This is a genomic window from Paenibacillus xylanexedens (assembly GCF_017874615.1).
Taxonomy (GTDB): Bacteria; Bacillota; Bacilli; order Paenibacillales; family Paenibacillaceae; genus Paenibacillus; species Paenibacillus xylanexedens.
The window spans coordinates 173,015-230,685 of sequence record NZ_JAGIKV010000001.1 but is presented as its reverse complement, the minus strand read 5'-3'; the positions used below and the strand labels follow the sequence as shown (position 1 = coordinate 230,685).

Here is a 57,671-nt window from a genome sequence, read left to right as displayed (position 1 = left end):
GTACCACCTGGTGAGATGAAATACTGCATTTTGATCTGATTGGATGAGGCCGTATCTTGAACATATTCCACCATTCCGCGATGGGTGAACATACCCGGGTCAAAAATACGAAGCAATGCGCCTTCTCCGATATGTCCAAATGACTGTTTGTCACCTGTCATATCATTCGCCGCGCTACAGTCAAGTGCAAAGAAGATATCAGGCTGAATCAGATTGGCCGCCGTACGTGCACCGCGAAGCCCCAGTTCTTCCTGAACCGTTGCACCAGCGTAAAGCGTGTTAGGCAGTTTTTCCTTGTGCAACGCTTCAACCAGTTCAAGTGCAAGTCCTACGCCGTAACGATTATCCCATGCTTTGGCCATGATTTTTTTCGGGTTCGTCATCGGCGTGAATTCACAGATCGGTACGATCTGCATACCTGGGTGGATGCCCCAAGATTCTGCTTCCGCACGGTTGTCTGCCCCAATATCGAGATACATGGAATTCAGATCAACAGGTTTGTTCCGCTGGGACTCGTCCAGCAAGTGTGTAGGTGTAGAACCTACAACTCCGGTAATGCGACGATCCGGTGTGATGATTTCCAATCGCTGAGACAGTACAGCCTGACTCCACCATCCACCCAGTGGACGGAATTTGACCATACCCGTTTCCGTAATGCCTGTAGTCATGAAACCAACTTCGTCAAAGTGTCCGGCTACCATAACTTTAGGACTGGATTCCTCCCCGCGTAATACACCAAATAGACTCCCCAGGCGATCCTGGACGAACTCATCGGTATAAGCAGAAAGCTTATCTTTCATCCAGCCGCGAAGCTCACGTTCAAAACCGGATGCGGAAGGGAATTCCGTCAACGTACGGAACATATCCATCGTTTTTTCATTCATGTGTCAACAACTCCTCTGTTGGTATGTATTTCAGGTCACAGTAGAACGGCTACCCGCCTGTTGTCCTTTTAAGATGTAGTTCAAAAAGTCTTTTATCTTTTTGAACATGCACTTTAATATGCTGAGGACTTGTTATTTAACCACTGGTCACATTACAGTATGAACCTTGCGCAAGTGATTGTCCATGTTTATGTCACGTATTTAAGGCATATTTTGGGCGCTTACCGTGTCCAAGTTTCATGATTCTATCCGCTGTAGTCGCAGTCCTGATGCCACTTCAATGAATATGAATATATGGAGGAGATGTCATCATTTTTTGAAGTTCTTCATTTCAATATTTGTTTGTCTGTTTAAAGGAAGGAGCTAAATATACAATGAAGCCTCCAGAAGAGGGCACGGAAAAAGTACTGTTTATCGTTCTTTTTATCTTGCTCGTGATTGTTCTTCTTTATTTATAGACGTATCTAAAAGTCCTCAGATCCGGCGTATTCCCATCTTGTTTTCACAACATAATCTTGTTGGAAACATATGCTGTCTGTCGCCGGATACATAACCTTCCGATTATTAACAAACAATGAATATAGGATTACACACATTGGCATTCAGCCGTAGCTTTGAACCATTTTCACATAGAGGAGGTCTTGTATCTTGCCAGCTCAATCTGCATCCGGAAGCGAAAAAAAATCATCGTCCCTGTCCATGGATGAAAAGGAGTACAAAAAAGTCGCAAAAAAACATGAGCCGCCTCGTCCAATCCTGAAAAATTGCCTCAAAGCATTTCTGGTTGGGGGTACCGTCTGTTTAATTGGACAGGCCATTCAAGAGGCTTTTATGGCCGGTTTCGACATGACATCGAAGGAAGCTTCCAGTCCTACGGTAGCGGTCATGATTCTCATATCGGTTATTCTAACGTGTCTCGGCGTTTACGATAAAATGGCTCAATGGGCAGGAGCGGGAACTGCTGTACCGGTTACCGGCTTTGCCAATTCCATGTGTTCTGCTGCACTGGAACATCGGGCTGAAGGACTGGTGCTCGGTGTAGGGGCCAACATGTTTAAACTTGCTGGTTCCGTTATTGTGTTTGGTGTTGTGGCAGCATTTGTCGTAGGGATCGTTTATGCCTTTTTGGGATTTGGAGGTGGGCACCTATGAAGCGATTGGGTCGTCAAACGTGGCAGTTTGAAAATCGTCCGCGAATTATCGGTAAAGCTACAGTTGTAGGACCAGAAGAAGGCGAGGGTCCACTGTCATCTGATTTCGATTATGTCTATGACAACCTCGAGATCGGCGAGAAGACGTGGGAAAAGGGAGAACGCAAACTGCTCGAACAGGCCTCCCAACTGGCTTTGGTTAATGCAAATATCACCAAGGAAGAGCTCCACTTTTTTGTTGGTGGAGATCTGATGAATCAGATTATCAGCAGTTCCTTTTCAGCACGAAAACTGGGTGTACCTTATCTGGGTGTCTTTGGTGCTTGCTCCACATCCATGGAAACATTAGCTCTGGCCTCCATGATTGTTGACTCCGGAGCTGGAGATTATGCCCTTGCAGGAACGGTGAGCCACAACTGTACGGTGGAAAAACAATTTCGTTATCCGACGGAGTATGGCTCCCAAAAGCCGCCTTATGCGCAATATACCGTCACAGGAGCAGGGTGTGGTGTGGTCTCCCGTACTGGTGATGGTCCCGTTGTTACCAAAGCCACCATTGGACGCATTATGGACTTGGGCATCAAAGATCCCTTTAATATGGGTTCAGCCATGGCGCCAGCAGCAGCTGACACTATAATCTCTCATTTCAGGGATACGGGATTGGAACCCGGCTATTATGATCTCATTGTGACTGGGGATTTGGCTTCCGTCGGTCTGCCTATTACGAAAGAGCTTTTGCAAAAAGAAGGCATTCCCATGGAACAGACAGTTTTTAATGACTGCGGCCTGATGATCTATGATCGGGAGAAACAGCCTTATGTGGTTGCCGGGGGAAGTGGCTGCGGATGTTCTGCCACCGTCACCTATGGTCACATTTTGAACCGGATGCAGAAGGGTGATCTTAAACGGGTTCTCGTTGTTGCTACCGGGGCGCTGTTATCTCCGATTTCGTACCAGCAGGGTGAAAGTATTCCTTGTATTGCACATGCCGTAGCCATAGAAAAGGAGGGATAAAGGTAATGCAGTTCTTGTGGGCATTTATTGTTGGTGGTTTAATCTGTGTTATCGGACAGCTTCTAATGGATGGGGTTAAACTGACGCCAGCTCATACCATGAGTACACTTGTTGTGACAGGTGCGCTTGCGGATGCATTTGGCGTGTATGACCCCTTGGTTAAATTTGCAGGTGCGGGTGCTACCATCCCCATCACAAGTTTCGGTAATTCCTTGGTGCACGGGGCATTGACGGAGCTGGAAAAAGAGGGATGGCTGGGTGTGATTACAGGTATTTTCGATCTGACTGCGGCGGGGATTTCGTCAGCGATCATCTTTTCTTTTCTCGCGGCATTGGTGGTTAGACCAAAAGGCTAACATAGAATGAGAAATCTCCTTGAACATATTACGATTCAGCAGAGGCTTCGGATAACTTTTATCCGGGCCTTTTTTGTCGTATTCATGCGAGAACTGCGGTGAATCTGACGGGCTGGAAACAAATTGTGAGTTCCTTCGAGTGTACTCGTGACTCTGGATCATGTACAATAAAAGGAAATCTGTATGCTTTTTTAGGAGGTTAGACCACATGCCTGTGCGCAAAGAGTCGATCCAAATCATATCCGCAGTTCGTTCTAATCTGGAATCCTGTATTATGGGGAAATCCTTTGAAATTCAACTTTTACTTACAGCTTTGCTTGCAGGCGGGCACGTTCTGATTGAAGACGTACCGGGAACTGGCAAAACGCAATTAATCAAGGCATTATCGAAATCTATGCGTGGTGAGTACCGGCGTATTCAATGTAACCCTGATATTTTACCTAGTGATATTACGGGCGTATCTGTGTTCCATCCGAAGGATGAACGTTTTTATTTCCGGCCAGGTCCTGTGATGACCAACATTTTGCTAGCTGATGAGATTAACCGGGCCACAACAAAAACCCAATCGGCTCTGCTCGAAGTTATGGAGGAGCGCAGCGTAACCGTTGATGGCGATACGTATGACCTGCCACATCCATTCATGCTCTGTGCAACTCAGAATCCGATTGATTTTGAAGGTACGTATACTTTGCCGGAAGCACAACTCGACCGGTTTATGTTGAAAATAAGTCTAGGTTATCCCGATAAAGAAATTGAGAAAATCCTATTGAAACAGCATCAGCTCGGTCAGCCTGTTGATCGCCTTGAATCCGTGACTCATATGGACCAGATCTCGGCAATTCAGCAGGAGATTAAAGAGGTCTTTATCGGTGATCCGGTTATGGACTATTTGCTGGATGTTGTTCGTCAAACCCGCTCCCACCCATCTGTATTGCTGGGTGCCAGCCCACGGGCAGCCATATCGTTCATGATGGCCGTAAAAGCCTTTGCTTTCTTGCAGGAACGTGATTATGTGCTTCCGGATGATGTGAAAACGATGGCCCCTTATGTGATCTCTCATCGTATTGTGCTTCGTCCCGAATCGAGACTGGACAGTATGAGTTCCGAGGCTGTTTTGAATGCCGTACTCCAGCAAGTACGCGTGCCCGTCTCCATGGGGCAATAGTTCATGAAGCCGCTTTTGAGAACAGTTAATAGAGGGTTACGCCACCCACGCGTATGGAGCATCGCAATGGTGTGGATGTGCTGTTTGGCTTATGTTTTGTTTCAGGGCGGGAAGACATCCCTTATGTTGCTGTCGATGGTGACCCTGCTCTGTGTGTATCTTGCCATTGCTGGATTTAGCGGGGTAAGACGTGCTCAAGGAGTTCGTAGGTTATCTTCTGGTCCAGACCACGAAGAATTGCTGCATGCGGGTGACCAGGTTCAAGTACAGCTGAGTCTGACGATTCCGGGATTCCTCCCGCTTCCTTATGTTGTTGTGCGTGAAATGCTGCATCGGCATAACGGAGAATCGTGGTCGTTCAAGGAAAGTTTGATTCCCAATATGCGAGGTAATGGCGAGTTGTCTTTTCAGACACCGCCACTTGAGCGGGGGAAGTATGTTTTTTCAGAAACGGAATGTGCCAGCGAGGACATATTTGGACTGATTGAACATCGAGGAAAGTTTAAGGCCAAAGGTGAGTTTCGCGTACTGCCAAGAACGGTATTTATTCCATATTGGCAGCTTTACGACCGCAAATCACGGTTATCCGGTCCTCAGACGGCGTTAACCCGCTCACGGAGAGAGACCACTCAGATCAATGGTGTACGTGACTACGTATACGGAGATCGACTTTCCCGCATTCACTGGAATGCAACGGCAAAGACAGGGAACTGGAAGTCCAAGGAGTTTGAACATGAGTCTGTGCCCAAAACCGTTCTGGTTTTGGATGCGCTGGCATCAAGTTATGAACATGGGGATGCATTTGAAATTGCCGTTTCCACGGCTGCCTCTCTGCTGGAGTATGGTGTCAGGGAACGAATGGGGATGGGGTTATTGACATTGTCAGACCAGACATCCTTCATGGCCCCCAGTGAAAGTCTGATGGAACGACAGAAGATGATGCATCATCTGGTGGATATTCAATATAACGGTCAGGATACCCATCTGTTGCCCGGCGTGGAAAGAATCGCACGTCAACTGCCTCAGGGAGCTTACTTTGTCGTGATTTCTCCCCAGAAGGATGAAAAAATAATGGAACTGTTGCGCTGGGCCGATACGCGGGGCATGACGCCATGTCATATTCTGATCGATACCAGTGAATCCCGCCGGAGTGCCGAGTGGAATGCCATGTTGCGTGGAAGAGGCACGAGGTCATTCACTGTTTCTCACTTGCAGGAGCTTCCAACGGTGATGGGGGGAGGTTCTGTATGAGTACAAAAGGAAATGAGAGTATTACAGGCAAACGATCCTGGTATCATGCAGCGTCATTGCTCTGGATTTTCCTGATTGGAATGCAGTGGATTTCATTTACGCAGGAATCGTGGTACACGGAGACCACTTCTCTGGTGTTATGGACACTTGCAGCGGTCAGTGTGCTGGAGGTCATTCTGCCCTTCAAAACGATCTATCGGGCGATCATCAAGGCGGTCGTTGTTGGTTACATTTTGCATAAAACGCTAATTGATTATACGGTGTACATCCCTTATGGCTCTTTAACGGACCGAGCGGAACAATTCATATTACACATGACGCCGTACATCTGGTTCTCCCTGTGTGCATGGGTGATGCTTGAAGCTGCGCTTCGACTCGTGACCACAACACGTCGCATTCTTGTTTTTCTGGGTGTTAACATCATTTCGATGGGGATTCTCGATTCTTTCACTCAGATTCCACTCTGGATTGAAATCGCGTGGGTGATGTTTGCGGGGATGGGATGGCTCGTATGTCAGCATTTCCGTAACTATCAGCTACAGTATCCACAAGGTTGGAAACGAATCATCCGGTATCCTTATAAAGTCCTGGCCAATATTGCCATTATCTTTTCTTTGATTATTGTAGCCAGCGTTAATATGCCGGAGATTCCACCCACCTTGACGGACCCATATACGGCGTGGCGTAACTATACCGGAACTTCCACAAGTCAGGCTGGTAACGGAAACCTTGATATTCCCGCGGCTACCGAATCGGGATACAGCAGGGAAGACAATCAGCTTGGTGGAGGATTCAACTTCGACTATACCCCTGTCATGTCTGTCACGACCAATGAGCGCAGTTACTGGCGCGGTGAGACACGTGCAGAGTATACAGGCACAGGTTGGGATGACCGTGGACGGGGTACGACAGAGAATGTTCAAGCTGGACAGCCTCTGGAGAACGAAGAATCCGGTAATGTGAATACCAAACAAGTAACTCAGAACGTAACGATGCTGAATGATAATGTCTATCCGATTCTCTTTGGTGCTTATTCGATCTCGGAAGTGAGCTCTATTAATGGTCAGGACAGAACGGAACGGATGTTGTGGAATGCCGAACAGGCTGAACTGCATGTGGTGACAGACCGTCAGCAACCACAGTATCCCAAGACATATACTATCGTATCGGAAGCCCCTGTGATTGTGGAAGATGAGCTTCGTACGAAGTCATTTGAAGATCTGTATAACAGTAATTCTGCAGATGATATGTACTTGCAGTTACCATCCCGTTTCCCTGACCGGGTTTCGGATCTGGCAGCCGAGATAACGGCATCTGCGAATACTCCGTATGAAAAAGTGGCATTACTGCAAAACTATTTACAAACTAATTTTGAATACACAAACAATCCGGATTTATCTCGAAAAGTAAGCAGCGACTTTGTGGAAGGTTTCCTGTTCGATATTATGGAAGGCTACTGTGACTACTTCTCCACTGCGCTGGTGATGATGGCGCGCTCGGAGGGCATTCCTGCAAGGTGGGTTAAAGGTTATGCGCCTGGACAACTGTCCCTGAATTCGGACATGCAGGCTCCACGTCAACCTGGCGCGGAGATTGAGACGACCTACACCGTTACCAATGCAGATGCACACTCCTGGGCAGAGGTTTATTTTGGTGAGTATGGATGGATTCCTGTTGAAGCAACGCCAGGCTTTGATATGCCGCTGCTGACGGAACAGCCGAATGTACAGCCTGTAGATGAGCCTGAAGAAGAGCCAGAAGAGGAGCCGGTACAAGAGGAAGAGCAGACCCCTGCACCTGAGCAGACATCGTCTGCCATCCCGACTTTTGTTATCTGGGCTGCAGGAGCCATCATCGTATTGTGGGTAGCATACATGTTCTGGCGTAATCGTTTCTCCATGCGATTCTTCCTGCTTCGTCTACGGACAGGTGGACCGCTCACCCCTGAACAGAAGGTAGTGGCAGAGACCGAGCGTTGGATTCAGTATGTGAAACGCAAAGGGTTGACCCGGAGCGGAGACGAGACACTTCGTGAATCGGTAACTCGCTGGAGCCAAGCCAAACCGGCTGCAGAAGCTACATTGCATGAGCTTCTCACGAAGTTTGAACAGACTCGTTACAGTCCGGCGTCCGTAACTGCCGACGACTGGAAGGGCGTCTATCAGACCGCCTTGAAGCTGCGGAAGGAACTGAAAGCGGAACGGGCATAGTTGTTGCCCGTCCCGTTTTTCCTTTTTTTCGATGCCATCAGGCGTTGTATGCATTTTCAGGAAAGACGGATTTGTGATATAGTGTGTCGTATGAAACTGAGGTGACTTCTTTGTTTAAAATGTTAATGCCCAAGCTGCGTGTAGACACGGTTTTTGACATTAATCTGGAAGAGCTGTACGCTCAAGGCTACCGTGGAATTATAACTGATCTGGATAACACACTCGTTGGAGCCAAAGCCCCTGACGCTACGCCCGAACTGATTGAATGGTTTGCACGTGTGAAAGAGGCAGGTTTCAAGCTGATGATTGTGTCCAATAACAATTTGAATCGTGTATCCCTGTTTGCGACCCCGCTGGATATCCAGTTTGTGCATAGTGCACGCAAACCATCGAATGTACCGTTTCGTAGAGCAATGAAAATGATGGAGTTATCTCCTGAAAAAACGATTGTAGTAGGTGATCAGATGCTTACGGACGTCTATGGAGGGAACCGAATGGGGTTATATACCGTTCTGGTACTGCCAATCTCCATTGGGGACGAAGGTTTTATGACTCGCTTCAATCGACGCGTGGAACGGATTGCTCTAACGAGTTTACGCAAGAAAGGCTTATGGCTTGAGGAGGAAAAGAAGAAATGACAGAACCGCATAACGGCAACCTTGCCGTAAGGTGCAGCGGATGCGGCGTGCATCTGCAAACAGAAAATTCGGAAATACCAGGGTTTATTCCTGAGAAGGCACTGGATCGTGAACCGGTTATATGCCAGCGCTGTTTCCGTATCAAAAACTACAATGAGTCATCATCCGTTACGGTGGATCAGGACGAATTCCTGGCGCTGCTTAGCAAAATCGGGGATAAGGATGCACTTGTCATCCATATCGTTGATTTGTTTGACTTTGATGGCAGTATTATCTCTGGTCTGCAACGCTTTGTAGGCAACAATCCAGTGTTGCTTGCTGTGAACAAAACGGACTTGCTTCCGAAAGTAACCAACTGGAACAAGATTCGCAACTGGGTACAAAAGCAAGCCAAAGAACAGGGTTTGCGTACAGTGGACGTAGTCCTGTGCAGTGCGAAGCAAAATCAAGGGTTCGACCGTCTGCTTGAGCTTGTTGGAACCTATCGCGAAGATCGTGACGTATATGTGGTTGGCGGCACCAATGTGGGTAAATCCACACTGATTAACCGTCTGATCCGTGATTACAGCGATCTGGAGCAGGAACTGACCACATCCCGTTATCCGGGAACAACGCTGGATATGGTGAACATTCCGCTGGATGATGGAAAATATATCATTGATACGCCTGGAATCGTGTATCCATGGCGTTTCAGTGAGATTGTTTCACGTAAGGATCTCGCTGCCATCATGCCGGAAAAACCGCTTAAACCGGCTGTTTATCAGTTGAACTCTGGTCAGACGCTGTTCTTCGGCGGCATGGCTCGATTTGACTTTGTGGAAGGTGATCGTCAGTCGTTCACTTGTTTTATCAGCACTGCGCTTGATATTCACCGGACGAAGCTGGAGCGTGCAGATGATCTGTACCGCGACCACCTGGGAGAATTGTTGTCTCCGCCAACCCGTGAGGATGCAGCAGAGATGGCTGAATGGACCAGACATGAATTCCGCATCAAACGCGGCAGTCAATCGGATGTATTCATCTCGGGTCTGGGCTGGATTAAGGTTAATGGCGATATTGGAGCGCTGGTTGCTGTTCATGCTCCAAAAGGCATTCGTGTACAGATCCGCCCATCCTTGATCTAGTAAATTCTCAGAATCTGTACATCAGATGGATCGGAGGCGGACCTATGTCTGAGCAGAAAAAATTCAACTCTTCACTTCCCGTGCTGCTTGGTGTTATGGGTGATCCGATTGCTCACTCCAAGTCTCCGGCAATGCACAATGCGGCTCTGGAGGCTGCAGAAGTGAATGGAATGTATATGCCACTGCATGTTCATCCGGATCAACTGGAGGCGGCAGTTCGGGGAATTGTGGCCCTGGGCTATCGTGGTGTCAATGTCACCATCCCGCACAAAGAGCAGGTGATGCAGTATCTGGATGTGATCGATGAAAGTGCTCGCCTGATTGGTGCGGTGAATACCATCGTTAATGAAGGTGGAACACTGACAGGGTACAATACGGATGGTATTGGCTATGTCCGATCGCTGAAGGAAGAGGCTGTGCCTGAGCTTGCGGGTAAACGTATTGCTGTACTGGGAGCAGGTGGAGCAGCTAGAGGTGTCATATATGCACTTGCATTGGAGAAGCCTGAACGCATCCACATTCTGAACCGTACAGCGGACAGAGCTATTGCACTTGCTTCGGATTTACGAGGCCATGGCTTGGGAGAAATCTCGGGCAGTGGCATGGAAGACGCTGCAACGGTACTGGCTACGGCTGATATCGTGATTAACACAACGGCTGCCGGAATGCATCCTCATGTGGATGACGTACCAGTTGATCCTGCACTGATCCGTGAAGGAGCAGCGGTGAGTGATCTGATCTACAATCCGCTGGAGACCCGTCTGCTTCGAGAGTCGCGGATGCGAGGATGCACGGTGCACGGTGGTCTGGGGATGTTTGTATACCAGGGCGCAGTGGCCTTTGAGCATTGGCTCGGCATTCCGGCTCCTGTGGAGACGATGAGACGTGCGGTACTAAACAGTTTTGAAGTGTGAAAATAATAATTGAATGGTCAGGTCCGGACAGTTTTTGTTCTGTCGATCAGGGCCTGCTCAACATAAGGAGTATGGAGTATTCATGTTAAACGGTAAACAAAAGCGCTTTTTGCGGTCACAGGCACATCACCTGACCCCTGTATTTCAGATTGGTAAAGGTGGAACCAACGAGCACCTGTTCCGTCACATCGAAGATGCGATTGAGAAGCGCGAATTGATGAAAGTGCAAGTATTGAACAACAATGACGAGGACAGAAAAGAGATGGCAGAAGAAGTTGCCCGTGAAACGGGAAGTGAGCTTGTACAACTCATCGGTAACACAATCATCCTGTACAAAGAATCTCGCGATAACAAACAAATCGAACTACCTAGATAAGGGAGCGTGACGCAGGTGAAGATCGGCATCATGGGTGGTACGTTTGATCCGATCCACATGGGACACCTCCTGGCAGCTGAGGCGGCAAGGGACTCGCATGCACTGGATGAGATCTGGTTCATGCCTTCCCATGTTCCACCTCACAAGCGCGGAGCCGGAGCTTCGGGACAGCAGCGTCTCGATATGACGGAAGCGGCTGTGAAGGGTGTGCAGCAATATGAGGTGCTGGGTATCGAGATGGAATTGGGCGGAGTGTCTTATACCATCGATACGATGAAGGAACTGTGGCGTCGCCATCCTGAACATGAATTTTATTTCATTATCGGGGCGGATATGGTGAACTATCTTCCCAAATGGGAGCAGATTGAAGAGCTTGCAGAACGCTTAACCTTTATCGGAGTTGGTCGGCCGGGCTTCCAGTTACATCTGGATGATCTACCAGACGAGTTACAGGATCGGGTCCTGCTGGCCGAGATGCCCTTGGTCGATATTTCATCGACAGCCGTACGCAGACGTCTGGCCAAGGGACATTCGGTACGTTTCATGATTCCTGATGAGGTACACCAATACATTGTAAGGAGCGGTTTATATGGCACTAAGCCGTGATGAACTGATTCAAGCCGTATCCGGACAAATGCCGGAAAAACGCTGGAAGCATACACTGGGTGTGATGGAATCGGCAGTGAAGTTGGCTGAAAAATACGGGGCTGATCCTGTGAAAGCAGATCTGGCAGCGATATTGCATGATGTGGCGAAGTACTGGCCCGTAGCGGAGATGGAAGCGGTCATCCGCGATAACGGATTAAACCAGGAACTTCTTCAGCATGACAAGCAACTCTGGCATTCCGAAGTCGGTGCTTTTGTAGCCAAGCGTGATTACGGTGTGGAAGATTCTGAAGTTATTCATGCCATCCGGTGGCATACCTCGGGTCGGGTAGGCATGAGCTTGCTGGACAAAGTGGTATGTCTTGCCGATTACATTGAACCGGGACGAGATTTCCCGGGAGTAGATCACATTCGCGAGCAGGCTGAACGTAGTCTGGAGGAAGGTTTAATTGCCGGATTTGATTCGACGATCAGCTTGCTGATCTCGCAACGACGTGTCATTTATCCTTTGACCATGCTGTCGCGGAATGACTTAATTGCACAATTATAGATTATGGAGGTTGGTTCATGACATTATCATCGAAAGAACTTATGAATATGGCGGTTGCTGCCGCTGACGACAAAAAGGCATCCAATATTGTAGCATTGGATCTGATTAATGTTTCCCTGGTGGCGGATTATTTTGTTATTTGTCACGGGAATTCCGATACACAGGTACAAGCCATTGCCACTGAAATTCGCAAACAGGCTCATGCAGCCGGAGCGACGATCAAAGGTATCGAAGGTATGGATTCCGCACGTTGGGTACTGATGGACATGGGCGATGTTGTTGTTCATATCTTCCACCGCGACGAGCGTGAATACTACAACATTGAACGACTATGGTCTGATGCCAAAGTGGTGGAAACTGTATGAGTTTGATTGCTGGAACAGTCGTCTCTTTGCCGGTTTCACGTGAAGTGTCTCCGTTTGGCTTCTTTTTGACGACAGGATCGGAAGATGTACTGCTTCACTACACCGAGTTAACACGGGATATTAAAATTGGTGAGACGCTTGAGGTATTTGTATTCTTTGATACAGAAGATCGTCTGGCTGTAACGATGAAAAAACCTTATCTCATGCTTGGCGAAATGGCACGACTGGTTGTGGCTGATGTTCACCCACGACTGGGCTGTTTCCTGGAAATGGGCCTTGGACGGCAATTGCTGCTTCCTATTCGTGAACTGCCTGAACTGGAAGAACTGCGTCCTCAAGTGGGGGATGAAGTCTTTGTAATCATGGAACATGACAAACAGGGACGTCTGCGTGCCAAATTGGCCGGGGAACGTGAACTTTCACCATTGTCTTTCCATGCGCCAACTTCATGGTTAAACGAGTGGGTTGAAGCGACGGTATACAAGCCACTGCAGATGGGTACTTTTGTACTTGTAGAGGGCGGTGTACTGGGCTTTGGCGCGATTGGTATGATTCATTCATCCGAACGTAGTCATATGCTGCGTCTTGGTGAGAAAGTGAAATGTCGGGTGACACTGGTACGTGAAGACGGACGTGTGAATCTGGCGATGACTCAACTCAAACAAGTTGGACGTAACGAAGATGCAGACAAACTGCTCGCTTTCATGAAAGAACGCCCTATGGGTGGCATGCCATACTCGGATGCAACTCCGCCGGATATCATCAAGCAGCGCTTTGGCATCAGTAAATCTGCTTTCAAGCGTGCCTTGGGCAAATTGATGAAAGACGGATTGGTGGTCCAAAAGGAAAGCTGGACGTATCTGTCCGAATCTGCTCCTGCGGATCAAAGTGAAAACAAGTAATCTTCCTGATTAAATAGTTGTAATATGGAACTCGGATAAGGCAGGGATAGGCTGGGTAAACACCGGATGCCCCTGTCTTTTCTTTTGTTAACAGGATTGGAAAATGAAATTGAAAGTGCGGTGCCTGACATGTCTTACCGGAAATTTGCCTATGTGTATGATGAATTAATGGAAGATATGCCTTATCCGGACTGGATAAGGTTTGCAAGAACAGCATGGGAAAAGCATGGAATGCCCAAAAGTGTCGCTGAACTTGGCTGTGGAACGGGCTCCATTACGATCCCGCTCGTGAATTCCGGTTTCGAAGTTACAGGCATTGATCTTTCAGCAGATATGCTGTCGGTTGCGCGCAGCAAGATGGAGGCTACGCCTCAGGGGCATCGCTTGTATCGCGAGGGCAGTGTCCGTTGGGTGCAGCAGGATATGCGGGAATGGCGAGTTCCGGAACCTGTGGATTCGGTGATATCTTTCTGTGATTGCGTCAATTATCTGCTTGAACAAGAAGATGTCGTTCGAACATTCCAGCGCACATATGAGATGCTGAAGCCTGGTGGAACGTTCCTGTTTGATGTGCATCACCCCAATACCCTTATTCGTTATGATGAGGAGCAGCCTTTTGTACTGGATGAGCGCTCCGTATCTTATATTTGGACTTGTGATCTGGACCAGGATCGCTGTGAAATTGAGCATCATCTCAGTATTTTTTCGCGTGTGGATGATGGTCGAAAGGATATATACCAGCGTTTTGAAGAAGTTCATGTTCAACGTGCGTATGATCCGGACTGGATGAAGCTGGAGTTGTCCAAGGCAGGCTTTAAAGACGTGAAGGTATATGCAGATTTTGAATGGAAAGAGGCCGGAGACAGCGCGCAGCGCTTGTTCTACGTGGCTGTAAAGTAAGAGCGAAAGATGACAACTGTCCTTATGTATGGTGCATAAGGGCAGTTTTTTTTGATTTTTTATGGAGAATGAATAAAAGCTTCTGTAATCCGGCAAGGAACTGCTAGGAAAGACATAATGACGTGACAAAAAGTATTGCCAGTTATAGTAAAGGAGGCGATAATAGTCGGATAGAAAGCGTTTTCTAAGAAAATAAATCAATTGTCAATGTGAGGTGTAGAAATGGAAAGTATATATAAAACAAGACTTACGTCAGAACAACTGAATGCCATAATAGAGCAGCATTTCTCTGCAAGTATACAGGACTACAAGGAAATGGTGGATGGCTGGGCCAATCATGCATATCTCATCACACTTAGTGACGTACAGCGAGTGGTACTCAAAATTGCACCTTCGGCTTCGACCAATCTGATGCGTTGTGAGCAGGATCTCATGATTGCCGAGGTTGAGGCACTGCGACTCATCAGCGAGCTGCAAGATGTTCCCATACCCCAAGTACTGGCTTATGATGATTCGTTAACTATGGCTTCAGCGCGTTATTTTATCATGGAGTACATGTCTGGAACACCCTATAATCAGGTCAAGGATCAATATTCTGCGGAAGAGCAGGAAGCCGTTGAACAACAACTGGGGCGCTATAATCGTCGAATTAATGAAATCAAGGGTGAGAAGTTTGGATATTTCTCGGAGCACAAACAGCGATATTCCACATGGAAAGAAGCATTTATGAATCTGATGGATGACATTCTTACCGATGGGGAAGAAGCCGGAATTACATTTTCGATCGACTATCCTGAATTGAGACGCTTGATTGAAGATAAGTCGGATGCGCTTAACGATGTCAAAGAACCTGTTCTTGTCAGTTGGGATCTGTGGGATGGCAATGTGTTAGTAGACAAAGGTCGCATCACAGCGATTATTGATTTTGAACGTTCACTGTGGGCAGATCCTCTGATGGAGCATTATTTCAGTCATTTTAACTATACGCCCGGTTTTGTGAAAGGGTATGGGCATGCGATTACGACTGAAAGTGAGCTGAAAAGAAGAAGTCTCTATGACTTGTACTTTGATCTGGTGCTGCGCATTGAGTGCGCTTATCGTCAATATGATAATCAGGAACATGTGAATTGGACCATTCATAATCTGGAGGAAGGCATTGAGCGTTTTCGGTTATCTTGAAAAGAAACCAGCGTTATGAACGGTACGAAGCGTAGACTTCAAGATAGCGATTATAACGTGTAATATTGACTTTGGGCTTGCTTTTTTATATAATGGTCCCGATATTGTATACATATTTCGATGATAAGGATCAGTAGTAATTCCTGTACATAACAGAGAGCCGGCGGTTGGTGCAAGCCGGTTGACAGTGATTTGCGAACTCGCCTTGGAGAAATGCGGTGATTACACCATTCTGTTTAACCTGCTTGTATAAAGCTTGGGTTCAGGAATGGAAATCCGCATCGGTTAACCGCCGTTACAGGTCCAAAGGGAGTGGATGACGAAGCACGTTCGTCCGCTAACTAGGGTGGTACCACGGGAATTCAACCTCTCGTCCCTAGCGCTGCAAACGCTACGGGATGCTGAGGTTTTTTTGTTGCAATTAAAGCTAAAGTGAATAACCTGAAGGAGGAACAATAGATGAGTGAGAATAACCAGCCGAAACACGGCTATCAGCCACAAGTCATGGAAAAAAGTTGGCAGCAATATTGGGATGCAAATAAAACGTTTAAAACGGGTGAGGACCCTGCTAAACCGAAATTTTATGCACTGGATATGTTCCCTTATCCATCCGGTTCAGGTCTGCACGTAGGTCACCCGGAAGGATATACGGCAACGGATATCGTTTCCCGTTACAAACGTATGCGCGGTTACAACGTATTGCACCCAATGGGTTGGGATGCTTTCGGTCTGCCTGCTGAGCAGCATGCACTGGATACAGGTGAACATCCACGAGATATTACATTCCGTAATATTGACAATTTCCGTCGCCAGATCAAATCGCTCGGTTTCTCTTATGACTGGGATCGTGAGATCAGCACAACGGACCCTGAATACTATAAATGGACACAATGGATCTTTATCCAGCTGTACAATAAGGGCCTGGCTTATGTGGATGAAGTTGCAGTTAACTGGTGTGAAGCCCTTGGAACGGTACTTGCTAATGAAGAGGTTATTGATGGCAAGAGTGAACGTGGTGGACATCCGGTTGTACGCAAACCGATGCGTCAATGGGTTCTGAGAATTACCGAGTATGCAGAGCGTCTGTTGGAAGACCTGGAAGAGCTGGATTGGTCTGAAAGCATCAAGGATATGCAGCGCAACTGGATCGGTAAATCGACAGGTGCGGAAGTTGTATTTGCCATTGAGGGTCGCGAGGAAGTCATCAAGGTGTTCACTACCCGTGCGGACACATTGTTTGGTGCGAGCTTTGCAGTACTTGCTCCGGAACATGAATTGGTAGAAGCAATTACAACCGATGACCAACGTGAAGCGATTCAGGCTTATCAGGAGCAGGCTTCTCGTAAGAGTGATCTGGAACGTACAGATTTGGCCAAAGACAAAACAGGTGTATTCACTGGCGCTTATGCAATCAATCCCGTTAATGGTGCAAAACTGCCGATCTGGATTGCCGATTATGTTCTTGCAGGTTACGGTACAGGTGCGGTTATGGCAGTTCCGGGTCATGATGCACGCGACTGGGAATTTGCGAAGCAGTTCGGTCTGGATATCATCGAGGTTATTCAAGGCGGAGACGTTACACAAGAGGCATATTCGGGTGATGGCGCGCATGTGAATTCCGATTTCTTGAACGGACTGAATAATGAAGAAGCGGTTGCCAAGATGATTGCTTGGTTGGAAGAGAACGGTAAAGGACAAGGTAAAGTAACCTATCGTCTGCGCGATTGGCTGTTCAGCCGTCAGCGTTACTGGGGTGAGCCAATCCCGATTCTGCATCTGGAAGACGGAACGATGAAGACCGTACCGGAGGATCAACTTCCACTGCTGCTGCCTGATATCGACCAGATCAAACCTTCGGGTACTGGAGAATCACCGCTGGCGAATGTTACAGAGTGGGTGAATACGGTAGATCCGGAAACGGGAATGAAGGCACGTCGTGAGACTAACACCATGCCACAATGGGCGGGTAGCTGCTGGTATTACCTGCGCTTTATCGATCCACACAATGACAAGGAACTGATCTCCAAGGAGAAACAGCAGCAGTGGCTGCCAGTTGACCTGTACATTGGCGGAGCAGAGCACGCGGTACTTCACTTGCTGTACGCTCGTTTCTGGCACAAAGTGCTGTATGATCTGGGTGTTGTGGAGACCAAAGAACCTTTCCACAAACTGGTGAACCAAGGTATGATCCTGGGTACCAATAATGAGAAAATGAGTAAATCTCGTGGTAATGTCATTAACCCGGATGAAATCGTGAATGAATTCGGTGCAGATACATTGCGTCTGTACGAGATGTTCATGGGACCTTTGGAAGCGACAAAACCGTGGAATGCAAACGGGGTTGAAGGCATGCACCGCTTCCTGTCACGTGTATGGCGTCTCTTCATTAACGAAGACACAGGAGCCATCAATGACAAGATTACGGTGGACGGTGGAACGGATGAGTTCAAACGGACTGCACACAAAACGATCAAAAAAGTTACGGAAGATCTGGAACATCTGCGCTTCAACACATCCATAAGCCAGCTGATGATTTTCATCAACGATGCATACAAAGCGGACACACTGCCTCGTGAAGCGATGGAGAAATTTGTGCAGCTGTTGTCACCACTGGCACCGCATATGGCAGAGGAACTGTGGAGCCGTTTGGGTCATGAAGGTGGAATCTCTTACGTGGCTTGGCCTGAATATGATGAGTCCATGACAGTGGATGCTGAAGTAGAAATCGTTGTTCAGGTAAACGGTAAAATCGTAACTCGTGCTACGATCGCGAAGGATCTGGATGCACAGGGTATGCAGGACTTTACGATGGAGCTGGCACCTGTTAAGCAGGCGCTGGAAGGCAAGACCATTCGCAAGGTCATTGCCGTTCCAGGCAAACTCGTTAATATTGTTGCCGGTTAATCTCACCGGCTCGGAATAGTTCATCCAGCTTTAACAAATCTTCATCATATTTGTCATGTGTCGTGTGGATCAGACTGTCGAAAACACCGTCGAGACTTACCTTCAGCAGTGCAAGTGCCTGAGCGGTAATACCGCCAGGTACAGCGACACGAGCCTGAAGCTCTTGCGGGGTGTATCCTCCTTCGGTGAGCAACTTGCCTGTTCCCAGGAGCATTTCGCCAGCCAGAGCGCAGGCATCTGCCCTTTTGATGCCAGTCAGTTTCACGGCACTTTCGATCCACTGTTCCAAAAAGAACGATATGAATGCAGGTCCGCAGCTGGAGAAGTCGGATGTAATTCGTGTACAGGCTTCATCCACTTGGTACGGCCTGCCTATATGACTAAGCAGACTCTCTAACACAGCGCGGTCTTCACTGGTCATTCGTTCGCCATGTATGCAGAGGGATGCTCCACTGCCGACTTGGTGTGTGACGCTGGGAATTACCTTGGAGACTTTGCAAGGAAGTGAAGATTCCAGATGTCGCAGCTGCACGGGACTGGTGATCGAGACAATTATATGATTGGGATTCACGACAGGCAGGATGTCGTCAATAACATGTTTGAATTCAAGCGGCTTCACGCACAGGAAGATGATATTACTTCGGATCACCGTTTCCCGATTGCTCTGGGATTCATGCAGACCGGGGTAACGGAGGGATAACTGACGTACTTTGGACGGGGTTCGATTGCTGGCCGCGATCTGCCGGGGCTCAAGTGCACCCGATTGGATCAGGGCATAGATTAGCAGGCTGCCCATGCTGCCGGTTCCGATAAATCCAACCTTCATTGTTTCAGGCCTCCTTTCATGCTTTACGGTACTGGCGCAGTTCATTCCCTCTATTCTATGCGTGAGGACCTGTTTCACATGACATGAAAAATACACAACTTGTTTCATCAGGAAAGTTCAACGGTTCGGAAGCACCGCCCGTGTTCGAAATGAATGATTTTGAATTCAGGGAGAGGTGTGGAAGAATGAGATGGAATAAAGGAATGACCATTGCTGCTGCGGTGGTTGGAAGTATACTCATATTATGGTCGGGCAAAAGTGAACAACCACCTAGTGGCTGGGAACCCTTGCAGCTCGGCACCGAGAAGCCGACGATAGAGCAGGAACTCCCTGCTGTACAGTCGGCTACTTCGGTTCAGGGAAATACAGGAGTACTTTCGGGAGCGGATGCAAGTGGGATGCAGACTGGGAATGAGGCAAAGGCAGAAGAGTCTAAAGAGCTTGCGAGCGTTGGGGTTGAAGGTGATTCAGTTGCTCAAACTATAAGTCAGACGAATGATAATCCACCGGACACCTCAAATTCGACTGAACCAGTTGTGCAGGGTACGAATTCGAATCCTTCGGTTACCTCCGAGACGGGCTCGAACAGTAATCCACCTGTAGTTCGTGAGGAAGCTGGCGACAATGGCAAGATTGATGTGAATACCGCTCCTGTCTCCAAGCTTATCGAGCTTCCCGGAATTGGGGAGAAGAAAGCTCAAGCTATTGTGGACTATCGGAATGCACATGGTCCTTTTGCAAAAGTCAGTGATCTGACAAAGGTCAAAGGAATCGGTATAAAGATGCTGGAGAAGATGGCACCGTATGTGCAGATCCGGTAATATTAGAATAAAAAATGTGTTGAGCGGGAGGAATGCAGCATGAGTACAGAGGTACGCAAGGACTGGGATACGTATTTTATGGACATCGCGTATATGGTTTCCACGCGTTCCCGCTGTTCGCGTCGTCATGTGGGTGCCGTTCTTGTTCAGGGAAAGAAACTGCTGGGAACAGCCTATAATGGTGCACCCACCGGCGTCCCGGATTGTTCTGAAGCAGGTTGCATGATATCGGAAGAGTATGAGTTGGTCGTGACCGATGGGCAAGAAGAAATGGTGAAAAAGCAAAGATGCATTCGCACAATTCATGCGGAGCAAAATTTGCTTTTATTCACAGATCGAATCGACCGCGAAGGCTCGTCCGTGTATGTGACCGACGAACCGTGCTGGACATGTGCCAATATGCTGGCGAATAGCGGGATTACAGAAATCGTGTTTCATCGTTCTTATCCTAAAGATACCGGCAAGGTTACAAATATGATGGAACAGAAGGGAATAACGTTCCGCAGGCTGGAGAATTACCAGCCCCCGCGGGAAACGATGATGACCGTGAGCAATTAATGTAAATATGATCGAATACGTGAGGGAGAACCTCCGGCAAGCCTGAATTGGCTTTCCGGGGGTTTTTCTGCGTTCAACGGGTGAAATGAAGGAGGGGTAGAAATGAAAGGCAGACCGTTACTAAGTTTTACGATTTGTTGGTTATGCGGGAGTGGGATAGCATGCGCGTTAACAGGCTGGACGTTAATCTGGGGGGTAATTGGAGCTCTGGCATGTGTGCCACTTTTACTTCGTTTTATGGATGTGCGTGGATGGTCTGTTTTATTTTTACTCGCTGCCTTTATTGGAGGTGCTGGACATTGGGAGTGGAATGACGCACGCAATCACAGTAGTCTGCCGGAGACCATGCATATCGCTGCTCATGAGTTGGACGGATGGTCAGCTGAAATTCAGGGTGAGCTTGTGTCAGATGTACGCATTGATGGAGATCGGGCTGACTTTAAGATTCAGATGTCTTCGATATTGGCAACATCGGATTCGTCAGCAGATGCAGATCTGACAGCATCATCTGCATTCAACATAGATGAACAATTGATGGTACAAGTCAGACTGTTGGAGGAAGAAGAACAACAGGTAGCAGCGGGCTGGAAGAGGGGCGATTTGATTACGCTTAATGGTTCTTTTGTCCTTCCTGGTGAAGCGAGGAACTTTGGCGGGTTTGATTATCGCAGTTACTTGCGCACCCTGCATATCCACTGGTTGTTCAAGGTGAAGGGAGCCAGTTTGGTAACAGCAGTTGCTCCTGAGGGACTTGGACAATATAACGTATTACGGTGGACGGATTGGACTAGGCATAAGTTGGGCTCGGCGGTTGAGCAGTTATTTCCAGCGCCTCATGCAGGATATATGAAGGGGCTTATTATCGGGATGGCTACTGATATCGATCCAGGTACCTATGGTCAGTTTTCACAACTGGGTCTAACGCATATCCTGGCAATCTCCGGAACCCATGTCGCTGTATATGTTGCTTCGTTGCTTCTCATTCTATCTTGGCTAAGGCTTACCAGAGAGACGGCACTCACGATTGTTCTGATCCTGGTGCCAGCTTATGTACTGTTATCCGGTGGTTCACCTTCAGTCATTCGAGCAGGGATTATGTCTATGATTGGTTTGTACATGGCACGTCGTGGTCTCGCGAGAGACGGCCTTCAGATGATTAGTGCAGCAGCATTGTTGATGATGTGGTGGAACCCTTATTTTTTGCTGAGTGTCAGCTTTCAGTTATCCTTTCTCGTGACCGCAGGCTTGATGATCTATATGCCACTGATTAATCGGCTGTTCAGCAACTGGCCGAAATCTCTGGCCGCAACCGCATCCGTTACCGTGACCGCTCAGCTGATTTCGTTCCCAGTAACCATTTTGTATTTCAACCAGTTTTCGCTGCTCTCATTTGTAGCTAACTTTCTGCTGGTTTCTTTGATTAGTGCGATTGTATTACCTCTTGGGACGGTCGCCATGCTGTTATCATTTATATGGATTCCCTTGGCTAAACCCCTCGCATGGATAGCGATGCAACTGAATCAACTGACTTTTGTAAGCGTGGAGTGGATGAACAGCCTGCCAGGTTTTGTATTGATCTGGGCAACACCGCCCTTGTTATGGATTGCCGCATATTATGCTGTGTTGTATGCCTTACTCTACCTCTTGCATCGTGGCAATGGTGAGCAGCAAGAAACAGCGTTTATTGAGGAAGAGACGGCTCCTCTTGTGAGGCGACAACCTTCAGTTTCAATGGGGAATATGGGCATTCGCTCTTCGATGTCTACCGTGGTACAGGATCAAGGTAAGAACCATGTAGATGGAAAAGAAACTTCATTAACGACATTAGGAGCCAGTATTGCCTGGCCGGAGTATACAAGTGCATTTACTGCACGAGGTGCAGGATATTATGCACATGAACGAATGAGTAAAACTCAGCAATGGTTGTGCGGGTTGCTCGTGCTCAGCTTTATTGCTGGATTATGGTGGGCATATCAGACTCCGAAGCCTGCTGGAACCGGCATTGTGCAGTTTTTGGATATTGGACAAGGGGACAGCACATTGATTACAACCCCGGAAGGCAAACACATTCTGGTGGATGGCGGGGGAACAGTTAGTTTTGGGAACACCGAACAATCTTGGAAAACAAGGCGTGATCCGTATGAGGTGGGAGCCAAGGTCGTTGTTCCTCTATTGAAAAAAAGAGGTATCCATCAACTGGATGCTGTAATTGTAACGCATGCTGACCAGGATCATGCCGGAGGACTACAGGCTGTGCTGGAACAGATTCCGGTTAAACGTTTCATGTTTAATGGAACGACCAGCGGTAAGGATAACTTTGATAAGTTACTGGACACGGCCATGGAACGGAAAATTCCTCTGTACGCCATTCAGCAGGGCATGTCCTATAAGGCTGGTAAAGAGACAATTTTACATTTTATAGCTCCGGATCTGGCACATATGGATGTAAATGAATCAGACAATTTGCCTGTATCTGAACATCAGAATCATGATTCCGTTGTCTTTTTGCTGGAAATGGCCGGGGCTTCCATGTTGTTCACCGGAGATATGGATGCTGCGGCAGAGCAGGACCTGCTCTATATGATTCAGGATGGCTCATTGGCTGCCCAGTTTGCACAGAAAGGTGCAGATATTGGAGTTACAGAGGGAGTTGTACAAAGGGTACTTACACGACCATTGCAGATTGATTCAAATGATGCTTCAGCGGCATCTGTCTCCATTGACGTTCTAAAGGTCGCTCATCATGGCAGTAAAACGTCGTCCACCGAAGCCTGGCTCCAATACTGGAACGCCAAAACCGCTGTGATATCTGCAGGAGTTAACAATACATATGGGCATCCCAATCCGGGAGTGATGGAACGTCTGGAGGCTACCGGGTCGGATATTTATCGGACAGATCAGATGGGCGAGGTCCAGATGAGAGTGAAAGATGGGAAGATTGATGTTCGATACAAGCTGGTTGAGATTGAGTGACGGCACGCCATCTATTTATCGGTGTGAAGATGAGTGAAGAAAACTCCGATTTAATACCAACTGGAATGCTAAAAAGACAAGAGATCCTGCAATAATGTGGATAGTCTGAGCGGAAAAAGTAGTGAAGTTAAGTGTAAATATCGAGTAGATGATCCCACCTGTGAAGCCTAATAGAACATATGCAACGATTGCAACGAGCAATCTGATATACGTATTATCTTTTTTTCTGTATAAAAGTAATCCATCCACCAATATAGAAAGTGGCGTAAGTAAGAAAAGTAAAATAGCGAGGTTAATCAATAATCCAACCGCAAATTTATACCCGAATGAATAATAGTAAGTATTTTCTAATCTTTCATCTATAGGGACATAGTGATATATCCCCATTGCAAGTGAAATGAGAACGGCAGTTAATACAGCTGCAAGTATTTTTCCGCGCGGCCTATTGATTCTATGGGGTTTTGTCATTCGAATATTAACCTCCATCTTAAATAACTATATTCAACAAGAGGATAGGCTAAGGGAGTTACTATATTTTAACATACACATGTTGAAAAAGAAGAAGTAAAACAATTTTATGCTGATCGAGGCGATACCATTTGATTGCAAGTCAGAGCACAAAAAAAAGCCCGCTTTCCGTTACACTCCACGAGGGAGAATATCGGAAAACGGGCCATTTTTTCAAAATGTAGAAGAAATATAAGAACTACTCTATGCCATCCTTAAAGTGTTTGTTCCAGTGTTTATCGCCCTTGTGCAACAGATCTTCTACCGTTTTCTCAAGAGTCATCAACAACTGTGCTCTGACATCAAGTACGGTTTCTCTGTACAAGCGTTCTTCCGATCCAACGATTTTATCGCCGTATAATGCCTGTGCAGCAACGTACTTCCGATGTTCCTCGACCAGAGTATCAATGGACTCCAATGCATGTTCCACAAAGTGGGAAATACTTTGGTATTCTTTGGGCATTTGTTCTTTTAAAGCTTGAATTTTCGCAAGAGCTGGCATGCTCATCACCTCGTGTTTATGAATGTAAATTTACAATACACTATTTTCATGAAAATTGCATTAAAATCAGCTTAAATTTGGACTAATTTCGACTTTTTTTATTCTAGGAACCAAAAAAGTGCTTATCTATAATGTATGCCATTGCATTTGAATTGAGTCGTGTAAGTAATGGAATCCCTTTTGGATACGTTTGGTGACTCGTTATGCAATTTCTGTTATTCTAAGAGAAGATTTCAGCGGCCCTAATACATACGCCGTTATTTTGTTATGGCAAATTAAAAAAATACTTAACTTTGCAACAATTTTATTGATGATCACGTCTGTAAGGTTGCAGGGAGAGGGGGATCCTTTGTGGTAGAGTCGGAACTCATCAGAGCCGCTCAATCGGGCGATCGCGACGCTCTAATTACCCTATTGCGGGAGATTGAACAACATGTCTATCGGACCGCATATTACATTCTAAATAATGAACAGGACGCTTTGGACGCTGCTCAGGAAGCGTTGATCCGAATTTACACCAAAATTAATTCATATGAAGAAAAGGCCCAATTCAAAACATGGGTACAACGCATCGTCACGAACATCTGTATTGATAAATTCAGAAGAACCAAGCCGTCTGTCTCCATTGATGAACATGACATGGTTTTTCAGGATAATCAGGATGTGGAGTACGAGGTCATGTCTACATATGTGGCCCAAGACATTCAGGATGCGATCAACAAGCTTCCCGAGCATCATCGTACCGTTATTGTTCTAAGATATTTGCAGGACTTATCCTACAATGAAATTGCGGATTGTCTCGATCTTCCATTGAATACGGTGAAATCTTATTTATTTAGAGCCAGGCAGCAATTACAGAATCTACTACAGGAATATCAGAAAGGTGGTGTGACAGGATGAAATGCGAAGAGGTGGTGGAATGGATGCACCGCTATCTGGATCATGATCTGGGCGAGGCGGAAACCGCGCAGATGCTACAGCATGTGGCAAAGTGTCCGGAGTGCGCCGAGAATTTTAGTTTACTCAGAGCTCTTTCCAGAGAACTGGAAGAATTACCGCAAGTAAGCCCGAAATTTAGTCTGGTTGATGCGATTATGCCACAGCTTGATGCCATTGACGAAGCGCGGAAGGAACAAAGTAGCACCATACAGGAAATGAATCCTGTCCCCGCTGCATTTGAGAATTTACAACGTTCAAGTGAGCGGAAAACGAAGCAAAAATGGCTTAACTCGATGGCAGGACGTATGTCCATGGGTGCAGCGGCTGCGGCAGTTGTATTGGGATTCGCCATCTGGGGATATCAGCCTGAACAGATTGAGAATGCCGATTCCATGCTGATGAGCTCTGGAGCTTCTCAAGAGGGCGGCAATTTGGATGAGAATTCATTAAGCAAGAATATTGAAAATTATGATCCTGCCACTTCGTCCCAACCAAGCAGCAACGATGTGTATTTGGATCAATCGAATGTTTCACCAACTAAACCAGATAACCAAGACGTAGAAACAATTCCTGAAGAGAACGGTGGAGATGAGGTACAGGAGCCTGAAGTTCAGTCAGATCCGACACCTCAACAACCGGCTACTGAATCAACGCCTGCTCGGAATAAAGGAACTCAGGATAATTCGTCCAAAACTCCTTCGACCGATGATCAGAAAAATCCGGTTCAGAACCAAGATTCTGAGCAGAGAATTCAGGGATCAGGAGATTCTCCTAAATCTTCTGCAGATGGGGAAGAGAATGGAGTAACAGAAACGGACAATGGAGATGCGCAATCCTTCACTTCTCAGGATACAACACCTAATATGACTGAAGATGTTCCGGTTGAAGGTAACACTGTACCTGATTCCAGTGCAGGTGCAGACACCTCTGGAGGAAACAAAGGATTCGCAGCAGGACCGGATCAGGGAATGACTACAACAGCAGCACCAAAAGAATGGAAATCACCTGACGGCTCCTATGTAGTTATGCTTATTGGTGATCAAATCAGCATATACTCCAAACCTGCCAATGAACCGGATGTTCTAAATTTGGTTGAACAACGCAGTATAGAGGGGACGCTGAAGTCAGCGAGTTGGTCAAAGGATGGTACCCTGTTTAATTACGAAACGGACAAGGACGGAACAACGGCGAAGAATTCGTTTAATGTACCTGCTGTTTCAGGTGGAGCTCCTGCGAAATAATTAAAAATGGGGAGTGCGCTCCTCTAAACGAAAGAACATTTTTAGTATGACAAGCATATAGTGGAAGTAACAAAACACGTCCTATCTCAGTTCAAACAACTGACGTCGTATGACCGCGCACCGGCTTTTTCTAGAACTGCTGGTGTCAGCGTTTATATAGATGTAGGACAGGGGACCTTCATCCGCAATTGGATGTAAGGTCCCTTTGTTGTCTTGCGCTTTTTCTGGTAGGATAAGAGGGATAAGGAGGCGCCGTGAATGGATGTAAAAAGTGCAACAAAGGCAATACGTAATGGAGAAACGGCACCGATATATGTGCTGTACGGGACGGAGAAGTACCAGATACAGCAATTTACGGATATGTTAAAAGAACAGGTTATTGAAGAAGAACATCGTGATTTTGCGATTATTCCATATGATTTGTCTGAAACGGCTGTGGAGGTCGTTATTGAAGAAGCAGAGACCGTACCTTTTCTGGTTCCTCGCAAATTAATAATTGTAAGGGATGCGAGTCTGTTCACCGCAGGTAAAGAATCCAAGATTGAACATCAGGTTGATCGTCTGCTTACATATATGGAAAATCCGGCAGATTACAGTACGATTGTTTTCCTGGCCCAAGGGGATAAGCTGGATGAGCGTAAGAAACTGGTGAAAGCTGTCAAGAAACAGGCAGTAGTTCTTGCTTTTGCTCCACTCAGTGGAGAAGAGTTATTGAATTGGATAGTGAAACTGGCGAAGCAGCGGGATGTTTCCTTGGAGACGGGAGCGGCAGAAACGTTGATCAGCTATGCAGGAACAGGTCTTCAGACCCTGTCTGCTGAAGTAGACAAGTTATGTTTGTTTGCGGGTAATGGGGGAACAATCAAGCGTGCTGATATCGAGTCACTGGTTGCCCGTAGTACAGAGCAGAATGTATTTTCACTGGTGGAGGAACTTGCTAATTTGCGACTGGAGAAAGCGTTGGCTCTTTTCTATGAGTTGCTGAAGCAGCGGGAAGAACCGATTAAAATTGCGGCTTTAATCGCACGCCAGTTTCGGATCATGATCCAGGTGAAAGAGTTGGGACAACAAAGTTACTCTCAGCAGCAGATTGCCAGTCAGCTTGGTCTGCATCCGTATGCTGTTAAGATTGCGGGTGAACAAGCCCGTAAATTTCAGCCGGAACGTCTGAGAATGATCTTGAGTCACCTTAGTGAACTGGATTACCAGATGAAAACAGGAGCGGTGGATAAAGTGCTTGGTCTGGAGCTGTTCTTATTGAGACTTGGTGCATGAATGGATAAGTAAACGTAATAGATTACTAGTGTGAGGAACAAACAAAGCGACCTTTGCTCCATGATAGTTAAATCATCGGAATAAAGGTCGCTTTATCTGTGTCTTATACTTATCGAATCAGATACTAAAAAATCCTGAAAGCCTATGCTGTTCAGGATTTTTCCATTGGATCGTATAAGTAACGCTTCTTACGCTTGTGCGGAAAGAGCGTTCAGTTTTTTCGCCAAGCGAGATTTTTTGCGTGCTGCAGCATTTTTATGAACCAGACCTTTAGTTACAGCCTTGTCCAGCTTTTTGGAAGCAGCTTGAATCGCAGCTTTTGCAGTATCAACTTCGTTACTTACCAGAGCAGCATCAGCAGCTTTAACAGCTGTACGGAGTGCAGACTTCTGAGAAGCGTTGAGTGCGCGGCGCTTGTCGTTCGTTTTTACGCGTTTAACAGCGGATTTGATGTTTGGCATTACATTCACCTCCTGTAAGGCATTTGCATGAATACAAACGTTTCACAACTTAAAATATTCTATCACGCTAGCATGTAAAATGCAACAGATATTCCTACGATGTTCGACATGCTGTATAAAGGAACCCTTTTTCCCACACAATATGCTCAAATGCGGTAAGGGAGGCAGGGACAGAATGACACTGGATTTGCAAAACTATACAGTTCGTACCGATTTGGCGATCGACTCCAAGGAAATGGCGCAAGGTGGACAGAAACAGACGATTCCTGGACTGCGGGAAGATGTAGAGAAAAAAGAGGGCATTACGATTACACGTATTGATGTCCTGAATGAAGAAGCAGCCACGGCCATTGGTCGGGTAAAAGGCCACTATGTCACCTTGGAAGTACCTTCACTACGGAATGGTGATACCGAGTTAAAGGAGCGAGTTGCTGCTGAGTTCACACGTGAAATGGAAGATTTTATGGTTAAGGCCGGAATCAACAAAACATCCAAGGTCTTGATTGTTGGCTTGGGCAACTTAAATGTCACCCCGGATTCACTCGGTCCACTTGTTGTAGAAAATCTGATGGTGACGCGTCAGTATTTCGAATTGGTGCCAGATCAGGTTGCGCCAGGGTATCGGGAAGTCAGCGCGATTGCTCCCGGCGTGTTAGGTACAACGGGCATTGAATCCAGTGACATCGTACAGGGGATTGTAGACCGGACCAAGCCTGATGCCATTATTGCGATTGATGCCCTGGCCTCCCGTTCCTTGGAACGTGTAAATACAACGATTCAGGTAGCGGACATTGGTATTCATCCGGGTTCCGGTATTGGAAACAAACGGCGTGGCCTGACCCGTGAGATATTAGGTGTGCCTTGCATCGCCATCGGAGTACCAACCGTATGTTATGCGTCCACCATTGTGAACAATGTGATTGAGATGATGCGCTCACACTTCCGCCAGGAAACGGATCAGACCAAACAGATCATGGGCATGCTGGACGACATCGGTGAGCAAGATCGCTTGAGTCTGGTGAAAGAGGTACTGGAGCCACTGGGTCATGACCTCATTGTTACCCCAAAGGAAATCGATGAGTTTATTGAGGGAATTGCCAATGTTATCGCTACAGGACTTAACGCCGCACTCCACGATGCCGTGAATCCGGATAACGTAGCCGCCTATACACATTAAAACTTAAAACTGCTGAGAAGAAGGTCCGAATCTATCGGACTTTCTTTTTTTTGTTTCTGGAATCTTTCATTTTCCTGTTCTATCAAATTGGGCGGGCTCATAGAGTTGAAGTATAAGAGTTGTCCAGCAGGGAAGGAGACAGCAGAATGAACAAGATATTGGCCTGGAATATTGGGAAGTGGAAAAAAAGATGTCTGCACGTGCTGGCCATGGGCCGTACGTTGTTGTTGCTTATGATCATATCTGCCTTGTTTTTTGTTGTACTGGGTCTGGGGGGAATGGCAGAGAAACGCTTGAATAATTCCCCCGTTTCTTCCATGAAAGGATTTGCGAGTGCCGTATCAAGCCGTTTTTTCGTCGATATGCTCGGTATGGAGATGCCCCATCTCACCCAGAAGGAACAGACGTCTGCTATATCCGGTGAAAATCTCACCTCATTTGTTTTCCAATTACTAACGAATGTAAATCCTCAAGATCCGAAGAGCCTGATTGCGAGAGAAATGCCGGGCATGGGTTCCAACCAACCAGTTCTGCTCCGTCCTGGATCTGGTAACGAAAAAGCCGAGGCTCCCGAAGATTATCAGCCCGGTCCAGGTCTTACGGATACGGCTTCCGCAGGTGGAGGAAAACCCGGTAGCGAGCTTCATGTTCCACCAGGCCAGGACAATACGGATCCACCTGAGTCGAGTGAGCCTGGAGATGGAGAAGGTAAAGAAGATCCCCCAGCGAAGAATGGTGAGAAAGACAATTCAGGCTCACCGGCAACAGGCAAAAAGTCAATTCTTATCTATCATTCCCATCCACGGGAAGGCTACAATCCACTGCTAGGTACAAAAAGCGATAATCCATCATCAGGCAAATCAACAGGCAATGTGTTTCAAGTGGGAACCTATCTCTCAGACAGTCTGAAGAAGCTGGGAATCGGCGTAGAACACGCCAAGGATGATTACCCCACTAAAGTAAAGGACTACAACTGGAACTATTCTTATAAATATTCCCGTCAAACGGTAAAAGCGGCACTCGCTCAAAATGATGATCTGACGTATCTCATAGACATTCATCGCGATTCACAGCGTCATGGCAAAACAACAACCACTATTAATGACTTGGGCTACGCCAAAGTGTATTTCATTATTGGACATGAAAATCCAAATTGGCGGCAGAATGAAGCCTTTGCAGCGAAAATTCATAAGAAACTGGAAGCCAAGTATCCTGGGGTATCCCGTGGTGTGTGGGGCAAAGATGGCGGAGGAGCCAACAATGGAGAGTATAACCAAACCCTTTCACCCAACAGCATTTTGATTGAGATTGGCGGCATCGACAACACAGGAGCTGAGCTCCAACGGACATCGAAGATTCTAGCAGACATGATTGTCCAAGTGTATTGGGAAGATCAGAAGGTGGACAAAGCCAGTGCCAAAACTTCGTCGCAGGGTGGATAGGAACCATATATGTAAGAAGGAAAAATAGTAGAGAGTGACAGGAGGCAATGCACATGTCCAGATTCGGTAAAAGACTGTTATCCATCGCTGTATTAATGTTGCTGGGTGTTCTGTTTGGAATGCAGCTGGCTGGCAGCAACTTTCATATGGGCAATCCATCAGGAGGCACATCAACCGTTGTGACAACTGAGCCAACTTCATCGGTGACCGAATCTGTTCCGACTGCACCTGTCCAAAAGGAAATCAAAGAACCACCATTTGTACCTGTTCAGTCACCAAGCCAAGTGCTTGGGGCAGATCAAAATAAGGCTCCGGTTGATGTGTTGGCAGACAAAACGGCTGGACTATTGCAAAATCTCTCGCACAGTGGAATCAAGTGGGTGGTCTCTCTTTTTAGCGGTGTTGCTGAATAAAATACCATAATTTTAAGGTACAATATAACCTCCGGGAGTGCATGATGACACTTTATTATAAAGTTGAGACATCACGGGATTGATGCACTGTGCTTCAACTGTTATAATGAAGTGATTGACACTAGGCTGTTTCTGGGGGTAAGGAATGACTGACATTCGGGCAAGACAACGTAAAATTCGTAACTTTTCTATCATTGCACATATAGATCACGGCAAATCAACACTTGCGGACCGGATCTTGGAGTACACAGGTGCGCTCTCTTCACGTGAAATGCAGGAACAAGTTCTGGATAAAATGGACCTTGAACGCGAACGTGGAATAACGATCAAGCTACAAGCAGTAGCCTTGACTTACAAAGCGGATGACGGTGAAGAGTATTTATTGAATCTGATTGATACACCGGGACACGTAGACTTCACGTATGAAGTATCACGCAGTCTTGCTGCATGTGAAGGTGCTCTGCTGGTTGTGGATGCGGCTCAGGGAATTGAAGCCCAAACACTTGCCAACGTGTATCTGGCATTGGATAACAACCTTGAAATTTTACCGGTTATCAACAAAATTGACCTTCCAAGCGCTGATCCTGAACGGGTGAAGCAGGAAGTGGAAGATGTTATTGGTTTGGACACAAGTAATGCGGTTTTGGCTTCGGCCAAATCAGGAATCGGAATCAAAGAAATTTTGGAGCAAGTGGTGAAAAGTGTTCCGGCACCAACTGGTGATCCTGACCAGCCTTTGAAAGCGCTGATTTTTGACTCGCACTATGACCCGTACAAAGGTGTAATCGTATATGTACGTGTTGTTGATGGCAAAATCAAAACCGGTTCCAAAATCAAAATGATGGCAACAGGTAAATCATTTGAAGTCATTGAAGTTGGAGCGTTCAAACCTCGCATGACCATCGTGGACGAGCTGAACGTCGGGGATGTTGGATTTATCGTTGCAGGTATCCGGCATGTTGGCGATACACAAGTCGGGGATACGGTAACGGATGCCAAAAATCCAACACCGGAACCTTTGCCGGGTTATCGTAAAATTAACCCAATGGTGTATTGTGGTCTCTATCCGATCGAAACATCGGACTATGTTGATCTGCGTGAAGCGTTGGAGAAATTGCAGTTGAACGATGCGTCTCTGAGCTTTGAACCGGAAACATCCAGTGCTCTCGGTTTTGGATTCCGTTGCGGATTCCTTGGACTGCTTCACATGGACGTTATCCAGGAGCGAATCGAGCGGGAGTTTAACATTCCGTTGATCACAACGGCACCAAGTGTAATCTATCACGTCACCTTAACGAATGGTGAAGTGATGAAAATCGACAACCCATCCAACTATCCTGAGGTGGGACGGATTGATTACGTCGAGGAACCATACGTCAAGGCAGATATTATCGTACCGAATGATTATGTAGGTACCATTATGGAGCTGTGTCAGACTAAACGCGGTGAATATGTAAATATGGAATATCTGGACACAACTCGGGTTACCATTACCTATGAGATTCCGTTGTCCGAGATTGTATATGACTTCTTCGACCAGTTGAAATCCGGTACCAAAGGATATGCATCACTGGATTATGAGCTGTCCGGTTACCGTCAGTCCAATCTGGCGAAAATGGATATTGTACTTAATGGCGAACAGGTGGATGCTCTGTCCTTCATCGTTCACCGTGATCGTGCCTATAACCGCGGACGCATTGTCTGTGAGAAACTGCGCGAGCTGATTCCACGGCAAATGTTCGAGGTGCCAATTCAGGCATCTGTAGGTACCAAGGTCGTTGCTCGTGAGACGGTAAAAGCAATGCGTAAAAACGTACTTGCCAAGTGTTATGGTGGTGACATCTCGCGGAAACGGAAACTGCTTGAGAAGCAGAAGGAAGGTAAGAAGCGGATGAAGCAAGTTGGTAACGTTGAGGTGCCACAAGAGGCATTCATGGCGGTACTGAAAATTGATGATTAGGACGTTTGCTTGCAAACGTCACGTGAATCTTTTTGGTACATCAATAATTTGTGTATGAAAGGATAAACGATATTTTGTCTCGGGTACATCACAGAGTGTGTGTATCGAAATTGAATTATAGGACGTTTGCTTGCAAACATGGTTACAACACAGAATATTAAATAACTAAGCTGAAAGGGAAGCCGGATGGCTTTCCTTTTTTCAAATAGAGGGGGACTTGCCATGACATTGGCAGCACACAGCCGGAAGACAGGTGCGCCCCAAGCGGTGTATCTTCACATTCCCTTTTGCACGAATAAATGTTTTTATTGCGACTTTAACTCCTACGTTCTGAAAGATCAGCCCGTGATGCAATATCTCGAAGCGCTGGAACGGGAGATGGAACATACAGTTAAGGCCAATCCACCGGGTGAGATCAAGACTATATTTGTAGGTGGGGGTACGCCAACAGCTCTGAAATCGGATGAGATGGCAGTATTTCTTCGTTCCGTGAAGACGTATTTCCCAAATTGGGCGGACGATATTGAATTTTCGATGGAAGCCAACCCGGGAACAACGGATGCGGAGAAACTCGCTGCGATGAAAGAAGGCGGCGTCAACCGCGTCAGCTTTGGCGTGCAGGCTTTTCAGAATGATCTGCTGACAGGCATTGGCCGTATTCATAATACGGATGATGTATATCGGAGTCTGGAGAACGCTCGTAAAGCGGGACTGAATAACCTGTCCATTGACCTGATGTTCGGCTTGCCAAACCAGACCGTAGAGATGTTGAATGAGAGTATCGACAAGGCGCTGGAACTGGATCTGCCGCATTACTCCATCTACAGCCTGAAAGTGGAAGAGAATACACTTTTCCATACCCTGTATCAGAAGAACCAGTTGCCACTTCCTCATGAAGATGACGAGCTGGAGATGTACCTTCTATTAATGAGACGTATGAAAGAAGCAGGCTATGGACAATACGAGATCAGCAACTTTGCCAAGCCAGGCTTTGAGAGTCGTCACAATATTACCTACTGGCGTAATGAGGACTACTATGGTCTGGGTGCAGGTGCACATGGATATGTAGGCCGTGAACGGCATATGAATATTAAAGGTATAAATCCTTATGTTGAAGCTTCACGAGCAGGGCTGCCTCGTCTGGATCATTTTGAGATTGCTCGCCCGGAGGCCATGGAAGATTATCTGATGGTTGGACTGAGAATGTTGGAGGGAGCTTCGGCCTCTCGGTTTAGCGAACAGTTCGGAGAGTCTATGGAAGAAGTGTTTGCGAAGCCTTTGGGCAAAATGTTGAACGCAGGGTTGCTTGAACGGACGGCAGACGGCTTCCGACTGAGCGAGCAGGGTATCCTGTTCGGAAATGACGTTTTTGCGGAGTTTATCGGGTCCATATCGCTGAATTCGTAGCTTGAAATTGTATACGCTTTGTTGTATATTTATTCATGTTGATTTTACAGAGCGTGTTAATTTAACAACTACGAAGTCAGCTTTCCTCTGGAAAGCTTGGTAATAGGAGGAGAGCAGGATGTCGGTAATATGCAGAAAAGCCGTACCGGAAGATGTTGAACCACTGTATGAAATGATTAAGGGCTATGCAGAGCGTGGGATCATGCTTCCGCGATCACGGGAAATACTGCACCGACAGCTGGAGCACTTTGTTGTAGCCGAAGTTGATGGTGAAGTGGTGGGTTGCGGATCGCTTTGTCGTCTGGGGAATGATCTGGTGGAAGTCAGATCACTCGGTATCTCGGAAGGGCATAAAGGGCTCGGTATTGGATCACGATTGCTGGATCGACTGGTAGAAGAAGCCGAGAAACAACAGATTCCAAAGGTAATGGCGTTGACATATGAAGTGTCCTTCTTCCTCAAAAACGGCTTTGCTGTGGTGGAAAAAGAGATTTTCCCCGAGAAAGTATGGACCGACTGTGTTCATTGCAGCAAGCAGGATTGTTGCGATGAGATCGCGGTACTGAAAGAACTTAACGTTTCAGCATAACAACTGAATGGACTGCATGGATCGAGCCGAGTCAGCCTCTGCCCTACATGCAGTCCTTTTTTACTTCAAAGTATGTTCAATAAAGTTGTTAGGACTCGTCGACATTGGTCTATACTATAAATAGATGAGCCCACTCATCAAACTCACTTGACAATGTTCACGTCAGTTTGGTATTTTTGTATTACCGCTTAGCACTCATCTAACCGGAGTGCTAACGACATGGGACAGTACAGTCAGAAGGAGGGAATACTCACCATGTTAACAGAGCGTCAACGAATGATTCTGAACGCCATAGTGGATGACTATATCCGTTCAGCTGAGCCCGTAGGGTCCCGGAGCATTTCCAAAAGGGGAGATGTTGGATACAGTCCGGCGACGATCCGTAATGAAATGGCGGACCTTGAAGATATGGGCTTTCTGGAGCAGCCTCATACATCGGCTGGACGCATTCCATCCCATAAAGGCTATCGATATTATGTCGATCATTTGGTTCCCTGGAATCAGGTGGAGCCTCAGGAGTTGGATGATCTCAAGTCGTTCTTCGCTGAAAAACTGAACGTCATGGAACAAGTTATTCAGCATGCATCCAATATTTTGTCACATATGACGAATTATACTTCGATCCTGCTTGGACCGGAAGTATTCCATACGTCCCTACGTCACTTCCAATTGCTTCCGCTGAACGAGAGTGAAGCTGTGGCAATCATCGTGACCAATACAGGTCAAGTGGAGAACAAGACGGTTCAGATTCCACCAGAAATCTCGGTAGCCGAGATGGAAAATGTGGTTCGCTTGTTAAATACCAAACTTGTGGGCGTACCAATCTACAAATTGAAATCCCGTCTTTATACCGAACTTGGGCAAGAGATGGAACGGCATATTACACGTTATGAGGAAGTTATGCAGGTGCTCAACAGTGCCTTTGACAATGAACATGATAATCGTCTGTTCCTCAGTGGTGCCACCAATATGTTGACTCAACCGGAGTTTAAAGATATCGAAAAGGTAAAAGATATTCTTGACCTGCTGGAAGAGACACCAACACTCATGAAATTGATGATGCCCGTGCCGGGTGGATCTGGTATTCAAGTGCGAATCGGCACTGAAAATGATCATGAAGCCTTTGCCAACTGCAGCCTGATTACAGCCTCCTATTCATTGGACGGTGAGGCTTTGGGTTCGATCGGTATTCTAGGACCCACGCGGATGGATTATGCACGTGTCATTCATATTCTAAATACACTATCCCGTGACTTGACGGCGATGCTGACACATCGTTTCAAATAAGATTCGGGAATGAACCATTTCATTCGTATAAGGAGGTGAACATCTTGAAAGAGGAGCAATCATTTACAGAAGAACAAGAGGTAACAGCAACTGAGCAGGAGCCTATTAATGAAGCTGGCGCTGCAGAAGCACAAGCTGAAGAGATGGCTGGTCAGGAGCAGGATGAGCTTGCACGTCTGAAGGCAGAAGCTGAGGAGCAACAACAGCGTTATGTCCGTGCACAGGCTGATTTTGATAACTTCCGTCGTCGTACGCAGAAGGAAAAAGAAGAATTGGCTAAATACGCTTCGATGAAGCTGATCACCGAACTGGTACCGGTTATTGATAACTTCGAGCGCGCCATGGCTACTGTACCGGAAGGAGCAGAGGTCGAATCTTTCTCCAAGGGCATCCAAATGATTTTCCGTCAATTGGAAACCGTGATGAATAATGAAGGTCTGACGGCTATGGAATCGGTAGGACAACCGTTCAATCCTGAATTCCACCAAGCAATTATGCAAGTGGAGAGCGACGAGTACGAAGAAGGTATCGTTGTTGAGGAAGTCCAAAAAGGCTACATGCTGAAAGATAAAGTGCTTCGTCCAGCTATGGTTAAAGTCAGCTCATAAATTCCTTATAGGAAGGAATGAGTCGGCTCCATGGTTGAACAATGTGGGCGAAGTTTAATATAAAGGTTTGTACACATAGAGCACGATTAGCAACATGAACATCTAAATAAGGGTCAGATCAGACCCATTCATTTTAAATTGTTGAGGGAGGAAATTTTCGGATGAGCAAAGTAATTGGTATTGACTTAGGAACAACAAACTCATGCGTAGCAGTAATGGAAGGCGGCGAGGCTGTCGTAATTCCAAATCCGGAGGGCGCACGTACAACTCCATCCGTAGTTGGTTTCAAAAAAGATGGAGAGCGCGTTGTTGGTGAAACAGCAAAACGTCAAGCCATCACCAATCCGGATCGTACCATCATGTCGATCAAACGTCACATGGGTACTTCCCACAAGGAAACAATCGATAGCAAAGACTACTCCGCACAAGAGATCTCTGCAATCATCCTGCAAAAATTGAAATCCGATGCTGAAGCTTATCTGGGTCAAACGGTAACTCAAGCAGTTATCACTGTACCGGCTTACTTCAATGACAGTCAGCGCCAAGCGACTAAAGATGCGGGTAAAATTGCAGGTTTGGAAGTTCTGCGTATCGTCAACGAGCCAACAGCAGCAGCTTTGGCATACGGTATGGAGAAATCCGAAGACCAAACGATCCTCGTATATGACCTGGGTGGCGGTACGTTCGACGTATCCATTCTTGAACTGGGTGATGGCTTCTTTGAAGTTAAAGCAACTAGCGGGGACAACAAACTAGGCGGGGATGACTTTGACCAAGTGATCATTGATTACCTCGTAAGTGAATTCAAAAAAGATCAAGGCATTGACTTGAGTAAAGATAAGGCAGCGGTTCAACGTTTGAAAGATGCAGCGGAAAAAGCGAAAAAAGAACTTTCCGGCGTATTGACTACAACGATCTCCTTGCCGTTCATCACAGTTGCTGATGGCGTTCCTCAGCATTTGGAGTTGAACCTGAGCCGTGCGAAATTTGAAGAAATCTCTGAAGGTCTGGTTGAGCGTACGCTTGAACCAACTCGTCGTGCATTGAGTGATGCGGGTATGACGCCTAACGATATCGACAAGATCGTATTGGTTGGTGGTTCGACACGTATTCCAGCAGTACAAGAAGCAATCAAAAAACTGACGGGTAAAGAGCCACACAAAGGCGTTAACCCGGATGAAGTTGTAGCTTTGGGTGCTGCTGTACAAGCGGGCGTACTGACAGGTGACGTGAAAGACGTTGTATTGCTCGACGTAACGCCATTGTCCCTGGGTATCGAAACAGCGGGTGGCGTATTCACTAAAATGATCGAGCGTAACACTACGATCCCTACAAGCAAATCACAAGTGTTCTCCACATATGCAGACAATCAACCGAGCGTTGAGATTCATGTTCTGCAAGGTGAGCGTGAGATGGCAGCAGGTAACAAATCGCTTGGACGTTTCATGTTGGGTGATATTCCACCGGCTCCACGTGGCGTTCCACAGATCGAAGTTAGCTTCGATATTGATGCCAACGGTATCGTTAACGTATCTGCAACAGATAAAGGTACGAACAAAACTCAAAAAATCACAATCACTTCTTCCAGCGGTTTGAGCGATGCTGAAGTGGAGCAAATGATGAAAGATGCTGAGCTGCACGCTGAAGAAGATAAAAAACGCAGAGAACTCGTTGAAGCGAAAAACAGTGCAGATCAATTGATCTACTCTGTTGACAAAACGATCAAAGATCTTGGCGAAAAAGCAGATGCTGGCGAAGTTGAAAAAGCAAATGCTGCGAAAGAAAAACTGCAAGGCGTTCTGGCTTCCGACAACCTGGAAGATATCAAAGCTGCTACAGAAGAACTGACAGAGATCGTTCAACAACTGTCTGTGAAACTGTATGAGCAAGCTCAGGCGCAAGAGCAAGAAGCACAAGGTGCTGAAGAGCAACAAGGTTCTGCTAAACGTGACAACGTCGTAGACGCTGATTACGAAGTTGTGGATGAAGATAAAAAACAAAACTAATTCGTAGTTCTACGCGAATTAAACATCGGTGACGTTCGAACTAGAGGGAAAGTCATAGCCGGGGCTCCCGCGCTTTGGCTTTCCTTTTGTCACGATGTGCGATATGGTGAATGATATGGGGGTGGAAGAGTGGCTGAAAAGCGTGATTATTATGAGGTGCTTGGCGTTAGTAAAACGGCTAACGACGATGAAATTAAAAAGGCTTACCGTAAGCTTGCCCGTCAGTATCACCCTGACGTAAACAAGGCTGCTGATGCGGAAGCTAAATTTAAAGAAGTTAAAGAAGCTTACGACGTAGTGAGTGACGGTCAGAAGCGTGCACAATATGATCAATATGGTCATGTCGATCCGAATCAAGGTGGATTCGGTGGTGGCGGTGATTTTGGCGGCGGCGGATTTGGCGACATCTTCGACATGTTCTTTGGCGGCGGTGGCGGTGGACGACGTGATCCAAATGCTCCGCAACGGGGGAATGATCTGCAGTACACGATGACGATTGAGTTCAAGGAAGCTGTATTCGGTAAAGAAACCGATATTACGATTCCGCGTACCGAAGGCTGTGATACCTGTCATGGCTCAGGTGCCAAACCTGGAACGAAACCGGAAACCTGCTCGGTCTGCCAAGGTAGCGGTCAGCAGGAAGTCGTGCAAAATACACCGTTTGGTCGTATGGTTAATCGTCGTGCATGTTCGAACTGTAGCGGTTCGGGCCAAATTATCAAAGAAAAATGTACAACGTGCAGTGGTAGCGGTAAAGTCCGCAAGCAACGCAAAATCCATGTTCGCATTCCAGCGGGTGTAGATGATGGCGCGCAACTGCGTATGACAGGTGAGGGCGAGGGAGGCCTGCGTGGCGGACCAGCGGGAGATCTGTATATTGTCATTCGCGTGAAATCACATGATTTCTTCGAGCGTGAAGGTGACGATATTTATTGCGAAATCCCACTTACCTTTGCTCAGGCAGCTCTGGGAGATGAAGTTGAGATCCCAACGTTGACCGAGAAAGTGAAGTTGAAAGTACCAGCTGGTACACAAACGGGAACGTATTTCCGCCTCAAAGGCAAAGGTGTACCACGCCTGCGCGGTATGGGGCAAGGGGATCAGCATGTGAAAGTGGTTGTGGTTACACCTAGTAAGCTGAATGACGAGCAGAAAGATCTGCTTCGCCAAATTGCTTCGCTGGATGGAGAGCAAACACATGAGCATGAACAATCTTTCTTTGATAGAGTGAAACGCGCCTTCCGCGGCGACTGAGAATAAAATAAAGCAAGTTCAAAAGGACACCACAGCGGGTTTTACCGCGGGGTGTCCTTTTTTGTACGCCTTTTTTAGTGGTCCAGTGGTTTTGGCAGAATCCATGGATTTATGCTACAAAGAACGACAGCAATTTGTGGGAGCATTTCGGTATATTCTGAACTAACTTGCGGAAAGATAGCATGGCGAGAATGATATGCATAGCTGATATGCGAGAAATTAGGAAAGCAGGTGAAGCGGATGACCGAGAAAAATATTTTGGCGTACTTTCACAGCCCGGAGCAAGCTCAAGGGGCAGCCAAAAAACTGGAGGCATTGCGAGTGGAGGACCTGTCAATTAATCGATTCAGCCGATATGCGGGTGTAGGACCAAGCGGGGCTTCCTACAAGCCGGGCGTTTCCGGCAGTTTTTCATCATGGGTGCCCGATTCGATGCAAACAAATGCCAGTGCTGGAATCATGGCTGCGGCGGACCCTTCTGCAAGCGGCATGAGTGATGGTGGACAGGGTGGCCCTACAGGAAGAGATGTATTGCTAACTGTCATCGTAGATGAATCGGTACATCACCGCGCTATGTCTATAATTGAACAAGCCGGTGGAATGATCTAGTTTCCCAATTTGAAGGAGGAGCATTACAATGGCAGAACATGAGCGCCCAGGCAAGATTTTAACGAAAACGGAAAAGATGAAACGTATGCAATCCGCTAAAAATGAGGACGTGGAATTCAGCGCTGAAGCTGCGGATCATGAAGATATCGAAGCACTACGCCGCAGTGAAGCGGCTGATCGACGACAGGGACGGGAGCTTCATGACTGAAGATCGCTCGGCAGTGACCCTCGAAGCTGTTTTTACAAGCTGGACTGAGGCCGAGTCTGCACGCAGAGCCCTGGAATTGTTGCATCCGAACCAATTGAGTATTGAGAGCCTTGGCAATGAAGCGTCTGCATTGGACTCAAACGATGTTACGGGCTCCGATAATTCTCCTACGGCCGTCGTCGGAGGATTTAGTGGCGAACTGAATGTACTTGCCCTGATTAGTGATGAAACGGAAATGTTGTCCAATGGTCAGGTGTATGATACACCCAAAGAGGACTCGGCCAACAGGCTAAAACAAGAAATTTTGCTGACCGTGTCCGTATCCAACGATTCGCTTCCGCAAGCCGCAGAGATGATCACGCAGAATGGTGGACGTTTTTGCTAACTGAGATTCGAATTATGCAAAATGCTGAAGTAAATAAAACAGATATGTATGAATAGATGACAGGATATTCGAGCAGTCAGGCTGCGGATATCCTGTTTTGTTTTTCTTTTACTGGTGCGGCTTTGTGCTCCGGCTAGCATGTGTAGTACAATAGTTGGGATGTTTGAAAAATGAGGAGGAAAAACCAAGTATGTTATGGCATGAACTAACAATACATACCACAGAAGAAGCTGTGGAGATGATTTCGAATTTTTTACATGAAGCGGGTGCTGGAGGGGTTTCGATTGAAGAGTCCGGTACTTTAAATAAAAAACGGGACACGACATATGGTGAGTTATACGACGTTCCTTTGAATGATATTCCGGAAGGCTTTGCGGTCATCAAAGGGTACTTCTCCGAAGGTACGGATATGGTTGCATTACAGTTAGAAGTTAATCCGAGAGTTGAGGAACTCTCCGAATTCGGAATTGATACAGGTGAGGTTCGTTATGAGACGCGTACAGTGGATGAAGATGACTGGGCAACAGCCTGGAAACAATATTTCAAGCCGGTACGTGTATCGGAACATTTGACGATCAAACCAACGTGGGAAGAGTATACGCCTGAAAGTCCAGATGAGAAAATTATTGAGCTTGATCCAGGCATGGCCTTTGGTACAGGAACACATCCAACGACCTCCCTCTGCTTGCGCACACTGGAAACGGTTATTCAGGGCGGCGAGGAAGTTATTGACGTAGGTACAGGTTCTGGTATTTTGGCTATTGGAGCGATAAAACTTGGGGCAAAACATGTACTGGCGCTTGATCTTGATCCGGTTGCGGTAATCAGTGCCAGGGAGAATGTGGAACTGAATGGGCTGGAGCAACAAATTACGGTTAAAGAGAGTGATCTGTTGTCCGTCCTTGGGAGTCAGGACCCTGGACTTGGTGTACAACTGCCGGTTAAGGTTGTCGTGGCGAACATTCTGGCTGAGATCATTTTGTTGTTCGTAGACGATGTCTATAATGCGCTTGAGTCTGGTGGCACCTATATTGTATCCGGTATTTGGAAGAACAAAGAGCAGGTTGTACATGATGCTCTGGTAGCCTCCAGGTTTGAAGTGAGTGCGATCCACCGTGATGAGGATTGGCTGGCGTTTGTAGCCAGAAAGGGGTAACGTATGGACTTTTGGAATTCGTTCTTTCGATATCCGATAGATCAGCTTCCGTTTTTCCTGCTGACCATTCTGATCGCATTTACGGTACATGAATTCTCGCATGCGTATTTTGCTAACAAATTTGGTGATCCGACAGCCAAGCTGTTGGGTCGGGTCACGCTGAATCCAGTTGTACACTTTGACTTGTTTGGTGTGCTGTTACTCATTATTGCCGGCTTTGGTTGGGCACGTCCAGTTCCCGTTAATCGGGCTAATTTCGACAAGCCTAGATTGATGGGCATCATCGTATCCGCAGCAGGGCCTCTGAGCAATCTGTTGCTCGCGATCATCGGTACAATTATCTATGCTTCACTGGTTGGTTCGGGAGCACTCGGCGGCATTGATAATGAGCGGTTGCTGACAGCAATCACGACGTTCTTCGCTATCTTTAACTTAACCAACTTTTTCCTGTTCCTGTTTAACTTGATTCCGTTGCCCCCACTGGATGGTTATCGGATTCTGGAAGATGTAGTGCCACCTTCAATCAGCCGCAAGCTGCAAGGGGTGGAGCAATGGTCTATTTTTATCTTCCTATTGATTCTTGTTTTACCTCCGTTGCAAAATGTGACTATTCAACCTTTGTATGAGTTTGCGCAAACGATGTATGTAGATCTGGCAAAGCTGGTTATTGAATTATATCGCTAAAAGCGTATCGTGTTTTGGACTGATATACTGGTCAGAAACACGTAAAAGTTGTATGATCATCTGTGGCGATTGGATTCACGCCTGTCATCAGGCGGGGTGAATTCCAGTCATAACAGGACAGAATGGGTGGATTGACTAATGCAGCGATATTTTGTATCTGCAGAACAGTTTAATGAACACGCTGTGATTATCACAGGTGATGATGCACGCCATATTGGCAAGGTCATGCGTGGTAAACCTGGAGATAAACTGATTGTCAGTGACGGAAACTCCAGAGAAGCACTCGTGGAAATTGAGAGTATTGAAGTTGGCCAAGTGACAGCCAATATTGTGGAACCTCTCGAGATGGACCATGAAGCACGGATTCGTGTAACTGTGGCACAGAGTTTGCCCAAGGGTGACAAGATGGAAACAGTCATCCAGAGATGTACTGAGATTGGGGCGGTATCATTTGTACCCTTCCTCTCAGAGCGTACGATTGTGCAATATGATGCCAAGAAAGAAGGCAAACGGTTGGAGCGGTGGCGGAAAATTGCCAAGGAAGCTGCCGAACAGAGTCACCGGAATCGCATTCCATCCGTTGAGCAGCCGCTTTCCTGGAAAGGGCTGTTATCTTCTTTTGAGGGCTATAGCCTGGTATGTTATTGTTATGAGAAAGAAAACGGTAAACAGCTGAGAGATGCACTGAAGCCGTTTATAGAGCAACTTGCACCTGATGCAAGTGCAGAAGTTTTGATCGTGGTTGGACCGGAAGGTGGATTTTCTGAGAAGGAGACGGCAGAGGCTGATCAGGCAGGTGCTGTATCTGTTGGACTGGGCAAACGCATTTTGCGTGCTGAGACAGCTGGAATGGCAGCACTAACTTGCGTGCTATATGAATCCGGAGAAATGGGAGGAATGTAATTATGCCATCCGTGGCGTTTTACACCTTAGGCTGCAAAGTTAATTTCTATGATACAGAGGCGATTTGGCAATTGTTCAAAAACGAAGGTTACGATCAAGTGGACTTTGATGAACAGACAGCGGATGTATACTTGATTAATACTTGTACAGTAACCAATACCGGCGACAAAAAGAGCCGTCAAATTATTCGTCGTGCCATTCGGCGCAACCCGGAGGCGATTGTGGCCGTTACAGGCTGTTACGCGCAGACTTCTCCGGCAGAGATTCTGGACATCCCAGGGGTGGATCTAGTTATCGGTACACAGGACCGTGACAAGATTTTGCCATATGTTAATGAAATTCAGGAGTCCCGTCAACCCGTTAATGCGGTGCGTAATATTATGAAAACCCGTGTGTTTGAAGAAATGGATGTACCTGATTTTGCTGATCGTACCCGAGCTTTCCTGAAAATTCAGGATGGATGCAATAACTTTTGCACGTTCTGCATCATTCCGTGGTCTCGTGGTCTCTCACGTAGTCGGGAAGCAAACAGCATTATTCAACAGGCGCATCAACTCGTACACGCCGGATACAAGGAGATTGTTCTGACCGGTATTCATACAGGTGGGTATGGTGATGACATGGAGAACTATGATCTGACCGATCTGCTGTGGGATTTGGATAAGGTAGAGGGTTTGGAGCGCATTCGAATCAGCTCGATTGAAGCCAGTCAGATTGACCACCGTATGCTCGACGTGATCAAACGTTCGGACAAACTTGTTCGTCACTTCCATATTCCGCTGCAAGCGGGTGATGATACGGTGTTAAAACGCATGCGCCGCAAATATACGACAGAAGAGTTTTACAACAAGATGCTTCGCATTCGGGAAGCAATGCCTGATGTAGCGATTACAACAGACATCATTGTTGGATTTCCAGGTGAGACGGACGAGATGTATCGTAATGGCTATGAGTTGATGCGGAAGATCGGTTTTTCCGAAATGCACGTATTCCCTTATTCCAAGCGTACGGGCACGCCAGCAGCACGAATGGAAGATCAGGTGGACGAAGAGATCAAAAATGCACGTGTGCATGAACTGATTGACTTGTCTGAGCAGATGCAGCTGGAGTACGCTGAGCAGTTTGTTGGACAGGTACTGGATGTTATTCCCGAAGGTGAAGCCAAAGGCCGCGAGGGAAGTGGCAAGCTGCACGGTTATAGCGACAACTACATTCAACTGGTCTTTGACGGAACGATGGACATGGTCGGTAAAGTGTGCCGAGTCAAAGTGGTTGAAGCTGGCGTCAACGAGAGTCAGGCTACGCTGGTACGTGTGTTGGAAGAGAATCTTAAGTCCGCCGCGATGTAATCGAGGCGTCAGAAACAAGGATTTCATTTCCTTGGGGAGCTTACCCGGGGAGATGAGGTCCTTCTTTTGCAAAAAATAAGATTAAGATATCGAAGTTGATGGGGGAGAGCACGATGAACAAAAAAGAAATTTCAGCAGGCGGAGTTGTTTATAGAACAGGGGAAGACGGACGTCTTCAAATTCAGCTTATCGTAGATCGTTATGGTAAAACAACTCTCGCCAAGGGCAAAATGGAAGATGGAGAAACAATTGAACAGACGGCACTGCGCGAGATTTTGGAAGAGACAGGTATGGTGGGCCGCATTGTAGAGCCGGTTGATATCATTGCTTACACGTACCAACATGCAGATTTTGGCCCGGTGGACAAGGAAGTTCATTATTATCTCGTTGAAGCCGAGAGTGGTGATCTACAGCCTCAGATTGAAGAAATCAAGGGTGTGGATTGGTATGCTCCGGAAGAAGCATGGTCCAGACAGCAGCAGAACGGATATGATAATAACGATGACATCTTGCGTGTAGCCCTGAACAAGTTAGGCATTAACGTATAACGCATTCTAGTTCGAGTTCGAGTCAGTTAGCCGCGCGCTCTGTGGGTCTGGATAGGCAGATCATCAAGCCACGGGTGACTTCGCCGCGGGGGCGTGGACCGGTGGTTTTTTGTGCCAGATTGGCAAGTAACAGAATGGCAAAGCAAGCAGTGAACTGGTGATGTTAAAAAGGGTCTGGGCATGCGCAATCTGTGCCCCGTTGTCCGCTGACAGCCAGGCCGAAGCTGCATGCAGCTGGCTGATCAGCGGCATAAACAGCAGCGCTCCCGCAATGTTTAATACAACATGGGAGGCTGCGACAAATTTGCCTGCGGATGCTCCGCCCGCGGCAGCAATCACAGCGGTGATGCAGGTCCCCACATTGGACCCAATCACAATGGCGATGCCGATCTCCACAGGCAATACCCCTGTGGCTGCGAGCGTAATCGCCATGCTAATGACAGCAGCGCTGCTGTGAATGAGCGCTGTCAGACAGGCACCTGCCAGGAAGCCCCACCACAAGCTGTCGGCCGAGCGGTCGAGAAACCATTGAAATACGCCCATGCTCCGCAAGGGTAAGGCAATGGATTGCATCACCTGAATACCTGTCATAACAAGTGCAAATCCCGCAGCTGCGAGGAAGCTGTACTGGATATTAAACAGAGTCCGGCGCGTGCGTTCAGGAGCGGCCAGATTGCGTTCACCAAGAACAACAAACATGGCCCAGCCCGTTAGCGACAGGACGAGTAGCGGCAGGGAAGCACGTCCGATCTGCAGTCCTACCAGCTCCGTTGTCAGGCATGTCCCGATGTTGGTGCCGAGGATGATGCCGAGTGTGCGTCCATAGGTAAGCAATCTGGCGTTAGCCAGTCCAATGGTGAGTACGGTGACCGCAGTACTACTCTGCAACAAGGCCGTTGCACCTGCACTGAAGGCCATGCCTTTCCATGGAGCAGAGGTGGCTCGATTGAGCCAACCCGCCAACATGGGCCCTGCCATGCGCTGCAAGGCCGTTTCCATCAGCTTCATGCCACCAAAAAAGATAATAAGCCCATAGAGTAGGGGCAATATAACATCTCTAAACATAGAAACATCATTCCTTCCGTCCGGTTCCTTAACTCATCCTATGAGTAAGAAAAGACAACCATGACAAGCCTAAAGGAATTCAGAGGGAAGTGACCTGAATTATCGGCCCCTCAATTCCAAAAGTCAGGAAATGCGTCTTAACTGCTCCACCCCAATTCGAAAGATATGGTGATTCGTGTAAACGTAGCGGAGGGACGAATCAAATCTGCGGAAGCGAGCCACACATGTGTGGCGTTTATTTTAGATTTTTTTGAGTAGGGGAGTCCCAAAAAAGAATAACAACGCTCAGAACCAATCCGTAACCGCTACGTCACTCATACAGCTCTCAAATTAACAAATTAGCACCGACATGCTCTCAATTTCCCCACCCGAATTCGAAAGATACGGTGATTCGTGCAAGCGTAGTGGAGGGGACGAAATCGAATCTGAAGAAGCGAAGCGTGCGCCTTTGTCTCCGGATTTTCCCTTTAAGAAAGGGAATCAAAAAAATCTGGAGACAACAGCGATCGGAAGATCGATTCGAACCCGGAACGCCATTTACGCGCCGCACCAAACCTATCTTTTCAACTAACTATGAAAGAAGTGGATCTACCTTGCCATCAGTTACACTCGAACGCAGTCGCAAAAAGCGGCTTGAACATGCACATCCATGGATATTTAACAATGAAATTGCTTCTGTTGACGGAAACCCGGAACCGGGAGATCTGGTCAATGTATTGAATCATCAAGGTCGCTATCTGGCGACAGGATATTACAATCCCGCATCTCAAATCACAGTAAGAGTTGTAGCTTATCAACCCTTGGAGTCCGAACAGATGGATACGGCGTTCTTTGCAGCGCGTTTCCGCGATTGCTTGCGTCATCGGGAACGTTTTATCCAGGATGGAGAGGCATACCGTCTCGTTTATGGCGAAGCTGATTTTCTGCCAGGCTTGATCGTTGACCGATTCGGTAGCATTCTCGTTGTACAGTTGCTTACACTCGGCATGGATCGTTGCCGTGAAGCCATTGTACAAGCACTCATTGAAGTAATGCAGCCAGAAGGCATATATGAGCGCAGTGATGTCTCGATTCGTGAACTGGAAGGTTTGGAGCAGACCAAAGGTCCGCTGTACGGAGAGTGCCCACGGCATGTCACAGTTACAGAAAATGGACTACTCATTAAAGTGGATATCGTGGAAGGGCAGAAGACAGGTTACTTCTTCGACCAACGCGAGAATCGTGCAGCCATCGAACCGCTTATGAAGGGTTGGGGCTACAAGAGTGGAATCACACTTCAAACGACCGAGCAGGATGGCACAGAGCAGCTCTTGCCTGTGAATAAAAGCGGTAAGGTAGTTACATTCCCATATTGGGATGGTGCCACCGTACTGGAGTGTTTCTCACACACGGGCAGCTTTACGTTGAATGCTTGCAAGTATGGAGCCAAAAAAGTGACTTGTCTTGATATTTCGGAGCATGCCATTGAGAGTGCACGAACAAATGTGGAGCTGAACGGTTTCACTGACCGGGTCGAGTTCGTAGTTGCTGATGCATTCCAGTACTTGCGTGAACAAGTGAAAGGACTGGATGAACGTACCGCACGTGCGCGTGCTGCCGAACAGAAAGTAGATACATCCAAAGCCCTTGCAGCTGGCGGTAAAACATTTGATGTGGTCATCCTCGATCCCCCGGCGTTTGCCAAAACGAAATCAGCAGTTAAAGGTGCGTGCCGTGGATATAAGGATATCAACCTGCAAGGAATGAAACTGGTTAATGAGGGTGGATATTTGGTAACAGCCAGCTGTTCGTATCACATGCGTCCTGATCTTTTCTTGGACACGATTGCTGATGCAGCGGAAGATGCAGGCAAAGTGCTTCGTTTGATCGACTGGAAAGCAGCTGGTAAGGATCACCCACAAATTTTGGGCGTGGATGAAGGACATTACCTGAAATTTGCTATTTTCGAAGTGCGCAGTAAAAAGAATTAGAAGGGTCTCTTTTCACTTTTTTTAATCTCTCGTGAGATAAAGTGAAGTTTAATTGAATGATACTTTCGGTTAAAAGTCCACAGTGTGATAGCTGCGGGCTTTTTGCTGTTTTGTTGTGTTAACGGAGATGATCTCCGGTTTTACCGGAAAGTGGCAAACGTATGTTCCGAACCAAGTCAGATATGTTATACTGGGAATTAAAATCTTGTACGTGTGGTTTGGAGGATTAGACATGTCCGTTCGTTTTGTTATTGGCCGGGCAGGCAGCGGAAAAAGCTCGCTGATTACCCGGGAAATTACATCCCTGCTTCAAAAGGAGCCGCAAGGTAAACCTTTGATTTTACTCGTTCCGGAACAGAGTTCCTTTCGAACAGAGCAGGCATTGGTGTCTTCTGGAGCAATTAAAGGTACCATGCGCGCAGAAGTGCTCAGCTTTCGCCGTTTAGCCTATCGTGTAATGCAGGAAGCAGGTGGTTCTGCTCGTATTCCGATCGGAGCCGAAGGCAAAAAGATGCTGCTCTACAAAGTCATCCAGCGTCGTAAGGAAGAATTAAAGCTGTTTGGTGCATCCGGCAGCCAGCTGGGTTTTATAGGCGAATTAAATGACTTATATAGTGAATTTAAACGTTATGAAGTTGATCCATCATTGCTGGAAGAAGGGCTGTCTGGAGGGAATACCTCATCGACTTCGCCGATTCTGGAGGACAAGTTGCATGACTTGAATCTGATATATCGTGACTATGAACAGGAACTGACTAATTTATATATTGATGATGAAGACACGTTGACTGAGCTGACAGATCGTTTGTGGGAAAGTGCATTGCTGCAGGATGCCCAGATCTGGATTGATGGTTTTCAGGGATTCACACCACAGGAGATGAGTGTGATTGGTCGGCTGATGTTGCAGTCCTCTTCCGTGACGATAGCACTGACGTTGGATCGTCCTTATGATCACGGCACACTGCCTGGAGAACTGGAACTGTTTTATCCCACGGCAAGTGCCTACGCACGCCTGAAAGGGATGGCTGACGAACTGGGTGTGCCGAGCGATATAACCGTGCTAGATTCGGAGATTCCACCAAGATACAAGGATCGTCCGGGACTTGCTCATCTGGAGGCTGGTTTCGACCGCCGAATTCGTTGGAAAAGTGAAGGCCTTGATTCCGGAATCCGACTGGTTGCAGCGGAGAACCGACGAGCTGAGATGGAGGGAGCACTGCGTGAGATGCGGCGTCTGGCGCAAAACGAAGGTGCACGTTATCGGGATATGGCAGTACTTGTTCGTCAGTTGGATACCTACGCTGATATAGCTGAACCGTTATTTAGGGATTATGACGTACCCGTCTTTCTGGATCGCAGAAGAAATGAACTTCATCATCCATTATCCGAGTTTATCCGTTCCGCACTGGATATTGTTCGGCGCCACTGGCGTTACGAGGATGTATTTCGCTGTGTCAAAACGGATCTGCTGCTTCCCCGTGATGGTTCCATCACTCGTGAAGATATGGACCAGCTTGAGAATTATGTACTGGCTTGTGGTATTCACGGGTATCGCTGGACTGACGGCAAACCATGGAAGTATGTACCAAGCCTGTCGCTCGAAGACAACGGTCAGGATGGCCGTAGTCGAGGACGTGACCAGATGCTTTCTTTAATGGAGAGCTGCCGAACGGTCATTACAGATTCCTTGGGTCTTTTTGAGAAAAGAATGAAAAAGGCAAAGACAGCCAAAGCCCAGTGCGAGGCACTATACAGATTGCTGGAAGATGCTGAAATCCCATGGAAGCTGGAGAACATGTCTGCTGAAGCTAAGGCACAAGGTGACCCCGAACGGTCGAGAGAACATCGACAGATGTGGGGAGCTGTGCTGGATTTATTGGATCAGATGGTCGATATGATGGGGAATGAACGGCTGGATATCACGCTGTTTGCCGGGATGATTGAGACCGGATTGACGGAACTGAAGCTGGGTCTGGTACCACCAGCACTTGATCAGGTTTTGGTGGGTTCTATGGACCGTACACGCCTTCAGGACATCAAATACGTATTTATCCTTGGCGCCGTTGATGGTGAATTACCTGCCGTACCTCAGGATGATGGCGTATTAACGGAACTGGAACGAGCGTTACTGACAGAAAGAGGCGTGGCGCTTGGACCAGGTGCAACTAGGCAAATGTTAGATGAACGTTTTCTAATCTATACAGCACTTACAGCGGCAAGCAGCCAGTTGTGGCTGAGTTATCCGGTTGCTGATGATGAGGGGAAAACACTGCTTCCTTCCGAGATTGTCCGTCATGTACGGAAGATGTTTGGTTTACAAGAACAGCCATTGCTCGCTCAACCACCGGTTGCGAACTCGGAAGAAGCGCATTGGTCCTATGTCACCCATCCGGGTCAGAGTCTGTCAACGCTCATTGGACAATTGCGCAAATGGCGCCGCGGAGAAGACATCCCTGAAATGTGGTGGGCGGTCTACAATTGGCATGTATCTCGAGAGACAAGCAGACCTCAGCTGGAACGGTTGATGGGATCAATCTTTTATCGTAATAGAGCATTACCACTACGTACGGCTACCAGTCGCAGACTGTATGGTACAGAGGTGAGGACGAGTGTTTCGCGAATGGAGCGGTTCGTAGCTTGTCCGTTCTCCCATTTTGCTTCGCACGGGCTGCGTCTCAAAGAACGGCAATTGTACCGCCTTCAGGCTCCTGATATCGGACAACTGTTTCATGCTGCACTTAGCCAACTGGCTATGCGGTTGCGTGAAGAAAATCGTAGTTGGGGCAGTTTGACTCCAGACCAATGCCGTCAGGAAGCCGAGCAAACGGTGGAGCAGATTGCACCACAGCTGCAAGGGGAGATTTTGCTAAGCACCAAGCGATACGGTTATATTTTCCGCAAATTGAAGGACATTGTTAGCCGGGCATCCGTTATTCTTGGTGAACAGTCCAGACGTGGAAGTTTTGAACCGATTGGATTGGAGCTTGATTTTGGACCGGATAAAACACTGCCGCCACTACGTTTTGAACTGGAGAACGGCTGTGTGATGGAGATCGTGGGTCGGATTGACCGTGTGGATGTGGCAGAAGGCGAGAATGGTCTGCTCCTGCGTGTCATTGACTATAAATCAAGCCAGACGGACCTCAAGTTACATGAAGTGTACTATGGTCTGTCATTGCAGATGCTCACCTATCTGGAGGTGCTGCTTAGTGCTGCCGAAGAATGGCTTGGGGAAACGGCGATGCCGGGAGGAACGTTGTATTTCCATGTGCATAACCCGCTGTTGCAATCCGCAAACGGCATGACATCAGAGCAGGCAGGACAAGAACTGCTGAAACGGTTCAAAATGAAAGGTTTGCTGCTGGCGGATCGGGACGCAATCGCTCAAATGGACAACACCCTGGATAAGGGGTATTCAGCCATTATTCCAGTTGCCCTTAAGGCAGATGGCAGCTTTTATAGCAGCGCTGCTGTAGCTACCCCAGAGCAATGGGAGACGCTGCTTGCTTCGGTTCGCAGTAATATCCGTGAGATTGGTACCCGAATTACGGATGGGGATGTGGCCATTGAGCCTTATCGTATTCAGCAGGAAGTGGCGTGCACGTTCTGTCCATATAAGCCTGTTTGTCAGTTTGATGAGAATATAGAAGGAAATGAATACAACCTGTTGTCCAAACCGGGCAAACAGCAAATCTGGGATATGTTATCTCACACCAAGGGAGGGGAAACATTATGACGAATATGCCAAAACCGGAAGGTAGCTTCTGGAGTGATGACCAGTGGAGTGCCATCTCTGAAAGCGGAGAAGACATTCTGGTTGCCGCAGCGGCGGGATCAGGCAAGACAGCCGTGCTGGTTGAACGAATTATTCGCAAGATTGCAGATCCCTCCCAAGGATTCAGTGTGGATCGCTTGCTTGTAGCTACGTTTACGAAAGCGGCCGCCGCTGAGATGAAACAACGGATTCGGGAAGCGCTGGAACGTGCGCTTGAAGAACAGCCTGGAGAAGAGCATCTGCGTAAGCAGCTCTCGCTGCTTGGACGGGCATCTATTACAACGCTGCATTCATTCTGTATGGAAGTCATTCGCCGTTATTATCAGCAAATTCCGTTGAACCCGGCTTTTCGTATCCTGAATGAAAATGAAGCGGAAATCATGCGGCAGGAACTGCTCGAAGAACTATTTGAGGAAAAGTATGGCGAAGAAGATGAAGGGAGTACATTCCGCGAATTGGTGGACTGGTTCAGTGGAGAACGAAACGATGATGCGATGCATCGACTGGTGCAACGATTGTATGATTTCTCCCGCAGTCATTCCTGGCCGGATCATTGGCTCTCAGAGATGGCATCTGCTTTTCAGGTGGAAAGTGTAGAGGCGCTTGGACATTCAGCATGGGTTCAGAGTATTTTGCGTGATGCGGCTCTTGCTTTAAGTGGTGCAGCAGGACTGCTCCGTCAAGGCATCCATATTTCTATGCAGCCTGAAGGTCCGGCACCTTATGCAGATACGTTAAAAGAAGATCTGGTGATGGTGGAAGAGCTGTTGTCTGCGGTGGAGGTTATGCCATGGGAAAGGTTGCCCGAAGTGTTTCAGCCCGCTGCATTTGGTAAACTGAAACCCTGCAAAAAAGATCAGACAGACCCAGCTTTACAGGATCAGGTGAAGGAACTCCGCGAGGCTGCGAAAAAGGCAGTTACTGACCTGAAAGGCTCATTGTTTGGAAGAACTGCGTTTTCGTTCTGGCAGGAACTGGAGCAGGCGGCACCGCTCATGCAGGAACTGTCGAGGCTGGTTAGTACATTTGGAGAACGTTATCGACAGGCCAAACAGGAACGTGGGCAAGTAGACTTCAGTGATCTGGAGCATTACTGTCTTCACATTTTGCGACATGAGGATTCAACGCCTGAACTGTCGATGCCTTCCGATGCGGCTATGGAGTACCGTTCACGATTCGATGAAGTGTTACTAGATGAATATCAGGATACCAATACGGTTCAGGAAGATATCGTGAAACTGATCTCCAGAGAAAACCCGGGTAACCGATTCATGGTCGGTGATGTCAAACAGAGTATCTACCGTTTCCGATTGGCTGAGCCGGGTCTATTTATGAACAAGTATCGCCAATATGGAGCGAGCACACGTGAAGATGGAACGGTGGAAGATCGTCTGCATCGTACAGGTCAACGTATTGATCTTGCGCGGAATTTCCGCAGTCGTAAGGAAGTCGTGCATTCGGTCAATATGATATTCCGGCAACTCATGAACGAAGGTGTGGCAGAGATTGCTTACGATGAACGAGCTCAGCTGGCATATGGAGCTACGTTCCCGTCAGAGACGCTTGGCGATGAGGCGTATACACCTGAACTCATGCTAATTGATCGTCAGGGTGGTGGTCCTGATCTGACAGAGAGTACGGATGAGAACGGGGATGCATCGGTCTCCGCAGAACTGGAGAGTGCCGAACTTGAAACGGCCCAGTTGGAAGCGCGGGCGATCGCAAGGCGTATTCGTGAGATGGTTGGGGATACGGACAAACCTGCTCTCCATGTATATGACAAAGCCCTGCAAACGATGCGCCCGGCACGTTACGGCGACATGGTCATCTTGCTGCGTTCGACCTTGATGTGGGCTCCGCTCATGATTGAGGAATTCAGGCAGCAGGGAATTCCTGCTGGAGGGGAACAGAGCAAGGGCTACTTCCAGGCTACAGAAGTGGAAATCATGATGTCTCTGCTTCAGCTTGTTGATAATCCAAGGCAGGATATTCCGCTCGCTTCCGTGCTTCGTTCCCCGATTGTCGGGCTGGATGAAGAAGAACTGGCACAGATTCGGCTTGGTGACAAAAGACAATCATTCTACGATGCGGTTATATCGGCTGCGGGAGAGTGGAGCAATTCTTCCACTAATTCAGTACAACAATCCGGGAAGGATCTTCATCCTGATTCGAATATGGTCCAGTTGCAGTGGCCAGAAGCCTGGTCAGAAATGAAACAGGGACAGCGGGAGACAGCAGCTTCAGTAGAGGCAGAGATTCTGGACGATGTATACGAATTTGATGTGCATAGAGATGGAATTCAAGATGCTGGTTTTACTGGACAGGCAAGCGAGGATATGGACATAACGGAGATTTCAGGCTCGGAGCTGCAGCAGAAGTTAATTCGTTTTATGCGTCAATTGCAGCAGTGGAGACTTGAGGCAAGACAAGGCAGTTTAAGTGAACTGATCTGGCGTATGTATCGGGAAACCGGGTATTTGGACTGGGTTGGTGGTCTTCCAGGAGGGCTGCAACGTCAAAGTAATCTTAAGGCATTGTACGATCGCGCACGACAATATGAGGAATCAACTGCGAATCGCGGCTTGTTCCGTTTCCTGACCTATGTTTCCAGACTGCGGGAAAACGGGGGAGACCTCGGGACTGTAACAAGTAGTTCTGGTGAGCAGGACAACGCCGTACGTATCATGACGATTCACCGGAGTAAAGGTCTGGAGTTTCCAATTGTCTTTGTCGGTGGCATATCCAAAATGTTCAATCAACAGGATCTGAACGCACCGTTTCTAATGCATAAGGAACTGGGATTTGGCCCGAGGTTTGTGGATCGTGAGAACCGGGTAGCTTATCCTACATTAGCCAATCTGGCGATTCGTCGTCGGGCGCAATTTGAACTGCTTGCTGAAGAGATGCGTGTGCTGTATGTTGCGTTGACTCGTCCCAAAGAGAAAATGATTTTGCTGGGCACCGTAAAAGATGCCGCGAAAAAAGCGATGGCGTGGTCTCAGGTCAAGGATAGCTCTGAAGTGGCATTACCAGACTATCTGCTTGCTGCAGGACGGAGTTACCTGGACTGGATTGGGCCATCCCTGATGAGACATCCAGATGCGGCTGTGCTGCGAGAACTTGCAGGAAGCAATGATTCGTTCTCAGCCTGTCTTGCAGATGATCAATCACGATGGGCGATTTCTATTGTTTCTGCCGATCAGGTTTCTCGTGACCATGTGGTGGATCAGACACTTGGGGAAGAAGACGGGATGACTGAGGTGCGGAAAGAACGAATTGCTGCACTAAAAGCAGTTCAGCCTGTGAAGTTGGTTACATCCTCAACTGTAGAAGAGCTGACGAAGAGTGCACAAGATACGGCTAACCAAAACATTGGAGATGAAGGTGCAGTTACAGTAGCTCTTCAACAAGAGGAGACACGGCTGATTCGCGAGGTTGATCAACGGCTTTCATGGACGTACCCCTATGAAGCAGCAACTCAAGTGGCAGCCAGCACATCTGTTACTGAGTTGAAAACGTTACTCGCGATGCAGGACATCCAGTCCGTAGAGGTGATGGAGGAACTGGGAGAACAGTCCGAGATATTATTGGATCACAATACCCCAGGAATCAATTACATCAAGGATGAAGCATGTCATGTACTACGTGGCACATCCATTGAACCTAACGAGCAGGAGACTGGATCAGGTTCAGATTCAAACGGTACGGTGAACGTTTCGGATGCGGGATCTGCGGGTACATCGTTCAAATTGCATCTGCGTCGTCCCAAATTTATGGGAGAGAAGCAATTGACAGGAACGGAGCGGGGGACCGTGTATCATACGTTGATGCAACATCTTCCTGTAGATGGATCGGCTATTGATTCACAGCTTATTGAGCAGACCATTCAGCGATTGGTTGAGCTTCAGATTTTGCTACCCCACCATGTGGAGGCTATCGAACTCGAAGAACTGGTCGGATTTTTCGATACAGAACCAGGGAAAGAGCTGTTGCGTGCAGCGTGGGTAAAACGGGAGATTCCGTTTGTGTATGGACTTCCGGCACATCAGTCCCCTGTTGAATGGCTACATGCGCAGTCTACGAACTCAGAAATCCAGACTGTTGATGAAGAAAATAAAATGCAGGCCACCATTGAAAATGAAACGGTGTTGGTCCGGGGAATTATCGACTGTCTGTATGAGGTGGATGGTGAGCTTGTGTTGCTCGATTACAAGACAGATCGGGTGTTGGAGCATCGCGGTGGACTGCGTACACTTACGGAAAACTATGCCTTCCAGCTGGAGC

The 57,671-nt window shown here is 47.4% G+C and carries 50 protein-coding genes and 1 other annotated feature (2 of these 51 running past the window's edge); of the genes, 44 read left to right on the top strand and 6 right to left on the bottom strand.

Features of this window, described 5'->3' with window-relative positions:
• Window positions 1–884, bottom strand: partial view of a M42 family metallopeptidase gene (locus J2Z28_RS01095; RefSeq protein ID WP_211080841.1) — the 5' portion only. Its footprint begins 190 nt before the window's first position; only the first 884 of its 1,074 coding nucleotides appear in the window; its start codon is at window positions 882–884; the stop codon falls past the left edge of the window.
• A gap of 648 nt (window positions 885–1,532) precedes the next feature.
• On the opposite strand from J2Z28_RS01095, the gene spoVAC reads away from it, so the two are divergent.
• The 17 genes from spoVAC (at window position 1,533) to leuS (ending at window position 18,489) form a co-directional block, all read left to right on the top strand.
• A complete protein-coding gene (gene spoVAC / locus J2Z28_RS01090) occupies window positions 1,533–2,036 on the top strand; it encodes a stage V sporulation protein AC (RefSeq protein WP_036615164.1) in 504 nt (167 codons plus the stop codon).
• Window positions 2,033–3,049: a stage V sporulation protein AD gene (gene spoVAD / locus J2Z28_RS01085; RefSeq protein WP_211080840.1), complete on the top strand. Its 1,017-nt coding sequence runs from the start codon at window positions 2,033–2,035 to the stop codon at window positions 3,047–3,049. The genes spoVAC and spoVAD overlap by 4 nt, the downstream gene beginning before the upstream one ends.
• A 5-nt stretch (window positions 3,050–3,054) precedes the next feature.
• Entirely contained in the window at window positions 3,055–3,405 is a 351-nt protein-coding gene (spoVAE, locus tag J2Z28_RS01080) for a stage V sporulation protein AE (RefSeq protein ID WP_036615159.1), read from the top strand.
• A 208-nt stretch (window positions 3,406–3,613) separates the two neighbouring features.
• Window positions 3,614–4,570, top strand: a complete 957-nt coding sequence (locus tag J2Z28_RS01075; RefSeq protein ID WP_036615157.1) for an AAA family ATPase — start codon at window positions 3,614–3,616, stop codon at window positions 4,568–4,570.
• A gap of 66 nt (window positions 4,571–4,636) precedes the next feature.
• Complete coding sequence (locus J2Z28_RS01070) at window positions 4,637–5,821, top strand: DUF58 domain-containing protein (RefSeq protein ID WP_223200005.1); 1,185 nt, start codon at window positions 4,637–4,639, stop codon at window positions 5,819–5,821.
• Window positions 5,818–8,031, top strand: a complete 2,214-nt coding sequence (locus J2Z28_RS01065) for a DUF4129 domain-containing transglutaminase family protein (RefSeq protein ID WP_211080839.1) — start codon at window positions 5,818–5,820, stop codon at window positions 8,029–8,031. Before J2Z28_RS01070 ends, J2Z28_RS01065 begins: the two co-directional genes overlap by 4 nt.
• 110 nt (window positions 8,032–8,141) lie before the next feature.
• On the top strand, window positions 8,142–8,669 hold the full coding sequence (locus J2Z28_RS01060; protein WP_036668542.1) for a YqeG family HAD IIIA-type phosphatase: 528 nt from the start codon (window positions 8,142–8,144) through the stop codon (window positions 8,667–8,669).
• On the top strand, window positions 8,666–9,793 hold the full coding sequence (yqeH, locus tag J2Z28_RS01055; protein ID WP_211080838.1) for a ribosome biogenesis GTPase YqeH: 1,128 nt from the start codon (window positions 8,666–8,668) through the stop codon (window positions 9,791–9,793). Before J2Z28_RS01060 ends, yqeH begins: the two co-directional genes overlap by 4 nt.
• Window positions 9,794–9,837: 44 nt before the next feature.
• The gene (aroE, locus tag J2Z28_RS01050; RefSeq protein ID WP_211080837.1) at window positions 9,838–10,707 is read left to right on the top strand and encodes a shikimate dehydrogenase; all 870 of its coding nucleotides are present in this window, start codon (window positions 9,838–9,840) and stop codon (window positions 10,705–10,707) included.
• A gap of 82 nt (window positions 10,708–10,789) precedes the next feature.
• The gene (yhbY, locus tag J2Z28_RS01045) at window positions 10,790–11,083 is read left to right on the top strand and encodes a ribosome assembly RNA-binding protein YhbY (protein WP_017687186.1); all 294 of its coding nucleotides are present in this window, start codon (window positions 10,790–10,792) and stop codon (window positions 11,081–11,083) included.
• Between the two features lie 15 nt (window positions 11,084–11,098).
• Entirely contained in the window at window positions 11,099–11,689 is a 591-nt protein-coding gene (locus tag J2Z28_RS01040) for a nicotinate-nucleotide adenylyltransferase (protein ID WP_074095918.1), read from the top strand.
• A complete protein-coding gene (gene yqeK, locus J2Z28_RS01035) occupies window positions 11,673–12,239 on the top strand; it encodes a bis(5'-nucleosyl)-tetraphosphatase (symmetrical) YqeK (RefSeq protein ID WP_211080836.1) in 567 nt (188 codons plus the stop codon). Before J2Z28_RS01040 ends, yqeK begins: the two co-directional genes overlap by 17 nt.
• A gap of 17 nt (window positions 12,240–12,256) precedes the next feature.
• Window positions 12,257–12,604: a ribosome silencing factor gene (gene rsfS, locus J2Z28_RS01030; protein ID WP_017687189.1), complete on the top strand. Its 348-nt coding sequence runs from the start codon at window positions 12,257–12,259 to the stop codon at window positions 12,602–12,604.
• Entirely contained in the window at window positions 12,601–13,506 is a 906-nt protein-coding gene (locus J2Z28_RS01025; RefSeq protein WP_036668546.1) for a CvfB family protein, read from the top strand. Before rsfS ends, J2Z28_RS01025 begins: the two co-directional genes overlap by 4 nt.
• Window positions 13,507–13,635: 129 nt before the next feature.
• On the top strand, window positions 13,636–14,406 hold the full coding sequence (locus J2Z28_RS01020; RefSeq protein WP_211080835.1) for a class I SAM-dependent DNA methyltransferase: 771 nt from the start codon (window positions 13,636–13,638) through the stop codon (window positions 14,404–14,406).
• A gap of 222 nt (window positions 14,407–14,628) precedes the next feature.
• The gene (locus tag J2Z28_RS01015; protein WP_211080834.1) at window positions 14,629–15,585 is read left to right on the top strand and encodes a phosphotransferase family protein; all 957 of its coding nucleotides are present in this window, start codon (window positions 14,629–14,631) and stop codon (window positions 15,583–15,585) included.
• Window positions 15,586–15,696: 111 nt separating this feature from the next.
• Window positions 15,697–15,966 (top strand) — a binding site (T-box leader).
• Between the two features lie 78 nt (window positions 15,967–16,044).
• The gene (gene leuS, locus J2Z28_RS01010) at window positions 16,045–18,489 is read left to right on the top strand and encodes a leucine--tRNA ligase (RefSeq protein ID WP_074095915.1); all 2,445 of its coding nucleotides are present in this window, start codon (window positions 16,045–16,047) and stop codon (window positions 18,487–18,489) included.
• Here the strand turns inward: leuS and comER are convergent.
• Window positions 18,470–19,315: a late competence protein ComER gene (gene comER / locus J2Z28_RS01005; RefSeq protein WP_036615122.1), complete on the bottom strand. Its 846-nt coding sequence runs from the start codon at window positions 19,313–19,315 to the stop codon at window positions 18,470–18,472. The two genes, leuS and comER, sit on opposite strands and share 20 nt — an antisense overlap.
• 185 nt (window positions 19,316–19,500) lie before the next feature.
• Between comER and J2Z28_RS01000 the strand changes: the two genes are divergently transcribed.
• The 3 genes from J2Z28_RS01000 to J2Z28_RS00990 all read left to right on the top strand — a co-directional run bounded on the left by J2Z28_RS01000 (window position 19,501) and on the right by J2Z28_RS00990 (window position 23,667).
• A complete protein-coding gene (locus J2Z28_RS01000; RefSeq protein ID WP_244988027.1) occupies window positions 19,501–20,136 on the top strand; it encodes a helix-hairpin-helix domain-containing protein in 636 nt (211 codons plus the stop codon).
• 39 nt (window positions 20,137–20,175) lie between these two features.
• Window positions 20,176–20,694, top strand: coding sequence for a deoxycytidylate deaminase (locus J2Z28_RS00995; protein ID WP_017687196.1), 519 nt, complete (start codon window positions 20,176–20,178; stop codon window positions 20,692–20,694).
• 102 nt (window positions 20,695–20,796) lie between these two features.
• Complete coding sequence (locus tag J2Z28_RS00990; RefSeq protein WP_211080833.1) at window positions 20,797–23,667, top strand: ComEC/Rec2 family competence protein; 2,871 nt, start codon at window positions 20,797–20,799, stop codon at window positions 23,665–23,667.
• Window positions 23,668–23,682: 15 nt separating this feature from the next.
• On the opposite strand, the gene J2Z28_RS00985 is transcribed toward J2Z28_RS00990, so the two are convergent.
• On the bottom strand, window positions 23,683–24,135 hold the full coding sequence (locus tag J2Z28_RS00985; protein WP_211080832.1) for a hypothetical protein: 453 nt from the start codon (window positions 24,133–24,135) through the stop codon (window positions 23,683–23,685).
• Between the two features lie 238 nt (window positions 24,136–24,373).
• Window positions 24,374–24,676: a hypothetical protein gene (locus tag J2Z28_RS00980; protein WP_211080831.1), complete on the bottom strand. Its 303-nt coding sequence runs from the start codon at window positions 24,674–24,676 to the stop codon at window positions 24,374–24,376.
• A gap of 351 nt (window positions 24,677–25,027) precedes the next feature.
• Between J2Z28_RS00980 and J2Z28_RS00975 the strand changes: the two genes are divergently transcribed.
• From J2Z28_RS00975 to holA, 3 genes are all read left to right on the top strand, one after another.
• Window positions 25,028–25,576: an RNA polymerase sigma factor gene (locus tag J2Z28_RS00975; RefSeq protein WP_105407520.1), complete on the top strand. Its 549-nt coding sequence runs from the start codon at window positions 25,028–25,030 to the stop codon at window positions 25,574–25,576.
• Window positions 25,573–26,856, top strand: a complete 1,284-nt coding sequence (locus J2Z28_RS00970; RefSeq protein WP_211080830.1) for a zf-HC2 domain-containing protein — start codon at window positions 25,573–25,575, stop codon at window positions 26,854–26,856. Before J2Z28_RS00975 ends, J2Z28_RS00970 begins: the two co-directional genes overlap by 4 nt.
• Before the next feature lie 258 nt (window positions 26,857–27,114).
• Window positions 27,115–28,131 carry a DNA polymerase III subunit delta gene (gene holA, locus J2Z28_RS00965; RefSeq protein ID WP_036668560.1) on the top strand — a complete coding sequence of 339 codons (1,017 nt, stop codon included), beginning with the start codon at window positions 27,115–27,117 and terminating at the stop codon, window positions 28,129–28,131.
• Between the two features lie 188 nt (window positions 28,132–28,319).
• Here holA and rpsT read toward each other — a convergent pair whose 3' ends face one another.
• Complete coding sequence (rpsT, locus tag J2Z28_RS00960) at window positions 28,320–28,592, bottom strand: 30S ribosomal protein S20 (protein WP_017687208.1); 273 nt, start codon at window positions 28,590–28,592, stop codon at window positions 28,320–28,322.
• A 175-nt stretch (window positions 28,593–28,767) separates the two neighbouring features.
• Here rpsT and gpr point away from each other — a divergent pair, with 175 nt between their 5' ends.
• The 18 genes from gpr to J2Z28_RS00870 all read left to right on the top strand — a co-directional run bounded on the left by gpr (window position 28,768) and on the right by J2Z28_RS00870 (window position 46,577).
• A complete protein-coding gene (gene gpr / locus J2Z28_RS00955) occupies window positions 28,768–29,769 on the top strand; it encodes a GPR endopeptidase (RefSeq protein ID WP_211080829.1) in 1,002 nt (333 codons plus the stop codon).
• A 146-nt stretch (window positions 29,770–29,915) separates the two neighbouring features.
• Window positions 29,916–31,211 (top strand): stage II sporulation protein P, encoded by a 1,296-nt coding sequence (locus tag J2Z28_RS00950; protein ID WP_211080828.1) that lies wholly within the window; start codon window positions 29,916–29,918, stop codon window positions 31,209–31,211.
• 53 nt (window positions 31,212–31,264) lie between these two features.
• Window positions 31,265–31,624 carry a hypothetical protein gene (locus J2Z28_RS00945; protein ID WP_076211674.1) on the top strand — a complete coding sequence of 120 codons (360 nt, stop codon included), beginning with the start codon at window positions 31,265–31,267 and terminating at the stop codon, window positions 31,622–31,624.
• A gap of 145 nt (window positions 31,625–31,769) precedes the next feature.
• Window positions 31,770–33,584, top strand: coding sequence for a translation elongation factor 4 (gene lepA, locus J2Z28_RS00940; protein WP_211080827.1), 1,815 nt, complete (start codon window positions 31,770–31,772; stop codon window positions 33,582–33,584).
• 222 nt (window positions 33,585–33,806) lie between these two features.
• The gene (gene hemW, locus J2Z28_RS00935) at window positions 33,807–34,991 is read left to right on the top strand and encodes a radical SAM family heme chaperone HemW (protein WP_211080826.1); all 1,185 of its coding nucleotides are present in this window, start codon (window positions 33,807–33,809) and stop codon (window positions 34,989–34,991) included.
• 118 nt (window positions 34,992–35,109) lie between these two features.
• Complete coding sequence (locus J2Z28_RS00930) at window positions 35,110–35,580, top strand: N-acetyltransferase (RefSeq protein ID WP_017687214.1); 471 nt, start codon at window positions 35,110–35,112, stop codon at window positions 35,578–35,580.
• A gap of 255 nt (window positions 35,581–35,835) precedes the next feature.
• Window positions 35,836–36,867, top strand: coding sequence for a heat-inducible transcriptional repressor HrcA (gene hrcA, locus J2Z28_RS00925; RefSeq protein ID WP_036615092.1), 1,032 nt, complete (start codon window positions 35,836–35,838; stop codon window positions 36,865–36,867).
• A 44-nt stretch (window positions 36,868–36,911) separates the two neighbouring features.
• Window positions 36,912–37,475 (top strand): nucleotide exchange factor GrpE, encoded by a 564-nt coding sequence (grpE, locus tag J2Z28_RS00920; protein WP_211080825.1) that lies wholly within the window; start codon window positions 36,912–36,914, stop codon window positions 37,473–37,475.
• Window positions 37,476–37,636: 161 nt separating this feature from the next.
• Window positions 37,637–39,481 carry a molecular chaperone DnaK gene (gene dnaK, locus J2Z28_RS00915; protein ID WP_047843796.1) on the top strand — a complete coding sequence of 615 codons (1,845 nt, stop codon included), beginning with the start codon at window positions 37,637–37,639 and terminating at the stop codon, window positions 39,479–39,481.
• A 129-nt stretch (window positions 39,482–39,610) separates the two neighbouring features.
• Window positions 39,611–40,735, top strand: coding sequence for a molecular chaperone DnaJ (dnaJ, locus tag J2Z28_RS00910; protein WP_036615086.1), 1,125 nt, complete (start codon window positions 39,611–39,613; stop codon window positions 40,733–40,735).
• A gap of 240 nt (window positions 40,736–40,975) precedes the next feature.
• Complete coding sequence (locus tag J2Z28_RS00905) at window positions 40,976–41,344, top strand: hypothetical protein (RefSeq protein ID WP_017687219.1); 369 nt, start codon at window positions 40,976–40,978, stop codon at window positions 41,342–41,344.
• A 28-nt stretch (window positions 41,345–41,372) separates the two neighbouring features.
• Window positions 41,373–41,552 (top strand): YfhD family protein, encoded by a 180-nt coding sequence (locus tag J2Z28_RS00900; protein ID WP_017687220.1) that lies wholly within the window; start codon window positions 41,373–41,375, stop codon window positions 41,550–41,552.
• Entirely contained in the window at window positions 41,545–41,937 is a 393-nt protein-coding gene (locus tag J2Z28_RS00895; protein WP_211080824.1) for a hypothetical protein, read from the top strand. The genes J2Z28_RS00900 and J2Z28_RS00895 overlap by 8 nt, the downstream gene beginning before the upstream one ends.
• A gap of 190 nt (window positions 41,938–42,127) precedes the next feature.
• Entirely contained in the window at window positions 42,128–43,093 is a 966-nt protein-coding gene (gene prmA / locus J2Z28_RS00890) for a 50S ribosomal protein L11 methyltransferase (RefSeq protein WP_211080823.1), read from the top strand.
• A gap of 3 nt (window positions 43,094–43,096) precedes the next feature.
• Window positions 43,097–43,777, top strand: coding sequence for a site-2 protease family protein (locus tag J2Z28_RS00885; RefSeq protein WP_211080822.1), 681 nt, complete (start codon window positions 43,097–43,099; stop codon window positions 43,775–43,777).
• A gap of 138 nt (window positions 43,778–43,915) precedes the next feature.
• A complete protein-coding gene (locus J2Z28_RS00880; RefSeq protein ID WP_036615075.1) occupies window positions 43,916–44,680 on the top strand; it encodes an RsmE family RNA methyltransferase in 765 nt (254 codons plus the stop codon).
• A gap of 2 nt (window positions 44,681–44,682) precedes the next feature.
• Window positions 44,683–46,029, top strand: coding sequence for a tRNA (N(6)-L-threonylcarbamoyladenosine(37)-C(2))-methylthiotransferase MtaB (mtaB, locus tag J2Z28_RS00875; protein WP_211080821.1), 1,347 nt, complete (start codon window positions 44,683–44,685; stop codon window positions 46,027–46,029).
• Between the two features lie 113 nt (window positions 46,030–46,142).
• Entirely contained in the window at window positions 46,143–46,577 is a 435-nt protein-coding gene (locus J2Z28_RS00870; protein WP_211080820.1) for an NUDIX hydrolase, read from the top strand.
• A gap of 63 nt (window positions 46,578–46,640) precedes the next feature.
• Here the strand turns inward: J2Z28_RS00870 and J2Z28_RS00865 are convergent, their stop codons facing one another.
• Window positions 46,641–47,642: a Na/Pi cotransporter family protein gene (locus J2Z28_RS00865; protein ID WP_211080819.1), complete on the bottom strand. Its 1,002-nt coding sequence runs from the start codon at window positions 47,640–47,642 to the stop codon at window positions 46,641–46,643.
• Between the two features lie 593 nt (window positions 47,643–48,235).
• Between J2Z28_RS00865 and J2Z28_RS00860 the strand changes: the two genes are divergently transcribed.
• From J2Z28_RS00860 to addA, 3 genes are all read left to right on the top strand, one after another.
• Window positions 48,236–49,612 carry a class I SAM-dependent rRNA methyltransferase gene (locus tag J2Z28_RS00860; RefSeq protein ID WP_211080818.1) on the top strand — a complete coding sequence of 459 codons (1,377 nt, stop codon included), beginning with the start codon at window positions 48,236–48,238 and terminating at the stop codon, window positions 49,610–49,612.
• A gap of 232 nt (window positions 49,613–49,844) precedes the next feature.
• The gene (gene addB, locus J2Z28_RS00855) at window positions 49,845–53,348 is read left to right on the top strand and encodes a helicase-exonuclease AddAB subunit AddB (RefSeq protein WP_211080817.1); all 3,504 of its coding nucleotides are present in this window, start codon (window positions 49,845–49,847) and stop codon (window positions 53,346–53,348) included.
• Window positions 53,345–57,671: the 5' portion of a helicase-exonuclease AddAB subunit AddA gene (gene addA / locus J2Z28_RS00850; protein ID WP_211080816.1), read on the top strand. It continues 92 nt past the right edge of the window; 4,327 of the gene's 4,419 nt are visible here — the first part of the coding sequence; it begins with the start codon at window positions 53,345–53,347; its stop codon lies beyond the right edge, outside the window. The genes addB and addA overlap by 4 nt, the downstream gene beginning before the upstream one ends.

What these genes read in the sequence shown, in the direction of transcription:
- spoVAD (WP_211080840.1), top strand. Translation starts at nt 2,033, where the DNA reads ATGAAGCGATTGGGTCGTCAAACGTGGCAGTTTGAAAATCGTCCGCGA.
- spoVAE (WP_036615159.1), top strand. Translation starts at nt 3,055, where the DNA reads ATGCAGTTCTTGTGGGCATTTATTGTTGGTGGTTTAATCTGTGTTATC.
- J2Z28_RS01075 (WP_036615157.1), top strand. Translation starts at nt 3,614, where the DNA reads ATGCCTGTGCGCAAAGAGTCGATCCAAATCATATCCGCAGTTCGTTCT.
- J2Z28_RS01070 (WP_223200005.1), top strand. Translation starts at nt 4,637, where the DNA reads ATGGTGTGGATGTGCTGTTTGGCTTATGTTTTGTTTCAGGGCGGGAAG.
- J2Z28_RS01065 (WP_211080839.1), top strand. Translation starts at nt 5,818, where the DNA reads ATGAGTACAAAAGGAAATGAGAGTATTACAGGCAAACGATCCTGGTAT.
- yqeH (WP_211080838.1), top strand. Translation starts at nt 8,666, where the DNA reads ATGACAGAACCGCATAACGGCAACCTTGCCGTAAGGTGCAGCGGATGC.
- aroE (WP_211080837.1), top strand. Translation starts at nt 9,838, where the DNA reads ATGTCTGAGCAGAAAAAATTCAACTCTTCACTTCCCGTGCTGCTTGGT.
- yhbY (WP_017687186.1), top strand. Translation starts at nt 10,790, where the DNA reads ATGTTAAACGGTAAACAAAAGCGCTTTTTGCGGTCACAGGCACATCAC.
- yqeK (WP_211080836.1), top strand. Translation starts at nt 11,673, where the DNA reads ATGGCACTAAGCCGTGATGAACTGATTCAAGCCGTATCCGGACAAATG.
- rsfS (WP_017687189.1), top strand. Translation starts at nt 12,257, where the DNA reads ATGACATTATCATCGAAAGAACTTATGAATATGGCGGTTGCTGCCGCT.
- J2Z28_RS01025 (WP_036668546.1), top strand. Translation starts at nt 12,601, where the DNA reads ATGAGTTTGATTGCTGGAACAGTCGTCTCTTTGCCGGTTTCACGTGAA.
- J2Z28_RS01020 (WP_211080835.1), top strand. Translation starts at nt 13,636, where the DNA reads ATGTCTTACCGGAAATTTGCCTATGTGTATGATGAATTAATGGAAGAT.
- J2Z28_RS01015 (WP_211080834.1), top strand. Translation starts at nt 14,629, where the DNA reads ATGGAAAGTATATATAAAACAAGACTTACGTCAGAACAACTGAATGCC.
- leuS (WP_074095915.1), top strand. Translation starts at nt 16,045, where the DNA reads ATGAGTGAGAATAACCAGCCGAAACACGGCTATCAGCCACAAGTCATG.
- comER (WP_036615122.1), bottom strand. Translation starts at nt 19,315, where the DNA reads ATGAAGGTTGGATTTATCGGAACCGGCAGCATGGGCAGCCTGCTAATC.
- J2Z28_RS01000 (WP_244988027.1), top strand. Translation starts at nt 19,501, where the DNA reads ATGAGATGGAATAAAGGAATGACCATTGCTGCTGCGGTGGTTGGAAGT.
- J2Z28_RS00995 (WP_017687196.1), top strand. Translation starts at nt 20,176, where the DNA reads ATGAGTACAGAGGTACGCAAGGACTGGGATACGTATTTTATGGACATC.
- J2Z28_RS00990 (WP_211080833.1), top strand. Translation starts at nt 20,797, where the DNA reads ATGAAAGGCAGACCGTTACTAAGTTTTACGATTTGTTGGTTATGCGGG.
- J2Z28_RS00985 (WP_211080832.1), bottom strand. Translation starts at nt 24,135, where the DNA reads ATGACAAAACCCCATAGAATCAATAGGCCGCGCGGAAAAATACTTGCA.
- J2Z28_RS00980 (WP_211080831.1), bottom strand. Translation starts at nt 24,676, where the DNA reads ATGCCAGCTCTTGCGAAAATTCAAGCTTTAAAAGAACAAATGCCCAAA.
- J2Z28_RS00970 (WP_211080830.1), top strand. Translation starts at nt 25,573, where the DNA reads ATGAAATGCGAAGAGGTGGTGGAATGGATGCACCGCTATCTGGATCAT.
- holA (WP_036668560.1), top strand. Translation starts at nt 27,115, where the DNA reads ATGGATGTAAAAAGTGCAACAAAGGCAATACGTAATGGAGAAACGGCA.
- rpsT (WP_017687208.1), bottom strand. Translation starts at nt 28,592, where the DNA reads ATGCCAAACATCAAATCCGCTGTTAAACGCGTAAAAACGAACGACAAG.
- gpr (WP_211080829.1), top strand. Translation starts at nt 28,768, where the DNA reads ATGACACTGGATTTGCAAAACTATACAGTTCGTACCGATTTGGCGATC.
- J2Z28_RS00950 (WP_211080828.1), top strand. Translation starts at nt 29,916, where the DNA reads ATGAACAAGATATTGGCCTGGAATATTGGGAAGTGGAAAAAAAGATGT.
- J2Z28_RS00945 (WP_076211674.1), top strand. Translation starts at nt 31,265, where the DNA reads ATGTCCAGATTCGGTAAAAGACTGTTATCCATCGCTGTATTAATGTTG.
- lepA (WP_211080827.1), top strand. Translation starts at nt 31,770, where the DNA reads ATGACTGACATTCGGGCAAGACAACGTAAAATTCGTAACTTTTCTATC.
- hemW (WP_211080826.1), top strand. Translation starts at nt 33,807, where the DNA reads ATGACATTGGCAGCACACAGCCGGAAGACAGGTGCGCCCCAAGCGGTG.
- J2Z28_RS00930 (WP_017687214.1), top strand. Translation starts at nt 35,110, where the DNA reads ATGTCGGTAATATGCAGAAAAGCCGTACCGGAAGATGTTGAACCACTG.
- hrcA (WP_036615092.1), top strand. Translation starts at nt 35,836, where the DNA reads ATGTTAACAGAGCGTCAACGAATGATTCTGAACGCCATAGTGGATGAC.
- dnaK (WP_047843796.1), top strand. Translation starts at nt 37,637, where the DNA reads ATGAGCAAAGTAATTGGTATTGACTTAGGAACAACAAACTCATGCGTA.
- J2Z28_RS00905 (WP_017687219.1), top strand. Translation starts at nt 40,976, where the DNA reads ATGACCGAGAAAAATATTTTGGCGTACTTTCACAGCCCGGAGCAAGCT.
- J2Z28_RS00900 (WP_017687220.1), top strand. Translation starts at nt 41,373, where the DNA reads ATGGCAGAACATGAGCGCCCAGGCAAGATTTTAACGAAAACGGAAAAG.
- J2Z28_RS00895 (WP_211080824.1), top strand. Translation starts at nt 41,545, where the DNA reads ATGACTGAAGATCGCTCGGCAGTGACCCTCGAAGCTGTTTTTACAAGC.
- prmA (WP_211080823.1), top strand. Translation starts at nt 42,128, where the DNA reads ATGTTATGGCATGAACTAACAATACATACCACAGAAGAAGCTGTGGAG.
- J2Z28_RS00885 (WP_211080822.1), top strand. Translation starts at nt 43,097, where the DNA reads ATGGACTTTTGGAATTCGTTCTTTCGATATCCGATAGATCAGCTTCCG.
- J2Z28_RS00880 (WP_036615075.1), top strand. Translation starts at nt 43,916, where the DNA reads ATGCAGCGATATTTTGTATCTGCAGAACAGTTTAATGAACACGCTGTG.
- mtaB (WP_211080821.1), top strand. Translation starts at nt 44,683, where the DNA reads ATGCCATCCGTGGCGTTTTACACCTTAGGCTGCAAAGTTAATTTCTAT.
- J2Z28_RS00870 (WP_211080820.1), top strand. Translation starts at nt 46,143, where the DNA reads ATGAACAAAAAAGAAATTTCAGCAGGCGGAGTTGTTTATAGAACAGGG.
- J2Z28_RS00865 (WP_211080819.1), bottom strand. Translation starts at nt 47,642, where the DNA reads ATGTTTAGAGATGTTATATTGCCCCTACTCTATGGGCTTATTATCTTT.
- addB (WP_211080817.1), top strand. Translation starts at nt 49,845, where the DNA reads ATGTCCGTTCGTTTTGTTATTGGCCGGGCAGGCAGCGGAAAAAGCTCG.